Source organism: Aquamicrobium sp. (assembly GCF_023954335.1).
Classification (GTDB): domain Bacteria; phylum Pseudomonadota; class Alphaproteobacteria; order Rhizobiales; family Rhizobiaceae; genus Aerobium.
The window spans coordinates 1,562,457-1,616,755 of the sequence record NZ_JAMLIE010000001.1; the positions used below are offsets into that span (position 1 = coordinate 1,562,457).

62 protein-coding genes, 2 tRNA genes and 1 pseudogene (2 of these 65 cut by a window edge) are annotated in these 54,299 nt (G+C 62.9%); 22 read left to right on the top strand and 43 right to left on the bottom strand.

Annotation, left to right across the window (positions count from 1 at the left end; genetic code table 11):
• Positions 1–81, bottom strand: partial view of a LysR substrate-binding domain-containing protein gene (locus M9945_RS07645; protein WP_367944046.1) — the start only. 840 nt of this gene lie to the left of the window's left edge; 81 of the gene's 921 nt are visible here — the first part of the coding sequence; it begins with the start codon at positions 79–81; its stop codon lies off the left edge, out of view.
• 181 nt (positions 82–262) lie between these two features.
• On the opposite strand from M9945_RS07645, the gene M9945_RS07650 reads away from it, so the two are divergent.
• Positions 263–1,480: a urate hydroxylase PuuD gene (locus tag M9945_RS07650; protein WP_367944047.1), complete on the top strand. Its 1,218-nt coding sequence runs from the start codon at positions 263–265 to the stop codon at positions 1,478–1,480.
• Positions 1,477–2,799 (top strand): guanine deaminase, encoded by a 1,323-nt coding sequence (gene guaD / locus M9945_RS07655; RefSeq protein WP_367944048.1) that lies wholly within the window; start codon positions 1,477–1,479, stop codon positions 2,797–2,799. The genes M9945_RS07650 and guaD overlap by 4 nt, the downstream gene beginning before the upstream one ends.
• A 229-nt stretch (positions 2,800–3,028) precedes the next feature.
• On the opposite strand, the gene M9945_RS07660 is transcribed toward guaD, so the two are convergent.
• From M9945_RS07660 to M9945_RS07710, 11 genes are all read right to left on the bottom strand, one after another.
• The gene (locus M9945_RS07660; protein ID WP_367944049.1) at positions 3,029–4,072 is read right to left on the bottom strand and encodes a tyrosine-type recombinase/integrase; all 1,044 of its coding nucleotides are present in this window, start codon (positions 4,070–4,072) and stop codon (positions 3,029–3,031) included.
• A 393-nt stretch (positions 4,073–4,465) separates the two neighbouring features.
• Complete coding sequence (locus tag M9945_RS07665; protein WP_367944050.1) at positions 4,466–4,711, bottom strand: hypothetical protein; 246 nt, start codon at positions 4,709–4,711, stop codon at positions 4,466–4,468.
• The gene (locus M9945_RS07670) at positions 4,704–5,381 is read right to left on the bottom strand and encodes a hypothetical protein (protein ID WP_367944051.1); all 678 of its coding nucleotides are present in this window, start codon (positions 5,379–5,381) and stop codon (positions 4,704–4,706) included. Before M9945_RS07670 ends, M9945_RS07665 begins: the two co-directional genes overlap by 8 nt.
• Positions 5,374–5,715: a hypothetical protein gene (locus tag M9945_RS07675; RefSeq protein WP_367944052.1), complete on the bottom strand. Its 342-nt coding sequence runs from the start codon at positions 5,713–5,715 to the stop codon at positions 5,374–5,376. Before M9945_RS07675 ends, M9945_RS07670 begins: the two co-directional genes overlap by 8 nt.
• A complete protein-coding gene (locus tag M9945_RS07680; protein ID WP_367944053.1) occupies positions 5,708–6,136 on the bottom strand; it encodes an HNH endonuclease in 429 nt (142 codons plus the stop codon). Before M9945_RS07680 ends, M9945_RS07675 begins: the two co-directional genes overlap by 8 nt.
• Positions 6,136–6,327 (bottom strand): hypothetical protein, encoded by a 192-nt coding sequence (locus M9945_RS07685; protein WP_367944054.1) that lies wholly within the window; start codon positions 6,325–6,327, stop codon positions 6,136–6,138. The genes M9945_RS07680 and M9945_RS07685 overlap by 1 nt, the downstream gene beginning before the upstream one ends.
• The gene (locus tag M9945_RS07690; protein ID WP_367944055.1) at positions 6,324–6,479 is read right to left on the bottom strand and encodes a hypothetical protein; all 156 of its coding nucleotides are present in this window, start codon (positions 6,477–6,479) and stop codon (positions 6,324–6,326) included. The genes M9945_RS07685 and M9945_RS07690 overlap by 4 nt, the downstream gene beginning before the upstream one ends.
• The gene (locus M9945_RS07695) at positions 6,476–6,916 is read right to left on the bottom strand and encodes a recombination protein NinB (RefSeq protein ID WP_367944056.1); all 441 of its coding nucleotides are present in this window, start codon (positions 6,914–6,916) and stop codon (positions 6,476–6,478) included. The genes M9945_RS07690 and M9945_RS07695 overlap by 4 nt, the downstream gene beginning before the upstream one ends.
• Positions 6,917–6,991: 75 nt before the next feature.
• Complete coding sequence (ssb, locus tag M9945_RS07700) at positions 6,992–7,474, bottom strand: single-stranded DNA-binding protein (protein ID WP_367944057.1); 483 nt, start codon at positions 7,472–7,474, stop codon at positions 6,992–6,994.
• Positions 7,455–7,907: an HNH endonuclease gene (locus M9945_RS07705; protein WP_367944058.1), complete on the bottom strand. Its 453-nt coding sequence runs from the start codon at positions 7,905–7,907 to the stop codon at positions 7,455–7,457. The genes ssb and M9945_RS07705 overlap by 20 nt, the downstream gene beginning before the upstream one ends.
• Positions 7,907–8,194 carry a hypothetical protein gene (locus M9945_RS07710; RefSeq protein ID WP_367944059.1) on the bottom strand — a complete coding sequence of 96 codons (288 nt, stop codon included), beginning with the start codon at positions 8,192–8,194 and terminating at the stop codon, positions 7,907–7,909. Before M9945_RS07710 ends, M9945_RS07705 begins: the two co-directional genes overlap by 1 nt.
• On the opposite strand from M9945_RS07710, the gene M9945_RS07715 reads away from it, so the two are divergent.
• A protein-coding gene (locus tag M9945_RS07715) for an IS3 family transposase (protein WP_367943246.1) occupies positions 8,148–9,499 on the top strand; the annotation gives its coding sequence in 2 pieces (ribosomal slippage) (positions 8,148–8,484 and positions 8,484–9,499; 1,353 coding nt in all). The two genes, M9945_RS07710 and M9945_RS07715, sit on opposite strands and share 47 nt — an antisense overlap.
• Positions 9,500–9,685: 186 nt before the next feature.
• Here M9945_RS07715 and M9945_RS07720 read toward each other — a convergent pair.
• A complete protein-coding gene (locus M9945_RS07720; protein ID WP_367944060.1) occupies positions 9,686–10,447 on the bottom strand; it encodes a sulfotransferase domain-containing protein in 762 nt (253 codons plus the stop codon).
• A gap of 119 nt (positions 10,448–10,566) precedes the next feature.
• On the opposite strand from M9945_RS07720, the gene M9945_RS07725 reads away from it, so the two are divergent.
• The 3 genes from M9945_RS07725 to M9945_RS07735 are packed head-to-tail and all read left to right on the top strand — an operon-like array spanning position 10,567 to position 12,301.
• Positions 10,567–11,364 (top strand): N-acetylmuramidase family protein, encoded by a 798-nt coding sequence (locus M9945_RS07725; protein WP_367944061.1) that lies wholly within the window; start codon positions 10,567–10,569, stop codon positions 11,362–11,364.
• 1 nt (position 11,365) lies between these two features.
• Positions 11,366–11,884, top strand: a complete 519-nt coding sequence (locus M9945_RS07730; protein ID WP_367944062.1) for a 3TM-type holin — start codon at positions 11,366–11,368, stop codon at positions 11,882–11,884.
• Between the two features lie 39 nt (positions 11,885–11,923).
• Positions 11,924–12,301 (top strand): hypothetical protein, encoded by a 378-nt coding sequence (locus M9945_RS07735; RefSeq protein WP_367944063.1) that lies wholly within the window; start codon positions 11,924–11,926, stop codon positions 12,299–12,301.
• Positions 12,302–12,430: 129 nt separating this feature from the next.
• Here the strand turns inward: M9945_RS07735 and M9945_RS07740 are convergent, their stop codons facing one another.
• From M9945_RS07740 to M9945_RS07750, 3 genes are read right to left on the bottom strand one after another with little or no spacing between them, the layout of a single operon-like run.
• On the bottom strand, positions 12,431–12,616 hold the full coding sequence (locus tag M9945_RS07740) for a hypothetical protein (RefSeq protein WP_367944064.1): 186 nt from the start codon (positions 12,614–12,616) through the stop codon (positions 12,431–12,433).
• A complete protein-coding gene (locus tag M9945_RS07745; RefSeq protein ID WP_367944065.1) occupies positions 12,613–13,266 on the bottom strand; it encodes an SOS response-associated peptidase in 654 nt (217 codons plus the stop codon). The genes M9945_RS07740 and M9945_RS07745 overlap by 4 nt, the downstream gene beginning before the upstream one ends.
• A 20-nt stretch (positions 13,267–13,286) precedes the next feature.
• Entirely contained in the window at positions 13,287–13,508 is a 222-nt protein-coding gene (locus tag M9945_RS07750) for a hypothetical protein (RefSeq protein WP_367944066.1), read from the bottom strand.
• A gap of 253 nt (positions 13,509–13,761) precedes the next feature.
• Here M9945_RS07750 and M9945_RS07755 point away from each other — a divergent pair.
• Both M9945_RS07755 and M9945_RS07760 read left to right on the top strand, forming a co-directional pair.
• A tRNA-Ser gene (locus M9945_RS07755) sits at positions 13,762–13,852 on the top strand.
• Positions 13,853–13,981: 129 nt separating this feature from the next.
• Positions 13,982–14,194 (top strand): hypothetical protein, encoded by a 213-nt coding sequence (locus tag M9945_RS07760; RefSeq protein WP_200796411.1) that lies wholly within the window; start codon positions 13,982–13,984, stop codon positions 14,192–14,194.
• 222 nt (positions 14,195–14,416) lie between these two features.
• On the opposite strand, the pseudogene M9945_RS07765 reads toward M9945_RS07760, so the two are convergent.
• The 10 genes and pseudogenes from M9945_RS07765 to M9945_RS07810 all read right to left on the bottom strand — a co-directional run.
• A pseudogene (locus tag M9945_RS07765) lies at positions 14,417–15,442 on the bottom strand (recombinase family protein); the annotation flags it as partial.
• A 58-nt stretch (positions 15,443–15,500) separates the two neighbouring features.
• Positions 15,501–15,809, bottom strand: a complete 309-nt coding sequence (locus M9945_RS07770) for a HigA family addiction module antitoxin (protein ID WP_073063161.1) — start codon at positions 15,807–15,809, stop codon at positions 15,501–15,503.
• A 13-nt stretch (positions 15,810–15,822) separates the two neighbouring features.
• Positions 15,823–16,119: a type II toxin-antitoxin system RelE/ParE family toxin gene (locus tag M9945_RS07775; RefSeq protein ID WP_073063163.1), complete on the bottom strand. Its 297-nt coding sequence runs from the start codon at positions 16,117–16,119 to the stop codon at positions 15,823–15,825.
• A 61-nt stretch (positions 16,120–16,180) separates the two neighbouring features.
• A complete protein-coding gene (locus M9945_RS07780) occupies positions 16,181–16,351 on the bottom strand; it encodes a hypothetical protein (RefSeq protein WP_159435556.1) in 171 nt (56 codons plus the stop codon).
• Positions 16,352–16,433: 82 nt separating this feature from the next.
• Positions 16,434–16,652, bottom strand: coding sequence for an AlpA family transcriptional regulator (locus M9945_RS07785; protein WP_073063168.1), 219 nt, complete (start codon positions 16,650–16,652; stop codon positions 16,434–16,436).
• A 550-nt stretch (positions 16,653–17,202) separates the two neighbouring features.
• Complete coding sequence (locus M9945_RS07790; RefSeq protein ID WP_073063189.1) at positions 17,203–17,538, bottom strand: hypothetical protein; 336 nt, start codon at positions 17,536–17,538, stop codon at positions 17,203–17,205.
• Positions 17,539–17,564: 26 nt separating this feature from the next.
• Positions 17,565–18,035, bottom strand: coding sequence for a competence protein ComJ (gene comJ, locus M9945_RS07795; RefSeq protein ID WP_073063192.1), 471 nt, complete (start codon positions 18,033–18,035; stop codon positions 17,565–17,567).
• Positions 18,032–18,520, bottom strand: coding sequence for a hypothetical protein (locus M9945_RS07800; protein ID WP_073063195.1), 489 nt, complete (start codon positions 18,518–18,520; stop codon positions 18,032–18,034). The genes comJ and M9945_RS07800 overlap by 4 nt, the downstream gene beginning before the upstream one ends.
• 14 nt (positions 18,521–18,534) lie before the next feature.
• Positions 18,535–18,927 (bottom strand): hypothetical protein, encoded by a 393-nt coding sequence (locus tag M9945_RS07805; protein ID WP_073063199.1) that lies wholly within the window; start codon positions 18,925–18,927, stop codon positions 18,535–18,537.
• 83 nt (positions 18,928–19,010) lie between these two features.
• Positions 19,011–19,124, bottom strand: a tRNA-OTHER gene (locus M9945_RS07810).
• Between the two features lie 142 nt (positions 19,125–19,266).
• Between M9945_RS07810 and M9945_RS07815 the strand changes: the two genes are divergently transcribed.
• From M9945_RS07815 to M9945_RS07830, 4 genes are all read left to right on the top strand, one after another.
• Positions 19,267–19,716 (top strand): hypothetical protein, encoded by a 450-nt coding sequence (locus tag M9945_RS07815; RefSeq protein ID WP_367944067.1) that lies wholly within the window; start codon positions 19,267–19,269, stop codon positions 19,714–19,716.
• Between the two features lie 2 nt (positions 19,717–19,718).
• Positions 19,719–20,732: a type VI immunity family protein gene (locus M9945_RS07820; RefSeq protein WP_367944068.1), complete on the top strand. Its 1,014-nt coding sequence runs from the start codon at positions 19,719–19,721 to the stop codon at positions 20,730–20,732.
• Between the two features lie 123 nt (positions 20,733–20,855).
• Positions 20,856–21,230, top strand: a complete 375-nt coding sequence (locus M9945_RS07825; RefSeq protein ID WP_073063209.1) for a hypothetical protein — start codon at positions 20,856–20,858, stop codon at positions 21,228–21,230.
• A 55-nt stretch (positions 21,231–21,285) separates the two neighbouring features.
• Entirely contained in the window at positions 21,286–21,723 is a 438-nt protein-coding gene (locus M9945_RS07830) for a hypothetical protein (protein ID WP_073063212.1), read from the top strand.
• A gap of 199 nt (positions 21,724–21,922) precedes the next feature.
• On the opposite strand, the gene traA is transcribed toward M9945_RS07830, so the two are convergent.
• A complete protein-coding gene (gene traA, locus M9945_RS07835; RefSeq protein WP_073063700.1) occupies positions 21,923–24,910 on the bottom strand; it encodes a Ti-type conjugative transfer relaxase TraA in 2,988 nt (995 codons plus the stop codon).
• A gap of 171 nt (positions 24,911–25,081) precedes the next feature.
• Between traA and M9945_RS07840 the strand changes: the two genes are divergently transcribed.
• Together M9945_RS07840 and M9945_RS07845 are read left to right on the top strand one after the other, a co-directional pair.
• Complete coding sequence (locus M9945_RS07840; protein WP_234951985.1) at positions 25,082–25,408, top strand: conjugal transfer protein TraD; 327 nt, start codon at positions 25,082–25,084, stop codon at positions 25,406–25,408.
• A gap of 1 nt (position 25,409) precedes the next feature.
• Entirely contained in the window at positions 25,410–25,676 is a 267-nt protein-coding gene (locus M9945_RS07845) for a conjugal transfer protein TraD (protein ID WP_073063218.1), read from the top strand.
• Between the two features lie 219 nt (positions 25,677–25,895).
• Here M9945_RS07845 and M9945_RS07850 read toward each other — a convergent pair whose 3' ends face one another.
• Genes M9945_RS07850 through M9945_RS07860 form a run of 3 tightly spaced genes read right to left on the bottom strand, consistent with a single transcriptional unit; the run spans position 25,896 to position 30,830 of the window.
• The gene (locus tag M9945_RS07850; RefSeq protein WP_367944069.1) at positions 25,896–27,008 is read right to left on the bottom strand and encodes an ABC transporter permease; all 1,113 of its coding nucleotides are present in this window, start codon (positions 27,006–27,008) and stop codon (positions 25,896–25,898) included.
• A gap of 4 nt (positions 27,009–27,012) precedes the next feature.
• Positions 27,013–29,769 carry a ribosome-associated ATPase/putative transporter RbbA gene (gene rbbA / locus M9945_RS07855; RefSeq protein WP_367944070.1) on the bottom strand — a complete coding sequence of 919 codons (2,757 nt, stop codon included), beginning with the start codon at positions 29,767–29,769 and terminating at the stop codon, positions 27,013–27,015.
• Entirely contained in the window at positions 29,766–30,830 is a 1,065-nt protein-coding gene (locus M9945_RS07860; protein WP_367944071.1) for an HlyD family secretion protein, read from the bottom strand. Before M9945_RS07860 ends, rbbA begins: the two co-directional genes overlap by 4 nt.
• Before the next feature lie 323 nt (positions 30,831–31,153).
• Between M9945_RS07860 and M9945_RS07865 the strand changes: the two genes are divergently transcribed.
• From M9945_RS07865 to arcC, 4 genes are read left to right on the top strand one after another with little or no spacing between them, the layout of a single operon-like run.
• Entirely contained in the window at positions 31,154–32,602 is a 1,449-nt protein-coding gene (locus tag M9945_RS07865) for a YfcC family protein (RefSeq protein ID WP_367944072.1), read from the top strand.
• A gap of 15 nt (positions 32,603–32,617) precedes the next feature.
• Complete coding sequence (locus tag M9945_RS07870; protein ID WP_367944073.1) at positions 32,618–33,847, top strand: arginine deiminase; 1,230 nt, start codon at positions 32,618–32,620, stop codon at positions 33,845–33,847.
• Positions 33,848–33,858: 11 nt separating this feature from the next.
• The gene (gene argF, locus M9945_RS07875) at positions 33,859–34,860 is read left to right on the top strand and encodes an ornithine carbamoyltransferase (RefSeq protein ID WP_073063236.1); all 1,002 of its coding nucleotides are present in this window, start codon (positions 33,859–33,861) and stop codon (positions 34,858–34,860) included.
• Between the two features lie 2 nt (positions 34,861–34,862).
• Positions 34,863–35,768, top strand: a complete 906-nt coding sequence (gene arcC / locus M9945_RS07880) for a carbamate kinase (RefSeq protein ID WP_367944074.1) — start codon at positions 34,863–34,865, stop codon at positions 35,766–35,768.
• Positions 35,769–36,076: 308 nt separating this feature from the next.
• Here the strand turns inward: arcC and M9945_RS07885 are convergent, their stop codons facing one another.
• From M9945_RS07885 to M9945_RS07925, 9 genes are read right to left on the bottom strand one after another with little or no spacing between them, the layout of a single operon-like run.
• Positions 36,077–36,490 carry a CBS domain-containing protein gene (locus tag M9945_RS07885; RefSeq protein ID WP_073063244.1) on the bottom strand — a complete coding sequence of 138 codons (414 nt, stop codon included), beginning with the start codon at positions 36,488–36,490 and terminating at the stop codon, positions 36,077–36,079.
• On the bottom strand, positions 36,487–36,654 hold the full coding sequence (locus M9945_RS07890; protein WP_159435557.1) for a hypothetical protein: 168 nt from the start codon (positions 36,652–36,654) through the stop codon (positions 36,487–36,489). The genes M9945_RS07885 and M9945_RS07890 overlap by 4 nt, the downstream gene beginning before the upstream one ends.
• Before the next feature lie 9 nt (positions 36,655–36,663).
• A complete protein-coding gene (locus M9945_RS07895; RefSeq protein WP_367944075.1) occupies positions 36,664–37,647 on the bottom strand; it encodes an FAD:protein FMN transferase in 984 nt (327 codons plus the stop codon).
• Between the two features lie 3 nt (positions 37,648–37,650).
• The gene (nqrF, locus tag M9945_RS07900; protein ID WP_073063246.1) at positions 37,651–38,871 is read right to left on the bottom strand and encodes an NADH:ubiquinone reductase (Na(+)-transporting) subunit F; all 1,221 of its coding nucleotides are present in this window, start codon (positions 38,869–38,871) and stop codon (positions 37,651–37,653) included.
• Positions 38,868–39,479, bottom strand: a complete 612-nt coding sequence (gene nqrE, locus M9945_RS07905; protein WP_073063249.1) for an NADH:ubiquinone reductase (Na(+)-transporting) subunit E — start codon at positions 39,477–39,479, stop codon at positions 38,868–38,870. Before nqrE ends, nqrF begins: the two co-directional genes overlap by 4 nt.
• Positions 39,479–40,141 (bottom strand): NADH:ubiquinone reductase (Na(+)-transporting) subunit D, encoded by a 663-nt coding sequence (locus tag M9945_RS07910; RefSeq protein WP_073063252.1) that lies wholly within the window; start codon positions 40,139–40,141, stop codon positions 39,479–39,481. The genes nqrE and M9945_RS07910 overlap by 1 nt, the downstream gene beginning before the upstream one ends.
• A 3-nt stretch (positions 40,142–40,144) precedes the next feature.
• On the bottom strand, positions 40,145–40,945 hold the full coding sequence (nqrC, locus tag M9945_RS07915) for an NADH:ubiquinone reductase (Na(+)-transporting) subunit C (protein WP_073063256.1): 801 nt from the start codon (positions 40,943–40,945) through the stop codon (positions 40,145–40,147).
• On the bottom strand, positions 40,938–41,711 hold the full coding sequence (locus M9945_RS07920) for an RnfABCDGE type electron transport complex subunit D (RefSeq protein WP_073063259.1): 774 nt from the start codon (positions 41,709–41,711) through the stop codon (positions 40,938–40,940). The genes nqrC and M9945_RS07920 overlap by 8 nt, the downstream gene beginning before the upstream one ends.
• Positions 41,708–42,955 (bottom strand): Na(+)-translocating NADH-quinone reductase subunit A, encoded by a 1,248-nt coding sequence (locus M9945_RS07925; RefSeq protein ID WP_367944076.1) that lies wholly within the window; start codon positions 42,953–42,955, stop codon positions 41,708–41,710. Before M9945_RS07925 ends, M9945_RS07920 begins: the two co-directional genes overlap by 4 nt.
• Positions 42,956–43,097: 142 nt before the next feature.
• Here M9945_RS07925 and M9945_RS07930 point away from each other — a divergent pair, with 142 nt between their 5' ends.
• Entirely contained in the window at positions 43,098–44,261 is a 1,164-nt protein-coding gene (locus M9945_RS07930; RefSeq protein WP_073063265.1) for a cytochrome c3 family protein, read from the top strand.
• Between the two features lie 156 nt (positions 44,262–44,417).
• Complete coding sequence (locus M9945_RS07935) at positions 44,418–45,197, top strand: acetoin reductase (RefSeq protein ID WP_073063269.1); 780 nt, start codon at positions 44,418–44,420, stop codon at positions 45,195–45,197.
• 130 nt (positions 45,198–45,327) lie between these two features.
• Here M9945_RS07935 and M9945_RS07940 read toward each other — a convergent pair whose 3' ends face one another.
• The 3 genes from M9945_RS07940 to M9945_RS07950 all read right to left on the bottom strand — a co-directional run bounded on the left by M9945_RS07940 (position 45,328) and on the right by M9945_RS07950 (position 50,502).
• Positions 45,328–46,425, bottom strand: a complete 1,098-nt coding sequence (locus M9945_RS07940) for an AI-2E family transporter (protein WP_367944795.1) — start codon at positions 46,423–46,425, stop codon at positions 45,328–45,330.
• A gap of 108 nt (positions 46,426–46,533) precedes the next feature.
• A complete protein-coding gene (locus M9945_RS07945) occupies positions 46,534–49,356 on the bottom strand; it encodes a cation-translocating P-type ATPase (RefSeq protein ID WP_073063273.1) in 2,823 nt (940 codons plus the stop codon).
• 306 nt (positions 49,357–49,662) lie between these two features.
• Positions 49,663–50,502: a universal stress protein gene (locus tag M9945_RS07950; protein ID WP_073063277.1), complete on the bottom strand. Its 840-nt coding sequence runs from the start codon at positions 50,500–50,502 to the stop codon at positions 49,663–49,665.
• Positions 50,503–51,120: 618 nt separating this feature from the next.
• Here M9945_RS07950 and M9945_RS07955 point away from each other — a divergent pair.
• Both M9945_RS07955 and M9945_RS07960 read left to right on the top strand, forming a co-directional pair.
• A complete protein-coding gene (locus tag M9945_RS07955; RefSeq protein WP_367944077.1) occupies positions 51,121–52,056 on the top strand; it encodes a patatin-like phospholipase family protein in 936 nt (311 codons plus the stop codon).
• 118 nt (positions 52,057–52,174) lie between these two features.
• Entirely contained in the window at positions 52,175–53,725 is a 1,551-nt protein-coding gene (locus tag M9945_RS07960) for a phospholipase D family protein (RefSeq protein ID WP_234951986.1), read from the top strand.
• A 45-nt stretch (positions 53,726–53,770) separates the two neighbouring features.
• On the opposite strand, the gene M9945_RS07965 is transcribed toward M9945_RS07960, so the two are convergent.
• Positions 53,771–54,299, bottom strand: the 3' portion of a protein-coding gene (locus tag M9945_RS07965) for an HdeD family acid-resistance protein (protein ID WP_367944078.1). 47 nt of this gene lie beyond the right edge of the window; the window shows 529 of its 576 coding nt (coding positions 48–576); its start codon lies off the right edge, out of view; the stop codon is at positions 53,771–53,773.

Consider the following 54,299-nt stretch of genomic DNA (forward strand, 5'->3'; position numbering starts at 1 on the left):
GCGCATGTCGCGGCCGGCGGCCGATAGGTTGCCCAGCTCCACCACCCGCACGAAGACCGCGATATTGTCGAGATAGGCCATGGCCGCTTTCCCTTCCGCCCCCCCAAGCCGCCGCCCTTGGCCGCTTGCCGCCGCAAACGGTCGTCAGGTCATTATTTTCCAGATTTTTTTGAAAGTCATCGTGCATCTCCACTCTTTCGCTTTGAAGCGGAGGCCGTAAAGTCGGTCCAAGGTCCGGCATGAGACCTGCGAGGGGAGACAGATGCACGAATTCGCGATCTTCTGGGACTGGCTATCCTTCGCGGCGCGCTGGCTTCACGTCATTACCGCCATCGCCTGGATCGGCTCGTCCTTCTATTTCATCGCCCTCGATCTCGGGCTGGTGAAGCGCGAGGGCATGCCGGAGGGCGCGCATGGCGAGGAATGGCAGGTCCACGGCGGCGGCTTCTATCACATCCAGAAATATCTCGTCGCGCCGGCGCGCATGCCCGAGCACCTGACCTGGTTCAAGTGGGAATCCTACGCCACCTGGATGTCGGGCTTCGCGCTGCTCGCCATCGTCTACTATGCCGGGGCCGATCTCTACCTCATCGACCGCAACGTGCTCGACGTCTCCGCGCCGGTGGCGATCCTCCTGTCGGCCGGCTCGCTGGTGGTCGGCTGGCTGATCTACGATCTCCTGTGCCGCTCGCCGCTGGCGAGGAACGACACCGGGCTGATGCTGGTGCTGTTCCCGATCCTCGTCGCTGTTGCCTGGGGCTACACCCAGCTCTTCACCGGCCGCGCCGCGTTCCTCCATCTCGGCGCCTTCACGGCGACGATCATGTCGGCCAACGTCTTCCTCATCATCATCCCTAACCAGAAGATCGTCGTCGCCGACCTGATCGCCGGCCGCAAGCCCGACCCGAAATACGGCCGCATCGCCAAGACGCGCTCGCTGCACAACAACTACCTGACGCTGCCGGTCGTGTTCCTGATGCTGTCGAACCACTACCCGCTGGCCTTCGCCACCCAGTTCAACTGGGTGATCGCGGCGTTGATCTTCCTGATCGGAGTGCTGATCCGGCACTATTTCAACACCATCCATGCCCGCAAGGGCAACCCGCACTGGACATGGGGCGCGGCGACCGTGCTCTTCATTCTCATCATGTGGCTGTCGACCGCGCCGAAAGTGCTGACCGGCGAGGAGAAGGTCTCGGCCGGCGCGCAGGCGCTGATGGCGTCGGCGCATTTCGCGGCCGTGCGCGACACGGTGATGGGGCGCTGCGCCATGTGCCACGCCGCCGAGCCCGTCTGGGACGGCGTCCGCTTCACGCCCAAGGACGTGGCGCTGGAGACGGAAGGCCAGATCGCCGAGCGCGCGCGGGAAATTTACCTCCAGGCCGGCCGCAGCCACGCCATGCCGCCCGGCAACGTCTCGGCCATGACCGAGGAGGAGCGGGCGCTGATCGTCGCCTGGTTCGAGGAGGCGCGGCGGTGAGCGTGCTTCTCCTGCGCGGGCGCGTCCTTTCCTTCCGCACCAGACCTGAGAGCGTCGACGACCGCGCCGCCTATGTCTTCGAGGAGGACGGCGGCGTCTTGGTCCGCGACGGCAGGATCGCCGCCGTCGGCGATTTCGCCGCCGTCGCCGCCGAGGCGGCGGGGGCGCGCGTGGTCGACCATCGCCCGCATCTGATCCTGCCCGGCTTCATCGACGCCCATGTCCACATGCCGCAGATGCAGGTGATCGCCAGCTACGGCGCCGAGCTGCTCGACTGGCTCAACACCTACACCTTTCCCGAGGAGACGCGGTTCCGCGACTCCCAGCACGGGCGGCGCATCGCCCGCCTGTTCCTCGACGAGATGATCCGCCACGGCACCACCACCGTCGCCGCCTTCTGCTCGGTGCATCGGGAGAGCGCCGATGCCTTCTTCGCCGAGGCGCTGGCGCGCAACATGCGCGTCGTCGCCGGCAAGGTGATGATGGACCGCAACGCGCCCGAAGGGCTGCGCGACACGCCGCAATCGGGCTATGACGATTCGAAGGCGCTGATCGGCGAGTGGCACGGCAAGGGCCGGCTCCACTACGCCATCACCCCGCGCTTCGCCATCACCTCCTCGCCCGAGCAGATGGAGGCGGCCGGCGCGCTGGCGGCCGAGTTCCCCGCTCTCCACATCCAGACCCATCTGTCGGAGAACCACGCCGAGATCGCGCTGACGCGCGAGCTCTACCCTGAGGCGCGCGACTACACCGACGTCTATGCCCGCTACGGGCTCCTGCGCCAGCGCACGCTGCTCGGCCACTGCATCCATCTCGACGCCCGCGAGGCCGACGCGATCCACGAGGCCGGCGCGACGGCCGTATTCTGCCCGACCTCGAACCTCTTCCTCGGCTCGGGCCTGTTCGACTGGCAGGGCTATTCGAGGCGGGCGAAGCCGCTCAGGATCGCGGCGGCCACCGATGTCGGCGGCGGCACCAGCTATTCGATGCTGCGCACCATGGATGAGGCCTACAAGGTGATCGCGCTGCAGGGCGAGAAGATGAACCCGCTCGCCGCCTTCTGGCAGATCACGCTGGGCAACGCCGAGGCGCTGTCGCTCGGCACCCATGTCGGCACGCTCGAGCCGGGGATGGACGCCGACATCGTCGTCCTCGACGCGCGGGCGACGCCGGCCATGCGCCTGCGCATGGAACGGGTCGAAACGCTGGCGCAGGAGCTGTTCCTCCTCCAGACCCTCGGCGACGACCGCGCGATCGCCGAGACCTACGTCGCCGGACAGCCGGCGAGGAGCATGTTGGCCGGGGCCGGGAAGGAGTGAGGCGCAAGCCTCGCCCTTGCCGCCATGCAAGGCAGATTGCCGCGAGCCGCCGATAGACCCGGGAAACGCTGCCACGCCGCATTGCGCCGCGTGTTTTCCGCGATGTGCATTCCCGCGCCATTGTGCAAGATTGCGCCTTGCCAAATAATCGGAAACGCTTAGAAAGCGCGGTACGGAGAGGTGGCCGAGTGGTCGAAGGCGCTCCCCTGCTAAGGCAGATATTCAGCTTCTAAGCACTTGTTTTCGCTACGAGCGCGACCGCATTCCCCCAGTTTTCCCCCACAGATTTGAAGTCCCAGCCTTTCGCGAAAGCCTCCGCGCCGATCTCCGGCGTGCCCAGCTTCACGTAACGCTGATGCTCATTCGAAAGCCATCCGCCTTCTTCCTTCAGACGCAGCGTGTCCTTCGTTTGCGAATAGAACCAGGTCGCCCATGAGTGTCGGCAGACGTGCGGCGTGATGACCTTCGGGTCACCCCCGCCGTTTTCGACAGATCGAGCGAAGGCCGTTCGTATCTGGCCACCTCGGCCGATCTTGTCGGCAAATGCCTTTCCATCAAATCGCCGGAATAGCGGCCCGCGATCGCCGATGTTCGGCAAAACAGATAGCGCCGCGACGACACGCGGCTGGAGCGTCACGCGGCGCTCGTGGCCATTCTTGGGATCGCGAAGGATCGCCCAGCGCCCGGCCAGGCTGATGTCGTCTCGGCCGTCGATGGCGAAGGTCTCACCCGCGCGAGTGCCTTGTCCGAACAGGAACGTGATAAGCGCAGGAAGCCACGGGCTCGGTTGCGTCGTGGCGGCCTGAATGATCGCTTCCGCCAGCGATGGCATGACGAACATGGTTCTTGCCCCGTCGCCCTTCGGCGCCCGCAGCTTGTCATCCTTCACGAAGTTGATGATGGCGGACATCGGCACGTATAGGTGCCGGCGAATGGTGGCCGGCGCTCGGCCGGGGTAGAGCGCGTTGGCGGCGCGAACCATCGCGACGTTGTCAATGTCGCCGAGGCGCGTTTCCTGGAAATGATCGAGGAGGCGGCCGAGAAAACGACTATCCTTCCCGCTGTCGAGGTAGGCGACCATGGCCGTGGCGAACGGCATATCCCGCCAATCACGCTCCACCGGCGCGGTTTGGAGCGATTGGATGATCGTCTCTAGTTTCTTCCGCGCTTCAGGCTTTGAAGTCTCGCCCGTGCTTCGCTCAACGCGGACACCGTTGATCGTTCCACGCGCGATCCAGTACGGACTTTTGGGGCGCTTGATGAGGGTGAGCATGCCGGCGGCTCCATTATCCTTTCCATGTCTTCGGGCGTAAAGAACATGGCCCGACCGATCTGACGATAAGCCCCAATTTCCCTTGCTCGCTCGCGTAGAGCACGCTCGGAAACCTCGATGCCCTTCATGCACAGCATTTCCACAGCGTCAGCCGGTGAGATAACGCGCTCCATGACTTCGGCCGCCCTGCTCATGTCCTTCCTCCGCTGCTGGCGAGGGCTTGGCGGCCGGCGTCCGAAGGGCGCATCTTGCCCGTCCAAGGGTCTCTCTCAACCCACCCGCGCCGCTTCAGGTTCGCCCATATCTGAGGGGCTTCGTAGCTCCGACACGTCCAGAGCATCCCGTTGCGATCGACTTCTTCAAGTGCGGCAAGAGCGCCAATCTCGGTCAGCTTCATGCCTTCCTCCCGAGGGCGCGGATGGCGGTTGCCATGTCTCCAGCCTTCAATGGCACCCATTCCGCTCGTTCTTCGGCAGCCACAACAGCCCTCTCCAGCGTCACCGCATCGACTTCATCCGGGCCGAGGATGCGGTAGCCGGCGGTGTGGAGAGCGCCGAGCACACGGATGGCCTGCTCTCGCACGTTCATACCCGCTGTCTCCATGAGCGCCGTAACTATCGTTTTGCGAACATCAGTCATGGCGTCCAGCCTCTATCGCGGCCTTGAGGGCGTCCTCGGCCATGTTGCGGATGACGTATCGGTCAGCGTGGGGCTTATCCGCGTAGTCTCGTATCCGCCGCATTGCCTCCGTCACCGCCTGTTCTGCGGGGCGGGTGGATGGCGTCAGATCGTTTAAGACGGCGAGCACGTCGCTAACGTAGTATTCGTTTCCGGCATCCAGCAGGTCGAATTTAACCATCCAGTCCAGAACGGCATCGCCAATGCGCCCCGCCTCCTGCCACCCTTCCGGTGCGGCTGGCTCTGTGGTGAGGGCGGATAGGATGCGGCGCTCGTAGTCGGCCTGTGCGGCATCTTTGGCGGCTTCTAGGGTCTCGTGGTGGGCGAGTTTATTGTTCTCGTCACGGATGGCATCACCATTAGGTGCGGTTATCATCCAACTGTCGGGAAGGCGCTGTTCCGTCCTGTATGACCCGAACACGGTCGCCGCCCGCGAGAAATACACGTTCGGCCCAATCAGAGGTGACACGGAATCCTCCCACTCCAGCGGCTTCACCTTCATCGCGCCTGTGCGGGAGAGGGCCGCGGCGAGGGCGGTGGCTATGATATCGACAGCCAGTTCGAATACATCTTCGTCCGGCAACATCAGTCGCTGCGCAATCGCCCGCGCTTCTGTCTGTGCGTCAGTCATGGGAGGAGTCCTTGTTCAGCATGGCACGGGCGCGGGCCTGTGAAACTGTCGGTGGGTTCAGGAATACGGCTATCGCTTCCAACCCCGCCTCCAACTCCGCGATCCTCGCCGCTTGCGACTGGATGAGGGAGGCGGCTTCGTTCACATCGTAGTAAACGTCAGCGAGCGGTCCATTCGCTGGGATGCGGGAACGCAGCCGCTCCACCAGCCCGCCTACCTCGGCAGGCGTTACGGTGGAGAGGGCGACGAACTCCGTCCCTTCATCGAAAGGCTCGCGCTGCCATTTGCGAATGTTGCCGTTGTCGGCGAACCAGATCCAGATGCGGTCAAGCATCGTTCGTAGCCTCCTTGGCGAACATCGGGCGCTTGCGCGGCGGGATCGGCAGCTTCTGGGTTGCGACCTGCTGGCGGCGTGCGGCCTTGCGGGTTTTCGGGAACTGCTGGCCTTGCATGGCCGGGGCGTCTACGATGCGCAGGTGAGCCTTGCGCCTTGCCGCGACCTTGGCCTTCTCGGCTACGTCAGCAGCGGTCTTTTCTGCATGACAGGCGATATGCACCGGCTTGAGGTTGCTTTCACGGTTCTCGCCGCCGTTGATGAGCGCGGTGACGTGATCCAGCGCCCATTTCTTGCCGATGATGGGCTGGCGGCAGATATGGCACTTGCCGCTCTCACGGTCGAAGACGCGCAGCCTGACGCGGGGCGGCGCGCGCTGGTCGTCCGTGTCGCCAATCCATTCTTTGACGGGCCGCGCCATCACCACCCCCTCAATTCAATCTCAGCGCGGAGCATTTCACGCCGAGCGTCAGCCAGGCTGCCGAGCAGCGGACGCCATGCCTGCTTGCTTTTGCGCCTGTGGTCGATCTGGCGTGACAGGGTGGCCACGCGGGCTTTCGCAGCTTCGAGATTGCGACGGGCGCGGTGGCGGCGGATGAGGCGGATAATCATGCTGCCCTCCTGATCGCGTTACCGCTGGTAATCATGGTGTATCCATCCTCGAACACGACGCGGATGCTGTTCATCTTGCCGCGCGCCGTGACCGCGCAGCGTTGGCCTTTGCGGCCTTGACGGTGCCAGAAGTAGACGTAGGGGAAGGTCATGCGGCCACCTCCTGCGGATCGTAAAAGCCGCCCCTAATCGTCTCGGTAAGCTGGACGCCGTGCATGTCGCAGAAGGCGAGTGCATAGGTGATGAGGCTGGCGGCGCGGCGAACGGACATGCGCGCCGTGCTTTCCCGCACGTTGACGAACTCACCTTCAAGACCAGGAACAAACTCAATCTCGCCTTCGGTTGCCTTGGTATGGCCGGAAACCAGCAGCACCTTCCATTCGTCGGCGTTCCGGCGCTTCCCGGCCCATTCCAGGTGAGACCTTGCCAGATCGGTGCAAATCGCATGGAATTTGGCGTTCTGGTCAAGGCTGCGGGTGGCCGGGCCTACCGTGACGGCGCTGCCGGGCTCGGCGCGCATGATCGCGGTGACGGCGTTGTGCCGCACGAAATCATTGATGAGAATGTAACGCTGGCGTTCGGTTGCCATGTCGGTTTCCTCTCTCTTCCCCCGTCCTGCCGGTCTGTGACAGGACGGGGAGGGTGGGCGTCAGGGAGGACGCGGTTAGAACGGAATCTCGTCGTCAAGCTCGCGCTGGTTGCCGTAGCCGCCGTGTGTGCGGCTATCGTCGCGGTCGTAACTGGTCGAGCGTTCCTGACGTGCGGGGCGCTGTTCGCGGTCGCCGTCATCGCTGTTGCGGGTGTCGAGCATCTGCAATTCGCCACGGAACTTCTGGAGGACGACCTCGGTCGAGTAGCGGTCGTTGCCCTGCTGGTCCTGCCATTTGCGGGTCTGCAACTGACCCTCGACGTAGACCTTCATCCCCTTCTTGAGATAGGATTCTGCGACCTTGGCGAGGTTGTCGTTGAAGATGACGACGCTGTGGAACTCGGATTTCTCTTTGCGTTCACCGGACTGTTTGTCGCGCCAAGTCTCGCTCGTAGCGATCCGCATATTGACAACCGGGTCACCGCTGTTCAGCCGCCGAATTTCAGGATCGGCAGTGAGCCTCCCAACGAGGATGACCTTATTGACCGTGCCCGACATAGCTTCGTCCCTCCTTGATGGCCGTAACGGTGGCGTAGTTGACGTTCATGGTTTCGGAGACGACGCGGGGCCGGACGCCTGCGGCTAGGCGGCGGCGGATTTCCTGAACCTGCGCTTCCTTGAGGTGTTTACGGTTGCCGCCCGCGCCGCGGCCCTTGTGCTTCATGTCGGCCATGTTGTCGGCGCGAGTGCCTAGAAACAGATGGTCGGGATTGACGCACGGGCGGTTGTCGCACGAGTGGCAAACATCCATCCCGTCCGGCACGGGGCCGACGAAAAGTTCATACGCGCGCCGATGAGCAGGTCCTTGGGACGTGTGGCCGTAACCGTTTCCTTTGCCCGCGCCAGTCCACTCCCAGCAAACGTCCGGGTCCATGCCGTGCGTGTTCGCCTTTTGAAGGAAGGCCGTCACCTTGTTGACGCTACCGGCCATCACGCCGCTTCCTTCTGTTCAATGCCATAGTTTCGGATGCGCTCGACCAGAGCCGCCAACTCGTCGTTGAAGCGGTCGATCTCGTCGGAGAGCGTCTTTATGTATTCCTCGTCCCGGTAGACGCGAACGGTCAGAACTGGGAGCTTGGGCCAGTGTCCGGCGTCAGCACTGATGGGACCAAATCGGCTTAACTGAGAACGGAGGATTTCTGGTTCATCGTAGCCTTTCAAAGGAGCGAAGATGAGACAGAAATCCGGAACCGGGAAAGCGCCGGCAGAGCAGGTCATCAAAGACATCCGCCGCGCAACCCGCAAGCAATATTCGGCCGAGGAGAAGATCCGCATCGTGCTGGAGGGCTTGCGCGGCGAAGAGTCGATCGCGGCGCTGTGCCGGCGCGAGGGGATCGCGGAGAGCCTTTATTACACCTGGTCGAAGGAATTCCTGGAAGCCGGCAAGAAGCGGCTTGCCGGGGATACGGCGCGCGCCGCCACCAGCGACGAGGTGAAGGTTCTGCGCAAGGAGGCGCGCGATCTCAAGGAGGTCGTCGCCGAGCAGGCGCTGGAACTGCGGATTCTTAAAAAAAGCATGATTGCGGATGGGGGCGACGACGAATGAGATACCCCGCATCCGAGAAGCTGGAGATCATTCGGCTCGTCGAGCAGTCGCATCTGTCGGCGCGGCGCACGCTGCAAAAACTCGGTATTCCGCGCTCGACCTTCAATCGCTGGTATGACCGTTTCCTGGCCGGCGGTGTCGATGCGCTGGAGGATCGCAGGCCCCGGCCGAACCGGGTCTGGAACCGCATCCCCGAGGAGAAACGCGATCAGATCATTGAGCTGGCGTTGAACGAGCCGGAGCTGTCGCCACGGGAACTGGCGGTCACCTTCACCGACACGAGGGGCTACTTCGTCTCGGAATCCTCAGTCTATCGCCTGCTCAAGGCCCACGACCTGATCACCAGCCCCGCCTTCATCGTCATCAAGGCCGCCGATGAGTTCCACGACAAGACGACGGCGCCCAACCAGCTCTGGCAGACCGACTTTACCTACTTGAAGGTGATCGGCTGGGGGTGGTTCTACCTGTCGACCGTGCTCGACGACTTCTCTCGCTACATCATCGCCTGGAAGCTGTGCACCACGATGAAGGCCGAGGACGTCACCGACACGCTGACCATCGCGCTGCAGGCTTCTGGCTGCGACAGCGCCAGGGTGGTGCAGCGGCCGCGGCTGTTGTCCGACAACGGCCCCTCTTACGTCTCTTCCGACCTGGCCGCATGGCTATCCGACAAGGGCATGGAACATACGCGCGGGGCGCCCTGCCATCCTCAGACCCAAGGCAAGATCGAGCGATGGCACCAGACGTTGAAGAACCGCATCCTGCTCGAAAACTACTTCCTGCCGGGTGATCTCGAGCAGCAGGTCGCGGCGTTCGTCGATCACTACAACCACCGCCGCTACCACGAGAGCCTCGACAATCTCACCCCTGCCGACGTCTACTTCGGGCGCGGCGATATCATCACGCTGGAAAGGGAAAGGATCAAACGCGAAACCATCAAACAGCGTCGCTTGCTTCATCGAGATGCAGCGGCCTAATGTGACAAACCTGATGGACCAGAGCCTCCGTTAGCTCACGCCGCCTGTTGTCCCAAAAACCCTGACGACGGACACGCATCGCAGTTCGAGCGCGACCATCCGCTTATTGAACAAGTCGGTACCGCCCTCGAGTTGACGCCAGAACAGATCGACGCCGCGTGGCTGGCAGCGGTCGAGATGTGACGTTCAGGCGAGCGCCTGAAATCGCGGGAACGCAATGCCCGTCATCGCGGCGAACTCCTTCATGTCCGCGGCGTAGGTCGACGTGAGGAAAGCGATATCGTCCTCGGTCATCGGCGATGTCGCTAGCCGGGGCTCCTTCGGCACTTTGATGGAATGCTCGGGCGCCTTGAGGAAAGGTTCAACCGCAAGGAAACCGGTCACGCGCTTCAGGGCGCTGGTATGATCATTCCTCAGTTCGTCGTTGGTTAGGACGAGAATGCTGTCTCTGCCGAGCAGCGAGGTCGCGCGCCGAAGCTGGGCCGCATACATGCCGCGGCCGACATATCCGTGCTTGTTCTCTTTCCGGATCGCCTCGGAAAAGGGGCGATCTTCCATCCCCACGGAAGTGTACATCTTCCATTGCGAGTAGGCGCGCTCGACCGGGTCCCTGACCAGCATGATGATCTTCATGCTTGGGTTGTAGTCGGCGATGCGCTTCATCGCCGTACCGCTGTAGATGTACTTCGGGGTGGCCTCGCCAAGAACTTGGCCGGGTCGAGCATCGCGAAAATGGGCATGAAGGGCGTCGTAGCGCGGCCATAGCCAGTTCTGTTTCCGGCCAAGGAAGAACCGTAGCGCCTTCTTCTCGGACAGGTATAATTGCGGATGCGACCGCAAATACAGGTAGAGCGCTGACGTTCCGCACTTCTGCGCCCCAGCGATCACAAAGCTGAGCTTTGGCTCGGGCTGACGCCCAAGCAGTTTTCGAACATTGATGTAGTGCATGTAAAGCCCCTGTGCCCAAGGCTTCACTACCAACAGATCATCCCGAGATCAACGCTGCCGCCTAGCCGCCAAGGCTAGGCCAGCGCGTCCTTCGCACATCACCAGAACTGGAGACAGCCATGAACTTCGCTGGCAAGGCGTTGCCATTGTCCGATGGCGACGTGAGAACCATTGCGGGCTATCTCGGCTGCGAAATCGCGGCGGTGCGCGCGGTCCTGCAAATCGAGGCCGCAGGTAAGGGCTTCGACGGCAAGAGCCGCCCGAAGATGCTGTTCGAGCCGCACATCTTCTACCGCGAACTCGGGGCTGGCGCGAACCGGGACCGGGCGGTCAAGGAAGGGCTGGCCTACGCCAAATGGAAGGCGGGTGCATATCCGAGCGACAGCTATCCGCGCCTCGAAAAGGCAATGACGATCAACCGTGATGCCGCCCTTCGATCAGCCTCATGGGGCCTTGGCCATGTGATGGGCTTCAACCACAAGGCCGCCGGCTTCGGTGACGTGGTGTCCTTCGTCGAGGCGATGAAACACTCGGAAGGCGCGGGCCTCTATGCCATGGCCCGCTTCATCGTCAGCAAGGGGTTGCAGCGTCACCTCAAAGCGAGGAACTGGTCTTCCTTCGCCAAGGGCTACAACGGCTCCGCCTATGCGCAGCATGGCTATCACACGAAACTGGCCAGCGCCTATGCGAAGCGGCCGGCATCGGAGCGGGTCACACCGCCGCCCGCCACGGAAGCCGAGCTTGCCGCGCTCATCGGCAAGGCTACCCCGCCAGCGCCCGCGAAGCCCGCGCCCGTCCAGAAGCCGGAAGCTGCTCCTGAGCCTGCCTCGGGCAAGGGCGACAGCATCTCGGGCGCGATCCTCGGCATCGTCGTGCTGATGCTGATCGCGGCCGCTGCCTTTATCCTCGGAGACTGACATGAGCGCGCTCGCTTCCATCCTGCTCAGCGCGGCCGGCGAACTGGCCGTGCCGATCATCAAGAAAGTTCTCGGCGACAAGCTCGGTGGGGCGGGCGGCGAGATCGCTGGGAAGGTGATCGACGCCATAGCGGAGAAGGCCGGCGTGTCGCCCGAGGCGCTTCCCGACCTGCCGACCGACGATCTTCAGGAGGCCATCGTGGCGGCCGAACCTGCGGCAGCTGACATCCTCATGCACCACGTCGAGAGCCAGCGTCTCATGAACGAGACGCTGAAAGCCGAACTCGACAAGGGCGGCCCGACATGGACGTGGGCATGGCGGCCCGGCTGGATGTGGCTGCTGGCGTTCGTCTGGCTTTACGCGCTGGTTCTGCGACCTCTGACGAACGCGGCGTTCGGCGCGTCCATCGATGCGATCGATCTCGGTACGCTGATGACGCTCACCGCGTGGTTCATCTCGCTCTACATGGGCGGACATACCGCCCTGCGAGGCATCGAGAGATGGCGGAATAGCCGCTGATCACATCATCCGCAGTGCATTGGAACAGGAGCGGGGCAATTGGGCGAGGAAGCGACGATGAACCGGCCGCAATTTCGGTACGAGATAAATCTGAACACCGTTCTGCTGTTCGTCACGCTGATGGCAACCGGCGTTGGCTGGGGCATTGCCTACAATGCTCTCGTCACCGGGCGGGACACCAACGCGGCCAACATCGCTCGGTTAGAAACGCGCATCGCCTCGCTGGAGACAACCGGACGCGTCCTCGATAATCATGAGCTGCGCATCACCAATGTTGAGGTCTCGTCTCGGGATGCCTCGGCGGCTCTAAGAGCGGTTGAGACCAGCATCAACGCGCTGGCGTCTGACACGAGGCTCATGAGAGAGATTCTTGAGCGGCTTGAGAACGAGGCGAGCCGGGGGCGGCGCGTCCAGTAGCCGATACCAAACTCGCCCCTGAGTATCACCGTCGCCGGATCATGATACGCAATTACCACTCCTGACCTTTATGCATTTTCTGCATATTGCTTCGCCCCGCTGCCAAAAGGTGGCGGGGCTTTTTGTCTTTCAGGACCTGCCCAGCAGACGCTCACCATCCGCCTTGTGATCCCAGCAGAACCAGCGCGCCGGCCGGCCGGCGAGGGAAAAGCCGAAGCCGCCCCATTCCTTGCAGCCAGGGTGCTCGCAATAGTGCTCCCAGATGCCGGCCGGTGTCGCGACAGGCTGCTCATCTCGGTTGGGCTCGTCGCTCATGCTGCTTCCTTCGAAGGCGATTCTACGACCATGAGCATATCATCCGGCAACGGCCGCTGGAGCGCCTTCGCCTCGTCCCATGGTGCCGACAGCCAGACGTCGATTTCCTCCGGCGTGGTAAGGATCACCGGCATCGCCTTCGGGTGGATAGGCGCGACGACGGCGTTTGGCTCGGTCGTCAGGAAGCCGTAAAGCTCGAAGTCGCCCGGCCCGTCCTTCACCTTGCGCACACCATGCCAGCGGGTCCAGATGCCAGCGAAAACGGCAACCGGGCGGTCTTCGTTGATCGCGAACCAGACATTCGGCGTCCGGCCATTCTCGTCTTTTGTCGGTGACGGCTCGGCAAAGCTCGTCCATGGCACGACGCATCTGCTCTCGACGCCCAGCCAGCGCCGCCAGTGCGGCGAGCCGACATTGCGGGTGTTGGTGACGCCGCGGTCGGCGCCCTTCACATACTGCGGCGGTGACGGCATGCCCCACTGGAGCGGAGCGATCTCGCGCTCGCCGTCTTCTCCGACGCGCACCACCGGCGCAAGATAGTTGGGATAGACGTCGCGCGATGGCTCGTTGAAGCCGGTTCGGTCGACCATGGCGCGTGCGAGCTGGCGGATGGCGTCGACGTTCCGGGTGTAGTTGTAGAGGTTGCACATGCCGCGATCCTGTCAGCAGCCTACGGCGCTGGCAAGGCTTCCCCACCGGACGACGCCGATCTCATGACGCGCATCCGATTGCGCAGCTCGATCTGGCTGTTGGTGCGCTCTCTCAGCGCGGCATCGAACGCGGCGATGGCAACGGATGAGTTGTTGGCGAGCGCAAGCGTCTCGATGATCTCGCCGCGGTCGTTGACCTGGTGGACTTGGAAATTCCAGTCGAAAATCGTGTGCAGCTTCATGGTATCCTCGTAGGTTCCGGTGTGCCGCACCGCCGAGGAACATATTCCTCAAAAGCGATCAGCGTCAAGCTGGCTGACATCGCACAATTCACAGATCGAGATTTCTGTGGACGGGGGAACATGGCAGGAACCCTTTCCCCCAATTTTCCCCCACTTCCCCCTGCAAGTTCCTGCATCGTTCTGCAAGAACCTGCATGAACCTGCAAGTTTGCCCCCTTGCCAAACGCCCGGAAACGCTTAGAAAGCGCGGTACGGAGAGGTGGCCGAGTGGTCGAAGGCGCTCCCCTGCTAAGGGAGTAGGCTCCAAAAGGGCCTCGTGGGTTCGAATCCCATCCTCTCCGCCACTTCAGTCCCTGAGTGGGCACTGAGTTTACGCCACTTCCCGCCACGAGCGTCTGTAGCAGCCGGGACTTCGATCCCATGATACGAACCTCGCCCTCGGCGACCTCGACACGCTGAGCAAGCGCGCGCAGGTGATCGCGGCGATAGCCTCCACCTTCCAGCCGGATACGTTGGCGCGCTGTCGTGGCGAACTTTCGAAGCATCTGCGGCGTGACGGCCTTTTGCCCCGAGTTCTGGAGCATGGCCTGCGCCCGGTCGGAATCCACCTTGGCCTGGTCACGAATGGCTTTGAGGCCGTCGATGCGGTCTTTCAGCGCCGGATCGTTCAGATCGGCAACACCTGACTCGATGGCGTCATAGAGGCGTTTGAGCCGCAGTTCCGATTCGGCTGAGCGCTTGTTCAATTCGGCGATATGCTCGCGGCGGCGCTCGGCATGTTCTTCCCTGCGGTCGAGCGCGGCGGCAAGAATCATTTTCAGACGCTCGGGCCGGAGAAGCTGCTTTTCAAGGTGATTGACGACCAGATCGTCCAGCTTCTCCATCGGAACGGCCATGCCACTGCACGCGGTCGGTCCCTGTCGCGCTTTCATCGAGCAGGCGTAATAGCGATAGCGCCCGCCCTTGCCGGTGCGGATGGTCATGGCCCCACCGCACTTGGCGCAATGGATCAGGCCGGTCAGCATGGTCGGGCCGCTGATGACGCGGGCGGGCATGACCTTGGGATTGCGCGCCTTGAGCAGCTTCTGCACGGTGTCGAACGTGTCACGGTCGATGATCGGCGGGACGGGAACCATCACGATCTCGCTGACCGGCTTCAATTCCTTGGTCTTGCTGCGTTTGTTGAACTCATGCTCGCCCATATAGGTGCGGCGGGTCAGGATGCGGTGAACCTGCCCGATGCCCCAACGCCCGCCGTCGCGGGTGAAGATGCGGCGGCTATTGAGATAGGAAACGATGTTCTTCACGCCCATCTGGCCGGTGGTGCCGTCGCCTTCCAGCGCGAGGCGATAGATCAGCCGCACCGTGTCGGCGTGCAGCGGGTCGATTTCCAGCTTCTTCTTGGTCTTGGCCCCGCGCTGCTCGGCGGCGACGGTGCGATAGCCGATAGGAGGAAGCGAGCCGTTCCAGAAGCCTTGGCGGGCATTCTCCTTCAAGGCCCGCATGACGTGCTTGGCATTTTCCTTGGACTGGTATTCATCGAACAGCGCCATGATCTGCCGCATCATGACGTGCATAGGGTCATCCCCCATTTCCTGGGTGATCGAGACCAGCTTCACGCCATTCTTCGCCAGCTTGCGGACATAGAACTCAAGCTCGAAGTGATCGCGGAAGAACCGGCTGAACGAATGGACCACGACGACATCGAACGGCGCGGGCTTGCTGGTCCCCGCCTCAATCATGCGCTGGAACTCGGGGCGGCGGTCGTTCGTGGCTGATGCGCCGGGTTCGATGAAAGTCTCGACCAGTTGCAGACCACGGGATTCGCAATAGGCTTCACCCTGCCGTTTCTGGTCGGGAATGGAGACATCATGCTCGGCCTGCCGCGCCGTCGAAACGCGCAGATAGAGGGCGGCGCGCAGCGGCACGGTCATGGTGATGTCTCCTTCACAATCGTGGCTCGGCCCCAACCATCGGACCGCATGGACGCGCTCAGGCCGCTTTCTCCAACGGGCGCGCGCGCTCAACTCGTTCGCGCTCCTTGGGCGTGTTCATCACCTCCCAAAGATCGCTTCGCCGCTGCACGTTGAGCCAGAAGTCAGGGCTGGTGCCGAACACGCGGGCCAGGATCAGCGCTGTCGCCGCCGTCACGTTCCTGCGATTGCCGCATAGCTCGTTGACGTGCTTGCGCTGGACGCCCATCGCCTCGGCAAGCGCGCCCTGTGTCAGCCCCATCGGCTGCATGAACTCCTCGGTCAGTATCTCGCCGACGGTCGCCGGCTTGCGCTTGGTGGTCAGCATGTTCGCCTCACTTTCATCGGTAACTGTGGTCGTCCAGATAAATCCCGTCAGCCTCACCGCGCTCACCATCCCAGCGGAAGATCAACCGCCATTGCTGGTTGACGCGGATCGAATGCAGTCCTGCCAGATTGCCGCGCAGCTTCTCGAAGTGATTGCTGGGCGGCACGCGCAAGTCCTGATCGGTCACGGCGTCGTCAATCATCTGGAGCTTGCGGAACAAGCGGGCCTCAAGATCGGGCGGGATGTTGCGGGAACGAACATCATCCACAAAGAAGGCCCGAAGCCAGTCGTCCCGAAAGCCTACGATCACAGGTTCACTCCAACAATGGGCATATGTACCACACTATAACTCACATTGCAACGGAAACGGCTCAACTGTCCGGGCCAAACAATTCATCGAACAGGTCGCCAAACCATCGCTCGAACACCTCAATCTCGGCTTCCGTAACCGGAACAGGGTCGGGCCAGTCGTCGGTCACGGTCCATGTACTGAGGTCGTGTTTCGGCGGTCTGCCGGGGAACGGCCACGAATAGCCCAGCAATTCCTCAAGCTGCTCCGACGCCGTGGGCGGGCGTTTGACACGCCGGGACCGGGATGCCGCCTCCGGCTTGCTGTCCCTGCGATCAGAGGGCATCGGCATCGAACTCGCTGCGCGGCCTCCACCTGACGGGATCGGCGACCCAGTGATTGATGTCGGATTCCTTCCATCCCGCGCCGTTGGCGCTGATTTTGAGCTGGGGCGGGAACGTGCCCTCGGCGATCTTACGGTAGATGGTGGACCGGGACAGCCCGGTGCGGGCGAGAACGGTCTTCAAACGGACGATACGGTCTGGTTGGCGCATGGTCGTGCTGCCTCCTGCTGGTCGTTTTTGACGATTGCAGAGACCAGACAGAGCAACGAATTATCGTTGTGCAATAGATATTTAGTTGGCGTAGTAGTGTGGCGTAGAAGCGACGGTAAATAGGATGGTTCTACGGCCCGACTCTCCACCCATGCCGTATTCGATGCTATGGATGAACATGAGTTTTGCGCTGGGCGGCATCCTGATTCGAGCGGGATTTCCCGGCTGCGGTTGGCGAGGATGGATTCCAGTTGAGGATTTCTACGGATGCGCCAAAAGTGCGAGGCATGGCCCTCTCGGCGTTCCGGCCGTCATGTTGCACGTTTCGGGAGTTTTGCGAACTGAAGCGTGCTGGGCCAGAGCAGGTCAAGGGCAAGGAGCGTTTCGAGGGCTTCGCCCAGACGTTTGCCATTCGGCTTCAGCAGAGCAGCAGCTTCCTGAGCGAGATCCCCGACGATATTGCAGCATCACCGACAAAAGAAAACGATAGTCGATGTGACCTTTGATCCCTCCGATTTACACTTGAGGCAACGTATTTGGTCCTACGGGGTCAATCGTCGAGCAGGCCGCCGTCATTCAGGATTTCGGCGTTGGTCCCGAGAAAGTAGTGCCGGCGCTTTCCATCCTTCACGACGCTATACCCGACCGTGCACTGTACCGGCTCGATCTCACTGAGCGCCGGACGAACGATCTCCCGGAAGACAGCATGCGCCTGGCGGACATCGCCATCCTCATGAAGGACGATCCAGAACGGCATTTCCTTGTAGTGGGAATGCAACTCCCCGTTGGCATCCTTCCAGGCTCGGCCGGTCTCGCTGCGAACCTTCGCCAGAAGGTCGTCGTGGATCGGATTTATCCTCTTCCAGTCTATCTCTGTCCAATGCACGACTCGTCCTCCGCCTGCGGCCGCTTCTATTTCGCCGCTTCGGCGTCGCGGCGCAGGACCGTATCGGCGGTGATGTCGCCGCCCTTCTTCAGGATGCGGAACTCCGGCGTGGCGCTCTGCGAGAAGGTCAGCCGCAGCGTATAGGCATGGTCGCTTCCGCCTGAAAACGCCTGCCAGGTGAGGTTATAGCTCCCATTCGGAACAACGACGCTGTGCGGATCGAAGATGGCGCCGATTTGCAACGGGCCGGCGACGTAGAAGGGAACCTGCACCGCCCACAGCGCCTGCGGGTCCGGAACGGCGCCACGGGAGACCTCGACCTGTATCCGGCACTCGCCGTCATGATCCGGCACGCCGAAGGAAACGAGGCCGTCCGACCAGGCAAAGCCTTGCGCCACATGCTCGTCGGTCCACAGCAGGCCGATCCCCGCATGGCTTTCAGTCTGGACCAGCACCTGCGTGTATAAGATAGTCGCTGGGAAATCAGCCAGCATCATGCGTCATCTCCTTGCGGATCACGACCGGCGATCGTGTAGCGCCTGCCCATTTCAACGAGATAGTCGGACCGCTTTCCCTTGAAATAGTCTTCACGGGCATAGTCGTGGAAATCATACGCGAAGATGCCGGCCGAGCGAATGGCTTCCAGCGTCGGCTGGGGAGCGAAGATGACGAAGAACTCATGTTCGAGCGGCTGCCAGATATAGGTTCGCGCTGCCTCGAACGCGACCAGAACGCTTTCATAACCGAGGGCGAAGGACTGGCGTCCGGCTTCATCCAAGCTCAATCCCGCGAGGTGAAGTGGTTCCCGTTGATACTGGCAGCTCCAGAGTTCCGCCTGCTCGGCTCCCACCAGCCTGCCGACAGCGGCGATTTCGGCGGGAATTGCCAATTCGGGAAACGGTCGCGCCGCAAGACCGGCGGCGCGGATCGCCCTGGCGTCGAGCTCTGCCCCGTCGGGAATGAATCGTGCAAAGCTGTCCATTTCGTTTCCTTTCGTCAGCGTTCTCTCCTGCGTTCACTGACGATTTCCTCGGCCTGGAGCGGACCATCGCACAGCGACAGGCTCGTCCAGGAATGGTTCCGGTCAATGAGGCTCCGCCATTCGATGCCGAGGCGCAACGGGCCGTCCTGCGTCTGAAGATCGAGAATCGTACCCAGCCAGTCTCCCTCCTCGTGCCACAGCACACCCTCGTGGAGGGTCACATCTTCCGGGCGAAACGTAGCGGCCAGCCGGTAATCCATGGATTCGTCGCTGCGAAGCGCATCGTCGCAATGGAACAGCTCGAAGACGAAGCGCACCCGTCCGGCGTCATCCTGCGTGATCGCATCCACGCCCTTGTCGTCCAGATCGTAGGTGTCGATGAAATCTTGCAAAGAGGCGCTCAGCATCGTCCTGCCCGGTTGTTCACGCGATAATCTGGCGCCCGCATCATGCACAGCAGATCGTGAGGATGCATCCACCCGCTCCAGAGACGAGGCGACAGGATTCGAACCTGCGCGCGCCGTGAGAGTCCTGAAGGCCTCAAAGCCCGGAGCGGGCCTCTTTCGAAGCCGCCGCCCGCGATAAACCTCTCTGCCACGCCTCGTATGTGCCAATATAGCCATTTGCAGCAAAGATGTAACCGTCTGGCGGTTTGCCCGGCTTGGCGGGACCTTTATGCTTGCGTGACGATTCGATCTGCAATCCTCGGAGGCGATTCACTGCACGAAAATACCGGAACCGGCCCGATGATCGACTTGCGCAACGCCCGCGGCCTGCCGGGCTCCGTTCCCTATCTTGCGCTCGCCGGCCTGTTCGTGGCGTCGCAGTTCGCCTTGCCCCTGTACGAGTTTCTGCCGGCCGTTCCACTCGTGGCGTCGATGGCGCTGTTGGCGGTCGGGCTCTACTGGTTGATCGCCATGGCCTGCCTGCGCTCGGCCCCGCGCATCTGGCGTCCCGAAAGCACCTGGTATCGCGCCAACCTGAAGCCGTTCGCGGCGGACGAGCGGGATGCGTTGGCTTCCGCCATTCGCGATGAACTCGCGCCGCGCCTGCAACGCGAATTGATGATCATGGCCGCGACCGGCGCGGCTGTGGGCACGATGGATTTCAGCACGGTCGCCATCGTGCTGGCGGCCCTCTGCATGTGGCTGGCCGGATCGCTTCTCGGCCTTCGGCGAGGCGGTGAAAGGGACTGACCATGGACCGCCGCATGGATTACGAGACGCTTGACGACGCGCTCATCCCCCACCGCCACAGCGGCAAGCCGATCATGCGTATCGGCGTGCGGGCGCAGTTCTACTTCCCGAACGGCCCGGAGCCGCGGGTGCGGACCTCGGCAGTCGATGCGCTCGCCGCCTATGCAAGGCTCGCCGGCCCGCATGTCACGCGCATCCTGCCGAACGACTCGAAACGTCTTTCGGCTCTCGCCAAGGCGGATTTTCCGGAAAGGCAACGCAGGCAGGCGACCGAAGCCGAGGCGGTCAAGGCGTTCGGCATCACGATCTGCGAGGACCGGGAGATTCCTCTTTGGCATGGCGTGGCGCAACTGGTCGGAGACTACGCGCCGGACTGGCTGTCGTATTTCCATGCGGTGGTGCCCGCTTCGTTCATGAAGGAAGACCCGGACCGCTATGTCGCGGCGGTTGTGGAATGGGCCTCGATCGTGAAGCCAGATTACGGCTCGGCCGGCTTCGCCCTCATCGCGGAACCGGGGATGGAGCTTCAGTGGCCCGACGAAAGCTGGCCGATCCTATCGCGCTTCTGCGGGCTCGACTTTCCCGGCGCCTTCAACCTGAGCAGGAAGCCCGGCCGCATCCAGGCCGTGAACTGGCTGACCGTCCTCGGCGACGCCGCGCTCACCGCCATCGGCGGGCGCGAGCGGCTGGAGGCGCGCCTTGCGCGGGCATGGGTGGACATCGCGCCGGCCGCGCCCGGCTTTGCCCTTCACGATTTCGACGGCGGCGTCGTCATCCGCGCGGGGGGCTATCCGCAGATGGGCGATCTTCAGGAGGAAGGCGTCCCCGAAACCTATCATGCCGTCAGCGCCGCCTTGCGCCCGATCGTCTTCACCGGATATCGGGACCGGCCGGGCGACCTGATCAAGCTGCCCGCAAGGCTAGATCGTCACAGCGAAACGCTGAACTGGATCTTTCGCTTCGACAGGGACGGCCGCCCCGAACCAGCCGCGGAGCCGGCACCGGAGGCCACATGACCGGTTTCTTCAGGGTGATCGGCGGCTTCACCGTCGAGCATTGGCCGACGGCAATTCTCGGCGTGCCGATCCTGCCGATCGGCGTCTGGACGTAATACAAGACCTGAGGAAGACCCGATCCCAATGAACACGCTTTTCGCCATCAAAGGCTCCATTATTGCCGGCTTCGTCGTCGCGGCCCTCGGCCTGTTCAGCATGGGCATGCTGGGCGTCGGACTCTATTACGCCTGCTATCCGCTCCTTGCGCCCCTCTACGGAAATCTGAACGACTGGAGCGGCGATGATGTCTGGCCCGCGACGATCTGGGCCGGCATGCTATGGGCGATCTGGTTCCCTGTCGCCGGCCTTGTCGATCTCAGGTGGAAGCGGGCCGGACAATCGAGTGTCCTGCGCGTCCTCTCCTGGCTTGCCATCCTGTGGGTGGGGGCCAGCCTCGTCTGGCTCTACGTCGCATCGACAAGTTCATACATTCGCTTCCCGACATCGGGGGGCATGTGAAGGATTTGCAACGTGGAAACGGCAATGCCCGCATCCGCGCCACGGAATGAGACGAATGAAACCAGTGCTGTTTTTTCTTGTCATCCTCGCGCTTTTCCCGGCGTCCAGCGAAGCCGGGCCCGTCGACCTCGGCCTGATGTGCCGCGCCGATGCCAAATCGACGGTCCATTGGTCCAGCGCTATCGCCTATGGTGTCGAGGTGCCGCCGCCACAGGTTACGGGAACGCACCCGCTGGCCGAGGCCGATCTGTTCGGCCTCGACATTGACGATGCCGAGCGGCTTGGCCTTCTGACCTCGGATGCGAGCGGGGCGTTGCATCACCGGCGCTGTTCGACAGTGCTCTGCACCGTTGACGATGCGCGCAAGACGCTGGCCATCTGTGCCGACAAGGCAGGCTGCAAGATCGTCGGCGCGGTCCGGCTGCGGACCTTCTACCCACTCTATCTGGCCGACACGGAGGGCGAGCATGTCTGCGCTCAGCGTTGGAAGTGATTTGCGCAATATGGTCGGCCGGTTCGGCTAAGGGCGGGTCGCCTCGGAGAGCTTTCCTTGTTCGCGGAAATCCTAAAACCTCCACCAGATCGGCAGTCCCCAGAAAATCAGGCGGTTTCGTGTCGCAAGTGTTTGTCGCAGGTCGCGAACGACACGCGACACGATATGCGACAAGGGGGCGGTGGCTAACAGGACGGTTTTACAACCCGATGCCCCTTCCCCTGCCGAGGCCGTGACTGAGGGCGAGTTGCCGACCGAGCCTCATGCCTGAGTCGAAATCCATGTCGATGCCGAGTTGCTTCTTGCGACCTTCGAGCAGGGATTCCATCTGGGGATCGCGCTCAAGGCTCATTGCCATGTTGCCCATCTCGGCGCGGGCGGCCTTGTAGCCGGAATAGTTGCCCGCCGCATATTGGCGGTCGCCGGTCTGCCTGAGGTCGCGAAAACGTTCCACGAAGCGGTCGGCGCGCAGATCGGGGTTCTGGCGCATTTCGGTTTCCAGTTGCAGGGCGCGTCTGGCGGGCAAGGCGCGGTCGGCATCACCTGAAGCGACATCGGCGGCGAATCCGGGATTCCGTTTATAGACGGCCTCGGCGTCGCGGGAGCCATGAGGGCGCATATCGTCAAATCCGGCGCGGGCCTCATGCAGTTCCTGCACCTGCTCGGGCGTCGCCGAGATACCCCGGTCCTGCGCCTTGAAGACCGCATCCACGGCACGGGCATGACGGACAAAGGCCCGGCCACGGGCGCGGCGCAACGCGGCCTCGGGGTCTTCCCCGATCTGCCGCTCCACCACCGGCTTTCCGGTCCTTTCCCTTTCCGGTCGTCTCACACCATCAGCGCCAGGCGCGGCGTCACCGGGCTGGCGCAGACCGTCCAGCATCCCATCGACAGCATCGCGCAGCCGCTCCGGCATCAGCCTGCGCATGATCTGGGCGACACGGGCGCGGAAGGTGATGCCGCGCCGTTCGGCATAGTCCTGGGCCGGGTCGATCTGTTCGTAATCCGTCGCCATGTCTTTGGCCCGGTCACGCGACAGGGTGTTGATGAGTTTATCCTGACTGGTGAAGTCGTCGCGGCCATAGTGCAGGTCCATGCCGTCGCGGTGGCGCGACAGGGCGACATAGCTGCCATGGGCGTCCATGCCCGGTGTCGCCAGAACATGGGTGCGATCTACCGTCATGCCCTGCGCCTTATGGATTGTCGCAGCGTAACCATGGTCGATGCGGTCGTAGTCTTTCAGATCAAAAGAGATGCCGCGTCCGTCATCGGTCTGCACGGTCATGCTCTCCGAGCTGACCTGTTCGATGGTGCCGAGCGTGCCGTTCTTGACGCCAAGGCCGCGCTCGTTTTGCAGAAACATGACGCGATCCCCGCTGGCAAAATTCCGGTCGCCGCGCTCGACGGTCACGCGCACATCCTCGCCCAGATCACCCGCCGTCCGCATACGGTCACGGGCCGCCTCGTTGAGTTCGCGCACCTCGGCGTTGGTGTGGGTGAGAATGATGCGGCTCGCGTCCGGCGATGCCTGCCGGTCGCGGCCCCAGCGGTCGATCAGATCGCCGCGCGCCTGCTCGCGGGTCTCGGCGGCATGCATCATGCCGTGACGGTCATAGGCGGCGATGGCATTGCCGGTCCTGCCGGTCGCCAGATCGCGAGTCGCGTCCCGCTGCCAGTCCTCGCGCTGGCGGCGCACCTCGCCGATTTCCGCACCGCCATGACGTTCATGGATCGAACGGAACGCGGCGCCCGCCTCAATGGATTGCAACTGCTGCGGATCGCCGACCAGCACCACCTTGGCACCGGCTTCCGCCGCATGGGAAAGCACGCGCTCCAATTGCCGCGTGCCGACCATGCCCGCCTCGTCGATGACCAGCACATCGCGGGACGTCAGCATGTCGTGGCCCTGTCCCCAGCCATGTTCCATGCTGGCGATGGTGCGGGACGCAATGCCCGATCCGCCTTCAAGGTTTTCAGCCGCGATGCCTGACAGGGCAACACCGCAAACCTCAAAGCCTGCCGCCTCCCATGCCTCGCGGGCGACGCCGAGCATGGCGCTCTTTCCCGTCCCGGCATAGCCGACGACGATGCCAAGATCGCGCCCGTCCGTGACATGCGCCAGCGCGTCGGCCTGCTCGCCGGAAAGAACAAGGCCGCGTTGTTCAGCGCGCGCCAATGCCATGTCGCGATGCGTATCGTTCACCTCGTGACGTTCCTTCACGGCCATCATCTCGGCAGCACGGTGAAGGCGCTGTTCCGCCTCGATCATGTTGCGGGTGGTGAAGCGATCCTCGCCGCGCCCGTCCTGCCCGAGTTCGACCAGATCGGGCGAGCCGCGCATTGCGCCCATGACCTCGTTGAACTGCTCGATCCCGTCGCTGTGCCGGTGCGCGAACTTCGCCATGTCGCGCCGCGTGAAGGTCGATTGCTGCTGTGTGATCGCGTCCAGCGCTACCGATGGATCGGCGATGATCCGCGCGCCGTTGTTGCGGGCGATCTCACGGTGCATGTCGGCGCGGTCGGCGGCCTCAATGCCTTCGCCCTCGATGCGTTGCGCGGGTGCCCCGATCTGGCTTTGCGGCTCAAGCCCGATGCCCTGGGCCTCAAGGCTGCGATGGTCAATGCGGGCGTCAATGTCGAGTTCGGCAAGGCGCTCGTTGACATGTTCGGCCCAGCGTTCGCGCCAGCGCTCCACCATCTCCGTGCGGTTCCAGTCCCGCACTTTTGGGCCGAAACCGTTCTCGTCCACGCTGCGCATGGTCAGCATGACATGGGCATGAGGTTTGGGGCTTCCGTCCTCGGCCATGTCCCAATGCACGTTCACATCGGCGATCATGCCCTGATCGACAAATTCGGCTTGGGCGAAATCGCGGGCAAGTTCGATGCCTTGCGCCTGTGTCATCTCGCGCGGAATGGCGAACTCCACCTCGCGGGCGAGCTGGGCGTCCTTGCGTACCTCGAACGCCTCGACATCGTTCCAGAGCCGTTCGCGGTCGCCAAGATGCTCCGGTGCTCCTTCCGGCAACATGATCTCGGAATGGACGACGCCGCGCTTGTTGGAAAAGTCCTGCACGCGGTCGATACGCTCGTCGCGCATCCGCGAGGCCGAGCGGTAGGCGGCGGACGCCACCGCGCTCGACCCGGCCTTGCGGCCAATGACCTTGACGTGAAGATGATAGATCGCCATCGCGATCAAGCATTGGCACGGCCAAGCGCACGTCGGAACGACGTATAAGCGCGCCCTCCCTCGAAAAAATCTCGGGATGGACCGGGCCGTGCCACACCGTCCCGGCAACATAGAAGCAATCCGCAACGCGCTCAACTATTATCGCTGCATCAACAGCTTATGGAGGACGCAATGCGCAAGCCGCGGGACTTTGATGCGGAATTGAAGGCCCTGGAAGACAAGGCGCGTGAACTGAAACAGCGCAAGGTTCAGCAGCTTGGCGAACTGGTCATCGCCGCCGGGGCGGACGGCCTCACCGCCGACGAACTGGCTGGGGCGCTGGTCGTGCTGGCCGAAACGACCGATGCCGGAAAGAGGGAGGCATGGGCGAAGCGCGGCGCGGCATTCTTTCAAGGGCGGTCGCGGCGATCTGCGTCAGCGTCTGACCGCAACACTGACGGCGCTCAATCGCAACCGGGCAGCGCGCAACCGGCATCAGGCGGCACGGGCGCGCAATGACATGCGAACATGGCAGGTCGAACGCCGCAAGCGCACCCGGCATCTCATCGAACTGGGCGGTCTCATTTTCAAAGCGGGCATCGTGGACCTGACCGGCGACGACCGCGCGACCATTCTTGGCGCGCTCATCTGGATGGCCGACAAGCTCCGAAGCGATGAGCGCGACAAAGCAATCGCGCTCTGGGCCGAAAAGGGAAAGAGCGCGTTCGAGGCGGAACACTCAGCAGGCGCACACAACAAGCCACAGCCACAGCTGGATGGGGCGTGACCGATGGCGGGCGGCGCGGAGACCCGTTCGGCCCGCTCGATATTTTGACTCTGGCCCTCCTACTGAGGCTCCCGGAGAACGGCCCGGTCAATATCGCCCAGCTTCATTGACACACGATCCTACTCTGGCACATCAATGCCGTCGGGGGGTGGTTACATTATCAACGCCCCGTCAATCCTTGGCCTGTCTTGCAAGATCGGGGCATGCCGAGTGAGGCTACTACTTCAGGAAGGCGCGGAACCTCTGCAGCGCCAGCCAGAACAGCGCCGTTCCGATCACCGCCAGCGCGAGGAACTGCGGCCAGACGACATCGAATCCGGCACCGCGGAACAGGATGGCCTGCGACAGGATGATGAAATGCGTGTTAGGTGCGGCCAACATGATGATCTGGATGATTTCAGGCATGGATTCGCGCGGCGTCATGGCGCCTGACAGCACCTGTAACGGCAGCAGCACGAGCATCATCAGCAGCGCGAACTGAGGCATGGTCCCGGCCACGGTGGCCATGAATATCCCCAGCGAGGTCATCGCGAACATCATCAGAACCGCTCCGCCCAGGAACAGCGGCACCGAGCCCTGCACCGGCACCGCCATCAGCGTCTGAACCACGACTATCAGGGAGAAGGCCGAACCGAGCAGAACGACAAAACCCATCGACCAGATCTTGGACAGCATGATCTCGGTCGCAGTCACCGGCATGACCAGCAGATGCTCGACCGTGCCGTGTTCCTTTTCCCGGATCAGCGCCGCGCCGGTCAGGATCAGCGACAGCATGGTGATCGACTGGATCACGCTGGAAATCGCTCCGAACCAGCTGGGATCGAGCGCGGGGTTGTAGCGGGCGCGCAGGGCCAACCCAACCGGCAGGACGGCCTCTGCCCGATGCCCCGCCACATATTCCGAAACCTCGCTGGAAACGATCTGGCTGACGTAGCCGCCCCCGGTAAAAGCCTGGCTCATCCGGGTAGCATCGACGCTGAGCTGGATTTCCGGTGACTTGCCGGCCAGCACGTCGCGTTCGAAGTCCGGGGGGATATCCAGTGCGAAAGTATCAAGGCCGGCATCCATTCGCCTGTCGACTTCGGCAGCCGTGATCAGGTTCGGGGGAACGAAATACGGCGGATAGAAGGCCGAAGTGATCCGCGAGGACAGCTGCGACTGATCCTCGTCAACGATCGAGATCGCCGCCTTGCTCAACGCGTCGGGTCGGGAGTTGGCCGACGTCCATACCGAAAGACTGAAGGAATAGGCAATCAGGATCAGCATGATCCAGTCCCGAGCAAGGCCGCGCAGTTCCTTGGTTCCGAGGTTCCAGACGTTCTTCAGATCCATGACCTTATCCCGCCTGCTTTTTCAAGAAAGTCGCGGCCAGGGCGAGGATCACGGGAACAGCAAGCCCCATCGCCAGCATCGGCTCGAGCATTTCACCGAAGCCGAAGGCTTTGGAAAAGGCGCCCCGCGCCGCAGTGACGAACCAGGTCGTCGGGTAGATCTCGCCAATTACTCGTCCGAACCCTTGCAGTGACGAAACCGGATCAACCAACCCTGAATAGGACACGGCCGGAATCATGGTCAGCAGCGCGGTGGCGAACAGTGCCGCGACCTGGCTGGAGATGAAGACCGACACCAGAAAGCCAAGCGCCGTCGATGCCGTCACATAGATCAGCGCGGCAACTGTCAGACCAGCGAAACTGCCGGTGAACGGCACGCCAAAGAAGAACACGGCCAATGCCATCATCAGGAAGAAGTTGACCATGGCAAGGCCAACATAGGGCAGTTGCTTTCCCAGCAGGAATTCCAGCCGCGTGACCGGCGTGACATAGAAATTGATGATCGAGCCCAATTCTTTCTCCCGCGCCACCGAAAGGGTGGTCAGGATCGCCGGAATCATCAACAGCAGCATTGGAATCACCGCCGGCGCCATGGCGACGATGCTTTTCACGTCCGGATTATAACGATAGCGGATGACCAGCTGAAAGTCCCCATTCGAGGCTCTGTCTCCGTAGGCCTCGCGCATCTTGCGCGTGATCCAGTCGCCATGCATGCCTTGGATATAGCCTTGGACCGTATTGGCGAGGGACGGGTTTGCTCCATCAAACCAGGCGCCAATCTCGACGCTACGGCCACGCGCGACATCGGCGGCGAAACCGGGAGGGATCTCGATGGCAAGGCTGATTTCTCCCGCACGCATCCTTGCGTCGATATCCTCATAGCTTGTCAGCGGCGCCTTTTCGATGAAGTAGCGCGATCCGGCAATGTCCTGGACATAGTCGCGGCTTGCGGTGGTCTGGTCGTGGTCGAGGACTGCGAAGGTGAGATCCTCGACATCCATGTTGATGCCTAAACCGATGACGATCATCAGAAGCACCGAGCCGATCAAGGCCATGGCCAGCCGGATAGGATCGCGCTGCAACTGCAGGCTTTCAAGCTTCGAATAGCTGATCAGGCGGCGAAGGCTGTAGCCGCCGGTTTCGTTGCGACGGGCCGGCGCTGCTCCGGCCAAGGCCGACACGGCCGCGGGCTCCGTCGTAGGTTCAGGCGCAGTGGCGGTTTCATCGATCGCCTCTTGCAGATAGGCGACAAAGGCGTCCTCCAGCGTCGCGAAGCCTTTGGATTTCGTGATCGCCTCTGCCGTGTCGCTGACCAGCACCTTGCCCGCATGCATCAGGCTGATGCGATCGCACCATTCTGCCTCGTTCATGAAATGGGTCGAGACGAAGATGGTGACGCCATCCTTACGCGACAGTTCCGCCAGAATACGCCAGAAGCCGTTCCGAGCCACAGGATCGACCCCTGAAGTCGGCTCATCAAGGATCAGTATTTCGGGGCCGTGGATCATCGCCACCGCCAGCGACAGCCGCTGGCGGATGCCCAGCGGCAGCGCCTCGGGAAGTGCGTCGGCTACATCCGCCAGATCGAAGCGGGTGATCATCTCCTGAATGCGGGCGGGGATCTTTTCCGGATCCATCGCGAAAAGCTTCGCGTGCAGTTCCAGGTTATGAAACACCGTCAGCTCGGAGTAGAGCGAAAACGCCTGGGACATGAAGCCGACACGGCGGCGCACCGTCATGTCGCGCGCATCGACTTCGTGCCCGAAGAGCTTTGCCGTCCCCTCGGTCGGCTCCAGAAGCCCGGTCAGCATCTTCATCGTCGTGGTCTTGCCGCACCCATTCGAGCCGAGGAAGCCGAATATCTCGCCCTTGGCGATGCGGAAGCTGACATTGTCGACGGCAGTGAAATCACCAAACCGCTGGGTCAACTCCTCGGCCTCGATGGCGATCTCGTTGTCGCCGCCTTCGCGCGGCGGGATCACAACGGTGGTGTCTTTACCACGGTCTTCCTCGGGCAAAAGCGCGATGAAGGCGGCATCCAGATCCACCGCACCAGTCCGGCTCAGCAGTTCTTCGGTGGTGCCGGTCGCCAGCACCTTGCCCGCATTCATCGCCACCAGCCAGTCGAAACGCGCGGCCTCCTCCATATAGGCGGTGGCGGTGATCACGCTCATACCGGGGCGGTCCTTGCGGATCCGGTCGATCAGATCCCAGAACTGACGGCGTGAGAGAGGATCGACACCGGTGGTCGGCTCATCGAGGATCAGGAAATCCGGGTCATGGATCAGCGCGCAGCACAACCCCAGCTTCTGTTTCATGCCGCCCGAGAGCTTTGCCGCCGGACGGTCGCGAAACGGCGACATGCCGGTGGCGGCCAGCAGGTCGGTGATGCGCCGTTCGCGTTCGGCCTTGTCATGGCCGAAAAGGCTACCGAAGAAGTCGAGGTTCTCTTCGACCGACAACGTGGGATAGAGGTTCTTGCCCAAGCCCTGCGGCATATAGGCGATGCGCGGGCAGACCCGCCCTCGATGGCCGGCCTCGCGCATGTCGCCACCTAGGACCTCGACTCGACCCTCTTGGATGACGCGTGCTCCGGCCAGCAGCGACAGCAGGCTGGACTTGCCGACCCCGTCCGGTCCGATCAGTCCGACCATCCTGCCAGCGGGAACGTCCAGCGTTACATCGTTCAGCGCGGTAACCTTGCCGTAACGCAGCGTCAGGGCGGCAACCGTCGCTACGGGCAGATGTTCCGCCCCGGTCATTTCACGACATTGGCAAGTGTGGCTGGCCAGTCGACCGAAGGATCAAGCCGCAGATAGGCCATGCCCGGCAGACCGGTCTTGACGTATTCGATATAGCGGACAAGCAGTTCCGGGTCGATCCGCGCACGGATGCGGAACATCAGCTTTTCGCGTTCGTCGGCGGTTTCGACCGTCTTGGGGGTGAACTGCGCCACGTCTGCCACATAGCTGACCGTCGCAGGGATCACATAGTCGGGGGCGGCATCCATGACCAGCCGCACTTCGGATCCGACCTGCACCCGCCCGGCCTGCGAGGTGGGCAGGAAGATCGTCATGTAGACGTCGCCCAGATCGACAAGGCTGAGGATACGGCCACCCGAGGCGACGATCTCACCTTCTTCTGCGACGCGGTACTGGATGCGGCCGTCGCGGGGCGAAACCAGCGTCGCGTCGTTGATCGAGGCCGTGATCGAATCGATCGACGCCTGTGCGGCCTCGACCGCAGCCTGGGCGTCCACCACCTGCGCCTGTGCGGAATTGATGCCGGCCTGGGCGGCGGCATCCGAGGCCTCGGCCGAGGCGACACCCGCCTTTGCCTGGCGATCCTGCGCCCGGTCGTCGTCAACCACCTGCTGGGAAGTCGTGTTCGACAGAAGAAGCCGTTCCGAGCGCGCCAGCTTCCGCGCCGCCGCATCCGCCACCGCTTCCGCCTGATCGACTCTGGCTACTGAAGCACGCTTTTCCGCTTCTGCCTTTGCGACCAGGACCTTCGCGGTCTCGACCGCGATTTCAGCCCGGCGCAGCTGTGCCTCGGCCTGCCGTCTCTGGGCGTTGAGCTGGACGATATCCATTTGCACCAGAACAGCGCCAGCCTTGACGAAGTCTCCTTCGGCAGCCGTGATGTCGGCGATGCGTCCCCCAGTCAGGGCCGCGATGTCGATCTCGGTTGCCTCGATCCGCCCGTTCGCACTGACGATGCCGTCGGGCAAGGCCGGTGCCTGCAGTCTGTCCCAAGCAAAATAGGCCGCGACGACCGCGGCCACCAGAATGACCGGGATGAGATACTTCGATCTTTTCTTCACGAACTGGTCCTCAAGTACGGCAATTTATGGCCTCACGTCGCGTTTGAGGGTACCGGGGCAAACTATCTAGCGCAAGCACGCCTCGACGATTGTCTTTGGCAAGGTAGCGGAGTCTTTGCCTCTGGATGGCGATGGCAAGTTTCCGTCTGATGCGACGGTGGCGGGATTAGTTACAGTAAAACTACCACAAGGAAATCCGACCCGACTTGATGCACGTCAATGACCGCATTGAGTGCGGCCTTGACAATAGATAGGCGAAATCGTCGCTATGCGATAGCATCACAGGCAAAATGCGCAGGGAGACGCGCCGGAAGGAGTTTTCAATGACCGAAGAAACGATGCAACGCGACGATCCGGCACAAGAGCTTTCGTCCCGTTTTCCGACTGCATACACGATCCTTTTTCTTCTCATCGTATTTGTCGCCGCTCTGACCTGGATCATTCCCGCTGGCCAATATGACCGCGTGATGAACGAGGAAGTCGGCCGCGAGGTAGCCGTGGTCGGAACCTACCGCGAGGTCGAGCGGAACCCACAGGGCTTCGTCGACGTGATGCTTGCGCCTGTTGCGGGCTTTTACGATCCCGACAGCAACGCGGCGAACGCCATCGACGTCGCGCTTTTCGTGCTGTTCCTTGGCGGGTTTCTGGGCGTCGTGAACGCCACCGGAGCGATAGACACAGGGATCAGGACGGCGATGTCGGCAATGAAGGGACGCGAGATCTGGATGATCCCGATCATGATGTCCCTCTTCGCGCTGGGCGGGACGACCTACGGCATGGCCGAGGAAACGCTGGCCTTTTATGCAATCCTCATCCCGGTAGTGATTGCGGCGGGCTATGACGCGGTGACGGGTGTGGCCATCATCCTGATCGGCGCAGGGATCGGCGTGCTGGGCTCGACCATCAACCCTTTTGCCACGGTCATCGCCTCGAACGCGGCAGGTATCGCATTCACCGAGGGGATGTTCCTTCGCTTGGTGATCCTGCTGGGCGGGCTGGTGATCTGCGCAGCCTATGTCATGCGTTACGCGCATCGGATCAAGGCTGACCCCTCGCGCTCGGTCGTGGTCAGGCAGGCCGAAGCGCATCGCAAACTGTTCTTGCAAGGCAAGGGCGACAATGATGCCGATGCCGCCTTGACCGGCAAGCAGAAGCTTATCCTTGCTGTCTTCGCGGTTACCTTCGCGGTGATGATCTGGGGCGTGGCCGGCCAAGGCTGGTGGATGGCGCAAATGGGAGCTCTGTTCCTTGGCTCGGCGATCGTTGTCGGGCTGGTGGCGCAGATGGGCGAGAAGAAGCTGACCGGCAGTTTTGTGGATGGGGCGCGCGACCTTCTGGGTGTGGCGCTTGTCATCGGTCTTGCCCGCGGCATCGTCGTCATTATGGACAACGGGCGGATTGCCGACACTATTCTGCACAGCGCCGAGCAATCGCTGGGAGGGCTGGGCGAACTGGCCTTCATCAACCTGATGCTCTGGATCGAGATCGGGATGAGTTTTTTCGTGCCGTCTTCGTCGGGGCTTGCCGTGCTATCGATGCCGATTCTTGCGCCGCTTGCCGACTTTGCAGGCGTCGGCCGTGATCTGGTGGTGACAGCCTATCAGTCGGCAAACGGCTTGGTAAACCTCATCAACCCCACCTTCGCGGTGGTGATCGGCGGCCTCGCAATAGGGCGGGTATCTTACGATCGCTGGATTGTCTTCATCTGGCCACTGATGCTGATCCTTCTGTTGTTCATCACGGTGGTACTTACCCTCGGTACGCTTTTGTAAGAGAAAGGAAATGCCATGTCTGATCGTACTCTCGGTGTTCACTCCGAAACCGGCAAGTTGCATCAGGTGATTGTGTGCCGCCCCGGCCTTGCCCATCGCCGTCTGACCCCGGACAATTGCCAGGAACTGCTGTTCGACGACGTCTTCTGGGTCAAGCAGGCTCAAAAGGATCACGACGTGTTCTCCTCTGTCATGCGCGAGGAAGGCATCGAAGTGCTGGACGTGAACGACCTGCTGGCCGAAACGCTGGATGTGGCCGAAGGTCGCAAATATGTGCTGGATCACCGCATCAACCGCGATCAGGTCGGCGTCGGCATGCTGTCGGATCTCCGCGCCTGGATGGAGGAACTGCCCGGCGTTAGGCTGGCCGAATACCTGTTGGGCGGGCTGGCCACCAGCGACCTGCCGTTCAAGCCGCATGGCCTGTTCGGTGCTTATCTGGGCTATCAGGGCCTGATCCTGCCGCCGCTGCCCAACGCGCTGTTCACCCGCGACAACTCGGCCTGGATCTACGGCGGCGTATCCGTCAACCCGATGCATTGGCCGGCGCGCCGTCCCGAGACGCTGCTGAACACCGCGATCTACAAGTTTCATCCGAAGTTTGCCGGCAAGGCGGAAATCTACTTCGGAGACCCAGCTGTCGATCATGGGCTGTCGACCGTCGAAGGCGGCGATGTGATGCCGGTCGGCAATGGCGCCGTGCTGGTGGGCATGGGCGAACGGTCCTCGCCGCAGGGCATCGGGCAATTGGCGGTTTCGCTGTTCGAAAAAGGCGCCGCCCAGCGGGTTCTGGCCTTCGCCATCCCCAAGTCGCGCGCCGCGATGCATCTTGACACGATCTTCACCCTTTGCGGCGGCAACGTGGTGACGGCCTTCAAGGAAGTGGCCGATGAGCTGGTCTGTTACGATATACGCCCCGGCAAGGGCGGGACGCCGCTGGAATTCCACCACGATCCGCGCCCGATTTTTGAGATCGTGGCAGAGGTTCTGGGCTACAAGTCGCTGGAACTAGTGGCCACTGGTGGCAACACCGAAGAGGAACGCAAGCGCGAGCAATGGAATGATGGCAACAACGTGCTCTGCCTGCGTCCCGGCGTGGTCATCGGCTATGACCGCAACGATGACACCAACGCGGCGTTGAAGGCCGCCGGCATCGAGGTGCGCGCCATTCCCGGCGCCGAACTGGGCCGGGGCCGCGGCGGCAGCCACTGCATGTCCTGTCCCACCATCCGCGACGCAGTTTGAGGAGGCGCACAATGGCTTTCAACCTGAAGAACCGTCATTTCCTGACCCTGCGGGACTTCACCCCGCAGGAGATCGGCTATCTTCTCAAGCTTTCCGCCGATCTGAAGGCCGCGAAATACGCGGGCACCGAGGTTCCGACGCTCAGGGGCAAGGAGATCGCGCTGATCTTCGAGAAGGACAGCACCCGCACCCGCGTCGGCTTCGAGGTGGCGGCGCATGACCAGGGCGCGACCGTGACCTATCTTGGCCCCTCGGGCAATCACATGGGCCACAAGGAGACCGTCAAGGATACCGCCCGGGTGCTGGGCCGTGTCTATGACGCGATCGAGTACCGCGGCTTCGGGCAAGAGGTGGTGCAAACCCTGGCCGACTGGTCCGGCGTGCCGGTCTATAACGGGCTGACGGACGAATTCCACCCGACCCAGATCCTCGCCGATTTCCTGACGATGCAGGAACATGCCGAAAAGCCGTTGCGCGAGGTATCCTATTGCTTCCTCGGCGATGCCCGCAACAATATGGGTGACAGCCTGCTGATCGGCGGTGCCAAGATGGGCATGGATGTGCGGCTTTGCGCCCCTCGGACACTGTGGCCCACGACCGAAGTCCAGGACTATGCAAAGGCCGTCGCAAAAGACACCGGCGCGCGGATCACCCTGACCGATTCCATCGACGAGGGCGTGAAGGGCGTGGATTTCGTCTATACCGATGTCTGGCTTTCGATGGGCGAGGCCAAGGAGAAGTGGGCCGACCGCATCAAGCTGCTGATACCCTATCAGGTCAATGCCGATGTGATGAACAAGACCGGCAACCCGCGCGCCCGTTTCATGCATTGCCTGCCCGCCTTCCACAATACCGAGACGACGGTTGGCCAGCAGATCAAGGACGAGTACGGTCTGGACTGCATGGAAGTGACCGAGGAGGTCTTTGAAGGGCCGGCCTCGATCGTCTTCGATCAGGCCGAGAACCGGCTGCACACGATCAAGGCGGTTCTGGTCGCCACCCTGGGGGGCTGAACATGCTTGTCGTGGCAGCACTTGGCGGGAATGCGCTGCTCCGTCGCGGGGAGCCTCTGACGGCCGAGAACCAGCGGGCCAACGTGCGCGAGGCCGCGCGCGCACTGGCCCGCATCGTCGAGGCCGGGCACAGGCTGGTCATCACGCACGGCAACGGTCCGCAGGTCGGATTACTGGCGCTTCAGGGCGCGGCCTACAAGCCGGACGAGGCCTATCCGCTGGATGTTCTCGGGGCCGAAACCGGCGGCATGATCGGCTACATGATCGAACAGGAACTGGAGAACGCACTGGGCCACACGCGGCCTGTAGCCACGCTTCTGACACAGGTGATCGTGGACGCGGACGATCCGGCCTTTCAAAAGCCCACGAAGTTCATTGGCCCCGTCTATGACCGCGAGGAAGCCGAGGCCCGCGCGACTGCTGCCGGCTGGTCCATCGCGCCCGATGGAGACAAGTGGCGCCGTGTCGTGCCCTCGCCCATGCCGAAGGAAATCCCCGACATTCGTGTGCTGCAGCTTCTCCTGGATCGGGATGTGATCATTATCTGCACCGGCGGAGGCGGCATTCCGGTGCTGCGGCAGCGCGACGGCAGCATGAGCGGCATCGAGGCGGTGATCGACAAGGACGCCGCCAGCGCGCTTCTCGCGCGCCAGATCGGAGCCGATGCCCTTCTGCTGCTGACCGACGTGGACGCGGTCTATCGCGGTTTCGGCACCCCGACAGAGGCACCGATCGCCACATTGACACCAGACGAGGCACGCGTACTCGATCTTCCCGCCGGGTCGATGGGACCGAAGATGACAGCTGCGGCAGACTTTGCGGATCAGGGTGGGCTGGCGGGTATCGGCCGGCTTGATCAGGCTGTGGAAATTCTGGAACGGCGCGCAGGCACGCGCGTCCAGAATTGACATTGTGGTCTAAAAGGGAGTCTGATCTCAACGTAATAATGAAGGACCGAAGAGGAAATCAAGATCTCCAATCACCAAAGCCTGCCGAGCAGGTGGTAAGGGACGTCGCGCCGAGCGCGACGGCACCTCTTAGCGAGCGACAAGAGACGGATCCTGCTGAACGATTGCGTGCAAGAGCCGGGTTTGGAACCGTGTCGGCAGATGTCTGTCATCGGACAATCGAATGGCACTGGATCAATCCGAATCCCCTCCGCGCGATAATGAGTTCATCGGTGCATGACCATCATTTTTACTTCGTGACTAGCTAATCAAGGCCCTGAACTGTGCTCGGAGGCAGTCAGGATCGCAGCGAAGAGATCCGACCGGTGCAGCATGCCGGCCACCTCGCCGTCGCGCAGCACGGGATAGACACGGTGCGAGCGCGCCAGGAACTCTTCGGCGGCGGAGACAAGGTCGAGATCGACAGTGAGCGCGCGTACCTCCCGGGTCATGAAGTCGGCAACCGCTCCGCCCCATTGCTGGTAGTAGCTGGCGTTCAACATCGGGCGGAAGCAGTCCTTCTCCGTCAGGATACCGACCAGCCCTCCACGATCGTCGATGACCGGCGCCGAGGCCATGCGTTGCCTGGCGAAGGCCGCGACCGCTTCACGGATCGGCATCTCGGGAGACAGGCGCGGAAACTCCGCACGCATGATGTGCTCGACGGTGGTGCCCATGGTCATCGCCGGTTCTCCTCCTTCGCGTGCGGACAGCCGTCGCAGCGCGTTCCGCCGACACAGGCAAGGCCATCGCAACCCCGGCTCGGCGCGCCCCGGCCCATCATCAGGCCAGCGCCGAGGCCGATGGCGGACAGGCAGACGATCAGAATTGCGAGAAGCGCTTCCATCGGCGGACCTCAGGCGAGATGCTTTTCGACCGCGCCGGTCGCAACGCTTCGCAGGCCGACACCGTCGCGGAACAGGAACAGCGCGGCGATATCTCGGTTGCGCGCCAGCTCCGGCCCGGCCTCGCCGGCCGCCATCAGCGCCGTCGCCCAGCCGTCGGCCTCGCGCGCTGAGGCCGTCAGCACGCTCACCGAGGCAAGCGCGCCTTCGACCGGCTCCCGCGTGGCGGGGTCGATGATGTGGCTGCAGCGGCGCGGGCCGATGTTGTAGCCGTTGGCGCGATCGCCCGACGTCGCGACCGCGAGGCTGTCCAGCCGCAGCATGCCGACGAAGCCTTCCGCTTCAGGTCGCGGGTCCTCGATGCCCACCTGCCAGACGCGTCCCGACGGATGCCGTCCACGAGCGGCTAGCTCGCCACCGAAGTCGATCAGGAAGTCGTCGTGGCCGGCATCCAGCAGCAGGTCGGCCATGCGGTCGAGCGCGTGGCCTTTCGCGATGCCGCACAGGTCGAGCGTGAGACCCGGTCTCGTCTTTGCGATGTGGTCGTTGGCCACGGACAGGCCGCGCCAACCTCCGGGCATCGCCTCGCCATGGTCGATCGGCCCGAAACCCCAGCGCGCGACCAGCGGGCCGACCGTCGGGTCGAAGTGGCCGCTGCTGCTCTCGGCGATGATGAGAGCCGAATGCGCCACTTCCGCGACCTCGTCGGCAACGGCCATGTCTCCGGCGCCGGCGTCATTGAAACGGGAAATCACGCTGTCGGCCCGCCACGGTGAGAAGACGAGGTCCAGATCGGCGAGCAGCGCTTCGATGTGAGCCTGCAAGGCGGCGGTTGGCGTGCCTGCCGGCAGCGAAACGCTCCAGCCGGTACCGAACGCGGCTCCGCCGATGCCCGCCAGCGGCGAGACGCCGCGCGCGACGGCGGGAGCCGCGACACAGGCGGCGCCGAGGGCGAGGAAGCGACGCCGGTCGATGAGGGTGGACATGGGGCGCATGGGTCAGCCTCCGAAATCGTCATTGTAGATGGAATGCGGCTCGACACCCAGCCGGTTCAACATGGCGAGCACGGCCGAAATCATCACCGGCGGTCCGCAGAGATAGTATTCGCATTCCTCCGGCGCGGGATGGCCGGCCAGCACCTTGCGCACCGTGTCGTGGATGAAGCCGGTTGCGCCGGTCCAGCGGTCGGACGGAGCGGGGTCGGAGAGGGCCGGAACCCAGGTGAAGTTCGGGTGCCTTGCTGCGATCTCCTCGAACTCATCGACATAGAAGAGGTCGGCTGCCGTGCGCGCGCCGTAGAAATAGGACATGCGCCGCGTCGTGCCGAGACCGATCTGCTCGTGGATCATGGCGCGCAGCGGCGCCATGCCGACGCCGCCGCCGATGAACACCATCTCGCGCTGCGTGGGCTGGACGTGGAACTCGCCGAACGGGCCTCCCGTCTCGACCGTATCGCCCGGCTTCAGCGAGAACAGCCAGGAGGAGACAACGCCGGGCGGGATGTTGTGCTCGCGACCGGCCGGCGGCACGGCGAGCCGGATGTTGAAGACGATGCGGCCGGCATCCAGCGGCCGGCTGGCGACGGAATAGGCGCGCGTCACGGGCTTCGGTGATGCCGACTTCAATGACGACCAGCCGGCGATGCGCCAAGCTTGGGCATGCGCCGGGTCGATTTCCATCGTCGCGAAGTCGAGCGCGTAGGCGGGCGCTGTGAGCTGGGCGAAGCCGCCGGCGCGGAAACGGAAGTCGCGGCCGGCCGGCAGCTCCAGCACCAGCTCGCGGATAAGCGGCGCCAGCATGCGACTGGACAGGACCTTGCAGGGAAAGGAGTCCGCCGCCAGCACGTCGGCTGCGACGGTGACCTCGACCGGGCCGCGCAGCTTGGTCTGGCAGGCGAGGCGCACATGGTCGCGCCGCTCGGCAGGTGACAGCAGGCCCATCTCGGTCGCCTGCGGGTCGCCCAGACCCTCGCCCTCGACTGCGACGCGACAGAGACCGCAGGTGCCTGCGCCGCCGCAGGCGGCCGGAATGGCGATACCAGCGCCATGGAGGACGGCAAGCAACTGGTCGCCACGCGCCGCGTCGATTTGCTTGCCGCCGTTGACCGTGACGGCGACCGCGCCTGGCGGGATGAGCCGCCCGCGCGCAAGAATCAGCGCCGTCGTCAACGCAACGATCAGCAGGATGATGAACACAGTGCCCAACACGACCTCGGTCATTGGGCTGCCATCTGTGCGAAAGAGGAGAAGCCGAGCGACATCATGCCGGTAATCAGGAAGGCGACGCCGAGGCCCCGCAGCCCTGCGGGCAGGTCGGCATAAGCAAGTCGAGCACGCACCGCGCCAAGCAGAATCACGGCCAGAGCGAAGCCTGCCCCGCTTCCGAGACCATAGACGACAGCCTCGGCGAGATCGTAACGCCGCTCGACCATGAACAGGCTGCCGCCGAGGATCGCACAGTGGATCGCAAGCAGCGGCAGGAATGCGCCGAACGCGGCCTGAACACGCGGTAGATAGCGCTCGAGCACCATTTCCAGCAGTTGCACGCTTGCCGCGACAACGCCGATGAAGGTTAGCAGCGACAGATAGGACAGGTCCACCTCCGGCATACCGGCCCAGCCCCAAGCACCCGGCGCCAGCACCGCGTTGTAGATGAGCTGGTTGAGGGGAACCGTGACACCCATCACCACGATGACCGCGACGCCAAGGCCGAAAGCCGTGTCGGTGCGGCGCGACAGCGCCAGGAAGGTGCACAGGCCGAGGAAATAGGTGAGCGGCATGTTCTCGATGAACATCGCCCGCAGGAAGAGCGCGCCGAGATCGGCCATCAGCGTTCCTCCTCGATCTCATGCGGCGCGAAGTCGGGCTCATCCGCCTGCTCGGGCCAGATGCTGCGCATCGTCCAGACCAGCGCCCCGAGCAGAAAGAAGGCGCTGGGGGCGAGCAGCATCAGGCTGAGCGGCGTGAACCAGCCGCCCTGATCGGCTAGCGGCAGCACCTGATAGCCAAGAAGCTTGCCTGAGCCGAACAGTTCGCGGCAGGCCCCAACCAGCATCAACACAAGCCCATAGCCAAGCCCGCTGCCGAGTGCGTCGACCATGGACGGCAGCGGCGGGTTCGTGCGGGCGAAGGATTCGGTCCGTCCGAGAACGATGCAGTTGGTGGCGATCAGGCTGACGAATACCGACAGGCGCTGGCTGAGCCCGTAGAAGTAGGCCTGCAGGACCTGATCGATGACGATCACCAGCGAGGCAACGATGATGATCTGCACGATGATGCGGATCGTGTTCGGGATGTGGCGGCGGATCGCGCTGATGATGCCGGCGGCGAGCACCACCACCACAGTCAGCGAGATCGACATGGTGAGCGCGGTGTCGAGCGAGGTGGTTACGGCAAGGGCCGAGCAGATGCCGAGGATTTGCAGCGTCACCGGGTTCTGACGGATCAGCGGCGTCGTCAGCGTGCCCCAAAGGCTCACGTTGCTCGCCATCGCCTAGAACTCTCCGCGACGGATGGCGGTCATTAACGGGCCGTAGCCCTTCGGTCCGGTCCAGAAGCGCACCATCTGGGTGACGGCGTTACTGGTACGGGTGGCGCCGGTGATGCCGTCGACCTCATATTCGGTTCGGGCCTGTCCGCGCGCAACGGCGAAGCGCGGGACACCGATCTCGTCAAAAAGACGCTTGCTGGCAAAGCTTTGCTGCCATTGCGCCTCCTCAATGCGCGCGCCGAGGCCCGGCGTCTCCGCCTGTTCTGTAATTGCTATGCCTGCCAGCGTAGCCATGTCGCCGCGCAAGGCCAGCAGTGCCTGGATACGACCGCCATAGCCGGTGCCTGCCATCGGCAGGATGACCAGCGAGACGGCATCGCCCCTGCGCAGCAGATAGATCTGCGCATAGTTCGGCCGGCTGCCGATTCCGGCGAGATCGTCGCCGGCGGCGAGCGTCGTCCAGTTCGAGACGTCGGCGAGCGCCGTGTCCAGGGTCTCAGGCGTGACGTCGGTCGCTGCGGCGCCGGCATCGAGGTTGACGACCACCGTGGACAAGGCGTCGCCGCCCGCCTCTTCGACCAGTTCCGACATGCCGGGCACGGCCGCAATCAACGCTTCGAGCCGGGCCTGCTGCTCGGCGGCGCGGTTCTGTGTCTGGATTGGCCTCAGTACAACTGTCGCGCCGGTGACGAGAACCGCGCAGATGGCGGACACCAGAAAGGCTACGACCAACGTCTTGGCGCGGCTGTCATTCGGGGTGGCAAGGAAGCGTCGCCACAGCGACAGCGGATTGAGGTCAGCCAAGATGCTTCCTCCGCGCAAGCCATCGGCGCATGGCAATTTCATCGAGGAGCGGTGCAGCCAGAGAGGTCAGGAGTGCCGCCGAGATCGCAACCTGAACCGCAGCCGCTCCCTGCCAGCCTGAAGCGAACACCATCACGAGCGCGGCGTAGAGCAAGCCATTAAGCCAGCGACCCAGATCCGTCGCCGCGCTGGTCACCGGGTCGCAGACCAACAGGACGAGCACCACCGCTGCCGCTGTCAGGAACGGCATGGCGAGCATACCGCCATACCATGCAATCACGAGCACTGCGGTCGCGCTCACCGCGATGCGCCACGCCATCACGCCTACAAGCATACCGATTGCCGCCATAGCAATCGCGGCCCAACCCAACTGGATCGGCAGCACGGGCCACGGCGCAGCCGGAAAGCCAAAGCCGAGAAAGGCGATGGCGACGGTGGCCGGGTTGACCACGTTGCGCCCCCATCCGCCGAAAGCGAGTTCGCCCGCCACGACGCCGAAGCTGATGCCGATCAGCATCGGCAGCAGGCCGAGTTCGGCCGGTGCCAGAACCGCGACGGCGAACGCCGTCAGCGCGCCGGCGAAGGACGGAGGCTGCGCACGCGCAAGCATGAAGGCGAGGTGCCACAGGCCGGCGGCGATGAGCACGAAGACGAGACGCAGCGCGCCCTGCATACCCGTCGCGAGAAGCCAAGTCACCGCCAGGGGCATCGCTGCCGCCAGCAACAATAGCGCAACGGTCTCGCGATCCCAGATACCCCGTGTCATGCGATCTCCTCGGCCGCGATACGGTCCAGCATGGCGCGCAGCATGGCGGTGAGGTGCGGCGCGGCCGCTGTGATGTAGTCGGCGAGCGCCACGTCCTCTTCGACCAGCGACAATGCACCAAGCCGCATGGCGGTCTCGGAATCGTTCGCCGCAAGCGCACGCACCAGCAGTGCGGCGGGCAGGATGCCGCCGAAGGCATGGTCGAGCGCAGCGGTCGGGATGATCGGCAGCGGTCGGCTGGAGCGGCGGAGCGCAGCCGAAAACCAATGCGGCGACCGCTCCGTACCGGTCCCGGCGATCGCTGCGACCTGCCTCCGCCACGGGCCGAGCCAGCGACCTTCCACCCCGTCCAGCGATGAACCCGACAGCAGGCGGTGCGGGCCGGGTTTCACGATGTCGAAGGTCAGCGCGCGCAGATCGGCGCCTGGCTGACAGCGCACCATGCGATGTTCGCGCAGCGCCCCTCCCGACACTGAAACAAGTCTCGTCTCCGGCACAAGCCCGGTTTCGAGGAAGGAGCCAAGGCCGACGACGTCCTCGGCATGAACATCCCAGACCGGGCGGCCCGGCGCGGCGGGAAAGCGGGCGGCGATCTGCAGCCCGGCCAGACCATGAGGGTGGAACGGCCCGATCCTGGTCAGTCGGATGCGGTCGTTGCCGACGTCGAGGTCGTCCAGGTCGGCGGCGCCGTCATGGCACACGTACACGGGACCGTTGGTCAGGCTCGCCAACGCCTGACAACCTCGCAAGAAGGCGTCGAGACGGCCCGCCAGCGCCAACTGCGGCAGTGGCGCGTCCGGCCTCGTGTCGAGCGCCATGACGAAGATCGCTGCCGGCTGCTCGGCTGGCAGCGGCACGCGTCCGAAAGGGCGCGACCGGAAAAGCGGCCACATGCCAGCCGACAGCAGCAGCGCGCGCACGGCCACCGGGTCATTTTCGGCACGTGCGGCGGACACATCGTGTTCGTGACGTCCGGCCTTTGCATCGTGGAAGAAGAGGATGTGGGAGAGCCGCTTGCCCGGTCCGAGATCAGCCGCAGCAACCTCGCCCGCGACCGGCGCAACGAGAGTCAGATCGGGATGCCGGCGCGAGCGCAGCACCGGAGCGCCTTGTGCAACCTTGTCACCAGCCGCAACAAGGATGTCGGCGCGGAAATCATCGCTGGGGCGGGCAAACAGCGCGCACTGGTCCGTGATGTGAACCCGGATGTCGGCGCTCGCAGGCATGGCAAGAGCTTTCGGCACGGTCAGTCTGCCCGCCAGCGACTCCGGTATTTGACGCTGCTCTTTGATCTGGATCAGTACGGCTATCCTTGCTCTACCATCGAATACCTTGTTAGTTTGAGGCTAACAAAGTCCGTTTACCCCAGCAAGTTGCGAGGCATGGATGCGCCGAATCCTGATACCGCTCGTCGCTCTCTGCACGATCCTGCCGGCTGCCAGTGCGTATCTCAGCCACACCATGAGCAGCAACGCGCAGGAGGCCAACGGCGAAACTCCAATCTACGTCATGCCCAAATCGGGACCCTTTGCTCCCGAACAGGTAGCGATCCCGCAAAGTGAATACATCGCGGCGTGGGCGCGTTCGGGCCATTCGGACGCGTCGTCGGTTTCCTTTTCCTACTGGAACGATGCAGGGTCCATCCCACCTGTTTGCTCTGTCTGCCATTCAGGCGTCGGCTTTCGATCGTTCCACGGCCTGGACGGCAGCACGCCTGGCCTGCCCGAGCATCCGGTGCCGGTAGGGGGTGTCGTCGACTGTGAGACCTGCCACAATCCCGGACTGGCGTCGATAAGCGCGATCTCGCTGCCGAGCGGCCTCAGCCACCCCGTCAATGCCGGAGAGGCATCTTGCATGACCTGTCACCAGAGTCGGGCGGCGGGCGCCATGGTCGAACGCGCGGTGAGCGGCAAGGCTGAAGACACCCCCGATCCCGCCCTCACATTCATCAATCCACATTATGCGACGGCTGCGGCGACGCTGCTCGGCGGCTATGGCGGGATGGGCTATCAATACGCTGGGAAAGACTATTCCGGCCGCTTCCTGCATGCACGCCCGGTCTCGACCTGCGCATCCTGCCACGACCCGCATAGTCTGAGCGTGGCGGAAGAGACCTGTCTGACCTGCCACGCCGACGGCAAGGCGGAGAACATCCGCATTTCGCGCAACAGCTTCGACGGCAGCGGCGACCTGAAAAAAGGCATACGCGCCGACATTGCAGCCAACGCGGCGCGGCTCATGGGAATGCTGGAGGACTATGCGACCAGGGTCGCCGGCGTGCCGATCCACTACGACGGCCACCAGCATCCCTATTTCTTCACGGACGCCAATGGCGATGGTGTCGCCGACTTGGCGGACGGCAAGCCGGTTCCCTATAATGCGTGGACCCCGCGCTTGCTGAGGGCAGCCTACAACTGGAAGTTCATCGGTTCCGATGCTGGCATCCACGTCCACAACCCCCACTATGCGCTGGAGTTGCTTTACGATTCGATGGAGGACTTGGCCGACCCGCTGGACATCGATTTTGCCGGGTTGAACCTGATGCGGTGAGACCCGTGATGCCTCGGACGATCGGTGACAGTCATTGCCTAGCATCGCTCCGGCAGCGTTCTGCGGGAGAAATGCGGAGGCACGCTCGATTGTGGCGGACGACGGCGCGAGATGACTGCGCCTCGGGCGCAAAACTGGTCAAAAAGGAGAAATGGCATGTCTGTCAAAGATAAGATTGTACTGATCACGGGAGCAAGTCAGGGAATAGGGCGAGGCATCGCGCTGCGTCTGGCGAAGGACGGGGCCAATGTCGCACTCGTCGACATCAAGGCCGACAAGCTGGAAGACGTGCGCAAGGAAGTGGAGACGCTTGGCGCAAAGGCCACCACCTTTGTCACTGATGTCAGCAAGCGCGACGAGGTCTATGCTGCGATCGATCACGCCGAGAAAGAACTCGGGGGCTTCGACGTTATCATCAACAACGCCGGAATCGCACAGGTGAAGCCGCTGGCCGATGTGCAGCCCGAGGACCTCGACCGCATCTTCCGGATCAATATCGACGGCGTCGTCTGGGGAATCCAGGCTGCGGCCGCCAAGTTCAAGGCGCGCGGTCGCAAAGGCAAGATCATCAACGCCTCGTCAATCGCCGGCCATGACGGCTTCGCCATGCTTGGTGTCTATTCGGCGACCAAATTCGCCGTGCGCGCGTTGACGCAGGCTGCAGCCAAGGAATATGCCAGTGCCGGCATCACCGTGAACGCCTACTGTCCCGGTATCGTCGGCACGGACATGTGGGTCGAGATCGACGAGCGCTTCTCGGAGCTGACTGGCGCTGCCAAGGGCTCGACCTACAAGAAGTTCGTTGAAGGTATTGCGCTCGGCCGGGCCCAGACGCCGGAGGACGTGGCAGCCCTGGTCGCCTTTTTGTCGAGCGATGATTCCGACTACATCACCGGCCAGGCAATCCTGACCGATGGTGGTATCGTTTACCGTTGATCCGACACCTTTGCGTGACGGTAGCGCAAGATCGCATCTCGTTGCTCCCGCCGACTGTTCGCCTGGTGGGCGGTGTTCGTTACCCACCAGTCCAGACGACGCAGACGTTTTCGCTCACGGCACGATGATCTCATTCCAACGAGGATCGGTCTGCCTCCGCTGGCGGAATCAGTGTTGAGCCATTCGATGTGCCGCGGGTGGTCGTGAACATGTCCCATACAGCGATGAACATGGCAGCAACCATTGGACCGATGACGAACCCGTTGAGGCCAGCGATCGAAATGCCGCCGAGGGTGGAGATCAGGACCAGGTAGTCCGGCATCCTTGTGGACTTGCCGACAAGCACGGGCCGCAGGAGATTGTCGATGAGACCGATAACCAGCATGCCGTAGGCAACCAGGATGATCGCTTTCCAGGTCGCCCCAGATATCAACAGATAGAGCGCGACGGGTAGCCAGACGATGCTCGCCCCGACAGCCGGCAGCAGCGCGAAGAAGGCCATTACCACCGCCCATAACACGGGCGCATGAAGACCAAGCAGCCAGAAGATCAGACCGCCGAGCGCGCCCTGCAGGGCGGCAACGAGGACTGAGCCCTTGACGGTCGCGCGAACGACGACCGTGAACTTCTCGATGAGTGCGTCCCGCTGCGCGGCGTGCAACGGGATGGCGTCCTTGATCCGGCGCGTCAGGCTCGAGCCGTCCCTCAACAGGAAGAACAGCAGGTACAGCATCACGCCGAGAGCCACGATGAACTCGAACGTGGCCTGCCCGACGGTCACCGCGCGCGCGAGGAGCGACTGGAGGAACTGGGTGAACAGTTGTGACAGCCGCTCGCGGATCGTCTCGAAGTTGGAAAGATCGAAACGGTCAAGCAGGTCTTTGACCCAGGCGGGCAGTGTCTTGCCGACGTCGTTGAGATACTGATTTACATCCAGCCGTCCCGACTGGATGCTATTGTAGAGGCTGTTGGCCTCGACCACCAGCGACGATGCGATCAGCATCAGCGGAACGATGACCAGGAGAACGACCAGCACGACCGTAAGCATGGCCGCGAGGCCGGCGCGCCGGCCCGTCGCCTTCAAAAGGCGACGATAAAGCGGGGCGAAGACGATTGCGGCTACGATGCCCCAGAGCACCGCACCGAAGTAGGGCCATATGATGTAACCGAATGCGAGCGAGGTCCCGACGAGGAGCCACAGAAATGCTTGGTCCTCTATTGTGCGCATTTGGGTCTCCACGATGCTCCAACAGAGGCGCAGCGGCCTGCCGAACATTCATACATCCTTCTGCTGAAAGACTGGTAAGGCGCGCCGACGCTCAGCGGCACCGCCCATTCAGGACGCATGGCTTGCAACACTCAGGCGACGCAGCACCCATTTTCGAGTTTCGGCGTACCATAGCACCATGCTTCCCATCAGCGCGCATAGAAGCCATTGATCGAGCGACAGAGGATTGGTGCCGAAAGCGACGTTAAGCGGCGCGACATGGACCACCGCCACCTGCAGCACGACGGCGAAAACGACAGCGCCCCAAAGCCAGCGATTGCCGAACAGGTTGATAAAGGCGCTCACTGTCTCGGACCGCGCGCTGAAGCAGTTGAACAGCTGCGCGAAGACCAGCACGGTGAAGCCGGCCGTGCGCGCCTCGGCCAATGTGTGGTTGCCTTCAATCAATCCCGCCGGCAGATAAAAATCGATGGTGAGCAGGGTGGCCACCGCCATCACCAGCCCGATCTCGATGACACCCCTCCACATCGGGCTGTCGATCGCACGCTCGCCGGCGCGGCGCGGTGGCCTCGCCATGACGTCCTCCGTTTCCGGGTCCACGCCCATCGCGAGCGCGGGACCGGAATCGGTGATCAGATTGATCCAGAGGATTTGCGTGGCGAGCAGCGGGGCGATCAGGCCCTGGCCGCTACTCCCACCGTCCAGCCCAATCACGCCGGCGCCGACGACGCCGAAAAACACCGTCAGCACCTCACCCATGTTCGAGGAGAGGAGATAGCGCAGGAACTTCCGGATATTGTCGAAGATCGCGCGGCCCTCGCGGACCGCCGCGACGATGGTGGCGAAATTGTCGTCCGCCAGGATCATCTTGGCGGCTTCCTTCGTAACCTCGGCGCCGGTGATGCCCATCGCAATCCCGATATCCGCCGATTTCAGCGCCGGCGCGTCGTTCACACCGTCTCCGGTCATCGCGACCACATTGCCATCGGCTTGCAAGGCATCGACGATGCGCAGCTTGTGGACGGGCGCCACCCGGGCATAGACGGTTGTCTTCCGCACAGCGGCGGCAAGGGCGCTTTCGTCCAGGCTATCCAGGTCGGCGCCGGTCAACACCCTTGCGTCCGGACCGGCGATGCCGAGCATGGCGGCGATGCGAGCCGCGGTGCGCGGATGATCGCCGGTAATCATCATGACGCGGATGCCCGCACGATGCGCCTCAGCGATCGCCAGGGCGGCTTCCTCGCGCGGCGGATCGATGATGCCTACGATACCGACGAAGATCAGGTCCTGTTCGAGCCCCTCCCCCGGGGCTACACTTTCCTCCTCCGCAAGTGGCCGGTATGCAACGGCAAGCGTGCGCAGCGCCTCGCCTGAAAGGCGTTCAACGTCGCCCAGCGCTTCAGCGCGACGAGCGTCGTCAAACGATACGATATCCATGCCGACCCGAACGCGGCTGCACCGGCCGATCAACACATCGGGTGCTCCCTTCGTGATGATGACCAGTTCGCCTTCATGTTCGAGGTCGCGCTCGATGCTCGACATCATCTTGCGGTCGGAACTGAACGGGATTTCCGTGACGCGCTCGAAGCGCTTCTTTCGGCGGTTATCGATACCGAGTTTCCTTTCCGCCACCAGAAACGCCGCTTCAGTGGGATCGCCCTGAATTTCCCACGTCCCGTCTTGCGTTTGCCGAAGGTCGGCATTGCTCGCGAGACTTCCGCCGCTAAGCACCACGATGTGCTCGGCCCTTGCGGCGGCGCCCAGCGGTGTGTGGTTCACTGTCTCGATCCGGCCCTGCGGCGCGTAGCCGACACCGGTGACGCTGCTATCTCCGGAGGCTGTCACTATGCGCTGGATCGTCATTTCCGAGCGCGTCAACGTCCCCGTCTTATCCGAACAGATGACCGTGGCCGCACCGAGGGTTTCGACAGAGGACAGGTTCTTTACTACGGCCTTGTGGGCCGCCATGCGTTGAACGCCGAGCGCCAGCACCAACGACAGGATTGCCGGCAAGCCCTCAGGGACGGCCGCGACAGCGAGTGAAACACCGAGCAGCAGCACGTCAACGACATCGCCGACATCATCGATCGGCGACAAGATCAGGATCGTCGCCACCACGATTGCAGCAATGACGACCACGGCGACACCCAGCATTCGTCCGATAAGTGCCACCTCCCTCTGAAGCGGCGTTGCCCCTTCCTGGGTTTCGTCGAGCATCGTGGCGATCGCGCCCATTTCGGTACGCATGCCGGTCGCGGTCACGACCGCGCGGCCGGTTCCCTGGACGACAGCCGTGCCTTTGAAAACCATCGGCGTCCGCTCCGCGAGCGGTGCTGGAACTGGTAAAGGTTTCGGATCTTTCAGCACCGCTTCGCTTTCGCCTGTGAGCGACGCTTCCTGAACGCTGAGCGCGGTTGCGGCGAGAAGCCGTGCGTCCGCGCCCACGGCATCGCCTTCTTCAAGGAGCAACACGTCACCCGGAACCAGTTCAGCGCTCGGAACCCGCCGGCGCTCGCCATCACGAAGAACCGATGACGTCACCGCCGTCATCCGGGCCAAGGCAGCGACGGCGTTGGCGGCCTTTCGTTCCTGGGTAAAGCCAAGTGCTGCGTTGAAAAAGATGACAGCTGCGATCACGACTGCATCGACAGGCCAGCTCTCATGGCCCTCGATCAGCCAGGCCGCAGTCGCCACAGCCACCGCGGCGAGCAGGAGATACGTCAAAGGATCAGCAAATTGCGCCAGGATACGTCGCCAGAGCGGTCGTTGCACCCTCTGCCGCAACTCGTTGGGGCCATACTGCTCCTGACGCCGCGAGACCTCCGCTGTTGTAAGGCCGACAGCGGGGTCGACGCCAAGCGCGTGCGCAACCGCGTCGGAAGATTCGAAAGAAGGATCACCCGTCATGGGCGCAAAAGTTTGCACGATCATTCCAACATCTCTGCGGGTTACCATTAGCGGCAATGCAGTCCGCAGTTGGTCGTGTCCCCGCCCTTCTTTGCAGAAACGTTGTACAATAATATGATCTTCGAGCCTCTGTCAGCCAGCGACCAGCTTCCTGGCGGCCAAAGCTTTGAGAGCGACCCGGGTTGCCGGCGCCGGCTTCGAATTCAATGTCCGTCCCGCCAGCCAGGAAGATGAGGTGGGATTGCGGATTTCGGTACGCATATTGTGCGCAAGGACTTGCGGTTTCGCTTCCGGACCACGTCGAGGGAGGTAACAAAAATTCTGGTCTCGCTAGTGAGCCATGAACAATTGAACCGGAGGTTGGTCGAGCAAGGAACTCGTGACCCCGCCAAGGATTGCCTGCCTGAAACGCGAATGTACGAATGCGCCCATGACGATCGTGTCGATCTCCTCTTCCGCCACGAAAAGGCGCAGCCGTTCGGCTACGTCACGCCGCTCGGCCACAAGGGTAGCAAGCTTGCAGTCAATGCAATGCAGGGCCAGATAAGTGGCAAGGTCTGATCCAGGTGCCATGCGCGAGAGATCCTTCTCCCCCGTCACCGTGACGGCCACGACCATCGACGCGGCGGCAAGAAGCGGCAACGCATCCCGGACTGCACGCGCACAGCGAGCGCTGCCGTCCCAGGCGACGACAATCCGTTGCGGTGATGCCGCGCCGCCATGAGGAGGCACGAGTAGCACAGGCCTTCCGCTATCGAACAAAACATCTTCGGCAGCCTCCCGGAGAGCCGCATCGGCGGCATCGACCGCATCCAGCACTGTGATGTCGTTGACCCGCGCTATATGGACGAATCGGTACGACCCTGTCTCGAACGGGGAGTGCGGATGCTCGGCAACAAAATCAACGCCTGCCCGCGCGATCACCTTGCCGGCCGCATGCGTTGCGGCGGCACTGAGCGTTTCTAGCCTTGCACTCTCAGCCTCCAGCCAGCCAACTGCTCTAGCATTGGATATCGGCAAGGGTTCACTGATAGATGGTGCGAAGACGTAAAGCGAAACCACGGCCTGGGAGCGCTGGGCTATCGCGATCGCGGCTTTCAGGGCCGGCGTTTCGACCCTCTCACCGCCTGGAATGCCGACCAGAATGGATTTGAACGGTCCTGTGGACATCCTGGGATGCGTCGTTGCACCTTGTCTCATTTTGATCCGGGCTCCCAATGCTTGCAATAACGGTATTGACCTGTCCCGAGATTGCGACAAATTCTAACCTGTAAGCTGGATTCCGCAGCCAATACTTGCAAGGCCGAGCAGGGTCATTTGCCGCTGGCGAGGAAACCCGTGCCGAAAAAGACTGTAGTTCGGTCGCCATCCCGGCTGGCATTCCAAGAATCGATCGACGAATTTGGTCTGGCGCGCGACAAAATCGCATGAGTTTTGGCAGTCGTCGAGGTTCTTGAGAGGACCGGCCTGATCTCCCAGAATACGCAACGCCGTTAAAAGCCCTGCACAGAAGAATTTTGACCAGAGCATCAACTACGCGTCAGGGGAACGGTATGAACACCAGTTCCCAATTCCAACACTGAACGTGCGGATCTCCATCTTGGCGACGGCTTCAGCCGATACGCCGTATACGTTGATGCAGACCAATAGTTGCCATCAGAAATAAACCTCTTGCCGACGGGCGGGCCATACGTTGTCTTCCGACTTTCAATCCACTTGCGGTCAAGCGACATTTTGAGCACGTTCCATCGGAACGGCAAAATGCCGCGACGCGGCAGGAATGGAACGGTGGTTGGCGCCAATGGCTACAAGGTAGGTCTGGCGCTCGGCGGCGGCGCCGCGCGAGGGTGGTCGCATATCGGCGTCATCGAAGCGCTGCTCGAAGCGGGCATCGAGCCAGTCGCCATTGCCGGCACCTCGATGGGCGCATTGGTCGGTGGCGCCTATGCCGCCGGCAGGCTCGACGCGCTACGGAAATGGGCCGAAGCGTTGGACCGAAAGGCCATGGTGTCGCTCCTCGACATTAGCCTTACCAGGGGCGGTGTCGTCGATGGACAACGTATCCAGAACCTCTTGGTCGAATTGGGCATTGGCCAGTTGATTGAATCCTTTCCCGTTGCGTTCGCGGCGGTGGCGACCGATCTGGCCGACGGGAGCGAAATCTGGCTGGAGAAGGGACCGGCGGCGGCCGCGATACGCGCCTCGATCTCGATGCCCGGGATTTTCAGCCCGGTCTTGCTGGAAGTCAGGTGGCTCGTCGATGGCGGGTTGATCAACCGAGTTCCGGTCTCGACCTGTCGCGCGCTTGGCGCGGACTTTGTCATCGCCGTCAGCGTCAGCGAGGGGCTTCTGGACCGACGCAGGGAAAAGCTGCGCGCCGGCCTCGGCGGCAACGAAGACGCGGAGCGCGAGGCGCGGGTGTCGCAGATGCTGGGTCAGGTGCCGGCAGGCCTGCGCAGCCCTGCGGAGCATATTTTGCCCTATCTGGTGAAGGGCGGGCCGCAATCCCCCGGCTATTTCGACGTGCTGGTCAATTCCCTGAACATCATGCAGGAAAGAATCACCCGTTCGCGGCTGGCGGGAGAGCCGCCGCATGTGATGATTGCACCGGAGGTCGCTTCCATCAACCTGCTCGAATTCGATCGCGCAAAGGAAACCATCGCCGCCGGTCGCGCCGCGGTCGAAAGGACCATCGGTGCGATCAGGGATATGCTGTCGTGCTGATGCCGCCGGGAAGATCGCGACAACTCTTCCGCTCTTCGTAATTGGCGCTTTTCCCCGGACACTTGGATAAGATACGCTGGATGCGACGTGCTGTAGACAGAGGGGGGTGCCACAACACGTGCTGAAGAAGATCGGCCTGACGCTGGCTGTGGTCATCGCGATTCTGGCCGCCGCCCATATCCTATTCAGGCCCCCCTCGCTGGAGGGACGGACCGTCTCCGAGGCCGTCGAAGCGTCGGTATCGACCGCGCTCGGCGCGGCCCTGCTGGCACCGGCAGCGCGACAGGGCGGAGAGAGCGGCGTCTTGCCGTTGCTCGATGGCCCTGATGCTTTCGCGGCCCGCGTAGCGCTGATTCGTGCTGCCGAGGTGGCCCTCGACGTCCGGTACTACATCTGGAACCGTGACGCGACCGGGCTGATCCTGCTTGACGAGTTGCGCAAGGCGGCTGAGCGCGGGGTGCGCATTCGCCTCCTGCTTGATGATAACGGCATAGGCGGTCTCGATGAGGATCTCGCCGCCCTCGACGCTTTGCCGAACGTCGAAGTCAGACTGTTCAATCCTTTCATCCTGCGCAGCTTCAAGACGCTCGGCTACGCGTTCGATTTCGTTCGGCTGAATCGGCGGATGCACAACAAGTCGCTCACCGTGGACGGAGCGGTCAGCATCCTTGGCGGCCGTAACATCGGCGACATCTATTTCGGATTCGGGACAGGCGTCGGGTACATCGATACCGACGTCATGGTCGCGGGTCAGGCCGCCGCCGACATCGGCAGCGACTTCGACCGCTACTGGCAAAGCCGTTCCTCCCACCCGATCGATCGAATCGTCGACGATCCGGGGCAGGGTTCGCTCGACCGGCTGATTTCGGACGCGAAGGAGGCGGGGGAATCGGCGGAGGGCAGGCTCTATGCCGAACGGCTGCGGCAATCCGACATCGTCACCCGGATGGCCGCGGGCCAGTTGACGCTCGAATGGGTCAAGGTCGCGCTGGTCAGCGACGATCCCGCCAAGGGACTTGGAGAGGCCGAGAACCGCGACCTGCTTTTCACTCAACTGATGACGCTGCTGTCCAGGCCGTCACGTTCGGTCGATATTGTCTCCGCCTACTTCGTTCCGGGCAGGGAATTCACGGCCGCGCTGGCTCGAGCTGCAGATCAGGGCGTCAGCGTGCGGATACTCACCAATTCGCAGGCGGCTACCGATGTGGTCGTCGTGCATAGCGCCTATGTGAAGTATCGGCCGGATCTGTTGCGCTCGGGCGTTGAGCTTTACGAACTGAAGCCCGAGTTCGCGGTGCAGGACGAACCCGACGCCCGAGGGCTCGTAGGCTCGTCCAGCGCAAGCCTTCATTCCAAGACCCTCGCTGTCGACGGAGAGCGGATCTTTATCGGCTCGTTCAATTTCGATCTGCGTTCCCTGCTCCTCAATACCGAGATGGGCGTCGTCATCGACAGTCCGCGCATGGCATGCGGGCTTTCCGCCGCCTATTCGGAACGCTATCGGCTGATGAGTTACGTGCCGAAACTGACCGACGACGGCGCGATGGTGTGGGACGAAGTCGGAATTGACGGAAAGCCGATCCGCCACGAGGAGGAACCGGGAACGAATACCCTGTCGCGCTTTTCCCTCTGGTTTCTCGGTCTGCTCCCGATCGAATGGCTGCTTTGAAGAGCCGTAGTTCGGCAAGCTACGTTGGCCGAATGTCGGTCGGGTCTAACCCGCTTGATGCGAGCGCTTGAGCATGATGGCGAACACCGCCAGCGCTACCCCGTGAAAAGCCAGATCGACCGCGAGCAGCATTCCGATCAGCCAGAGACTGTTGAGAGGCCAGCCCGCCAGGACGATGATCCCGGCAAGGAGCGTGACCGTTCCGGCCGCCAACATCCAGCTCGCAAAACTCGCCGGCCGGAGCGAGAAGCCGGCCGCAATCCGCAACACGCCCACCACCAGAAGGCTGAACCCGAGAAGCAGAGTCAGAACCGACGAGGCAAGCAGCGGATTGAAGAATGCAAGGACACCCGCGACCGAATAAAGCAGGCCTATCAGAAACCAGTTCAGGAACGGTCGCCACCCACTCACCTGAAAAGCGTAGGCAATCTGCAATATCCCCGCGATCAGCATCGTGGCGCCGACATAATAGATCGAAGCCACCGTGGCGATCGTGACGTTGAAGAACGCAACGATGCCAAGGCCGCAGATCGCAAGCCCGAATGCCAGCAGCAGTCCCCACCGTTCGCGCAGC

What these genes read in the sequence shown, in the direction of transcription:
- M9945_RS07650 (WP_367944047.1), top strand. Translation starts at nt 263, where the DNA reads ATGCACGAATTCGCGATCTTCTGGGACTGGCTATCCTTCGCGGCGCGC.
- M9945_RS07660 (WP_367944049.1), bottom strand. Translation starts at nt 4,072, where the DNA reads ATGCTCACCCTCATCAAGCGCCCCAAAAGTCCGTACTGGATCGCGCGT.
- M9945_RS07665 (WP_367944050.1), bottom strand. Translation starts at nt 4,711, where the DNA reads ATGACTGATGTTCGCAAAACGATAGTTACGGCGCTCATGGAGACAGCG.
- M9945_RS07670 (WP_367944051.1), bottom strand. Translation starts at nt 5,381, where the DNA reads ATGACTGACGCACAGACAGAAGCGCGGGCGATTGCGCAGCGACTGATG.
- M9945_RS07675 (WP_367944052.1), bottom strand. Translation starts at nt 5,715, where the DNA reads ATGCTTGACCGCATCTGGATCTGGTTCGCCGACAACGGCAACATTCGC.
- M9945_RS07680 (WP_367944053.1), bottom strand. Translation starts at nt 6,136, where the DNA reads ATGGCGCGGCCCGTCAAAGAATGGATTGGCGACACGGACGACCAGCGC.
- M9945_RS07685 (WP_367944054.1), bottom strand. Translation starts at nt 6,327, where the DNA reads ATGATTATCCGCCTCATCCGCCGCCACCGCGCCCGTCGCAATCTCGAA.
- M9945_RS07690 (WP_367944055.1), bottom strand. Translation starts at nt 6,479, where the DNA reads ATGACCTTCCCCTACGTCTACTTCTGGCACCGTCAAGGCCGCAAAGGC.
- M9945_RS07695 (WP_367944056.1), bottom strand. Translation starts at nt 6,916, where the DNA reads ATGGCAACCGAACGCCAGCGTTACATTCTCATCAATGATTTCGTGCGG.
- ssb (WP_367944057.1), bottom strand. Translation starts at nt 7,474, where the DNA reads ATGTCGGGCACGGTCAATAAGGTCATCCTCGTTGGGAGGCTCACTGCC.
- M9945_RS07705 (WP_367944058.1), bottom strand. Translation starts at nt 7,907, where the DNA reads ATGGCCGGTAGCGTCAACAAGGTGACGGCCTTCCTTCAAAAGGCGAAC.
- M9945_RS07710 (WP_367944059.1), bottom strand. Translation starts at nt 8,194, where the DNA reads ATGACCTGCTCTGCCGGCGCTTTCCCGGTTCCGGATTTCTGTCTCATC.
- M9945_RS07720 (WP_367944060.1), bottom strand. Translation starts at nt 10,447, where the DNA reads ATGCACTACATCAATGTTCGAAAACTGCTTGGGCGTCAGCCCGAGCCA.
- M9945_RS07725 (WP_367944061.1), top strand. Translation starts at nt 10,567, where the DNA reads ATGAACTTCGCTGGCAAGGCGTTGCCATTGTCCGATGGCGACGTGAGA.
- M9945_RS07730 (WP_367944062.1), top strand. Translation starts at nt 11,366, where the DNA reads ATGAGCGCGCTCGCTTCCATCCTGCTCAGCGCGGCCGGCGAACTGGCC.
- M9945_RS07740 (WP_367944064.1), bottom strand. Translation starts at nt 12,616, where the DNA reads ATGAGCGACGAGCCCAACCGAGATGAGCAGCCTGTCGCGACACCGGCC.
- M9945_RS07745 (WP_367944065.1), bottom strand. Translation starts at nt 13,266, where the DNA reads ATGTGCAACCTCTACAACTACACCCGGAACGTCGACGCCATCCGCCAG.
- M9945_RS07750 (WP_367944066.1), bottom strand. Translation starts at nt 13,508, where the DNA reads ATGAAGCTGCACACGATTTTCGACTGGAATTTCCAAGTCCACCAGGTC.
- M9945_RS07770 (WP_073063161.1), bottom strand. Translation starts at nt 15,809, where the DNA reads ATGCTGACCACCAAGCGCAAGCCGGCGACCGTCGGCGAGATACTGACC.
- M9945_RS07785 (WP_073063168.1), bottom strand. Translation starts at nt 16,652, where the DNA reads ATGCGCCAACCAGACCGTATCGTCCGTTTGAAGACCGTTCTCGCCCGC.
- comJ (WP_073063192.1), bottom strand. Translation starts at nt 18,035, where the DNA reads ATGATGCTGGCTGATTTCCCAGCGACTATCTTATACACGCAGGTGCTG.
- M9945_RS07800 (WP_073063195.1), bottom strand. Translation starts at nt 18,520, where the DNA reads ATGGACAGCTTTGCACGATTCATTCCCGACGGGGCAGAGCTCGACGCC.
- M9945_RS07805 (WP_073063199.1), bottom strand. Translation starts at nt 18,927, where the DNA reads ATGCTGAGCGCCTCTTTGCAAGATTTCATCGACACCTACGATCTGGAC.
- M9945_RS07815 (WP_367944067.1), top strand. Translation starts at nt 19,267, where the DNA reads ATGATCGACTTGCGCAACGCCCGCGGCCTGCCGGGCTCCGTTCCCTAT.
- M9945_RS07820 (WP_367944068.1), top strand. Translation starts at nt 19,719, where the DNA reads ATGGACCGCCGCATGGATTACGAGACGCTTGACGACGCGCTCATCCCC.
- M9945_RS07825 (WP_073063209.1), top strand. Translation starts at nt 20,856, where the DNA reads ATGAACACGCTTTTCGCCATCAAAGGCTCCATTATTGCCGGCTTCGTC.
- M9945_RS07830 (WP_073063212.1), top strand. Translation starts at nt 21,286, where the DNA reads ATGAAACCAGTGCTGTTTTTTCTTGTCATCCTCGCGCTTTTCCCGGCG.
- traA (WP_073063700.1), bottom strand. Translation starts at nt 24,910, where the DNA reads ATGGCGATCTATCATCTTCACGTCAAGGTCATTGGCCGCAAGGCCGGG.
- M9945_RS07840 (WP_234951985.1), top strand. Translation starts at nt 25,082, where the DNA reads ATGCGCAAGCCGCGGGACTTTGATGCGGAATTGAAGGCCCTGGAAGAC.
- M9945_RS07845 (WP_073063218.1), top strand. Translation starts at nt 25,410, where the DNA reads ATGCGAACATGGCAGGTCGAACGCCGCAAGCGCACCCGGCATCTCATC.
- M9945_RS07850 (WP_367944069.1), bottom strand. Translation starts at nt 27,008, where the DNA reads ATGGATCTGAAGAACGTCTGGAACCTCGGAACCAAGGAACTGCGCGGC.
- rbbA (WP_367944070.1), bottom strand. Translation starts at nt 29,769, where the DNA reads ATGACCGGGGCGGAACATCTGCCCGTAGCGACGGTTGCCGCCCTGACG.
- M9945_RS07865 (WP_367944072.1), top strand. Translation starts at nt 31,154, where the DNA reads ATGACCGAAGAAACGATGCAACGCGACGATCCGGCACAAGAGCTTTCG.
- M9945_RS07870 (WP_367944073.1), top strand. Translation starts at nt 32,618, where the DNA reads ATGTCTGATCGTACTCTCGGTGTTCACTCCGAAACCGGCAAGTTGCAT.
- argF (WP_073063236.1), top strand. Translation starts at nt 33,859, where the DNA reads ATGGCTTTCAACCTGAAGAACCGTCATTTCCTGACCCTGCGGGACTTC.
- arcC (WP_367944074.1), top strand. Translation starts at nt 34,863, where the DNA reads ATGCTTGTCGTGGCAGCACTTGGCGGGAATGCGCTGCTCCGTCGCGGG.
- M9945_RS07885 (WP_073063244.1), bottom strand. Translation starts at nt 36,490, where the DNA reads ATGACCATGGGCACCACCGTCGAGCACATCATGCGTGCGGAGTTTCCG.
- M9945_RS07890 (WP_159435557.1), bottom strand. Translation starts at nt 36,654, where the DNA reads ATGGAAGCGCTTCTCGCAATTCTGATCGTCTGCCTGTCCGCCATCGGC.
- M9945_RS07895 (WP_367944075.1), bottom strand. Translation starts at nt 37,647, where the DNA reads ATGCGCCCCATGTCCACCCTCATCGACCGGCGTCGCTTCCTCGCCCTC.
- nqrF (WP_073063246.1), bottom strand. Translation starts at nt 38,871, where the DNA reads ATGACCGAGGTCGTGTTGGGCACTGTGTTCATCATCCTGCTGATCGTT.
- nqrE (WP_073063249.1), bottom strand. Translation starts at nt 39,479, where the DNA reads ATGGCCGATCTCGGCGCGCTCTTCCTGCGGGCGATGTTCATCGAGAAC.
- M9945_RS07910 (WP_073063252.1), bottom strand. Translation starts at nt 40,141, where the DNA reads ATGGCGAGCAACGTGAGCCTTTGGGGCACGCTGACGACGCCGCTGATC.
- M9945_RS07920 (WP_073063259.1), bottom strand. Translation starts at nt 41,711, where the DNA reads ATGACACGGGGTATCTGGGATCGCGAGACCGTTGCGCTATTGTTGCTG.
- M9945_RS07930 (WP_073063265.1), top strand. Translation starts at nt 43,098, where the DNA reads ATGCGCCGAATCCTGATACCGCTCGTCGCTCTCTGCACGATCCTGCCG.
- M9945_RS07935 (WP_073063269.1), top strand. Translation starts at nt 44,418, where the DNA reads ATGTCTGTCAAAGATAAGATTGTACTGATCACGGGAGCAAGTCAGGGA.
- M9945_RS07940 (WP_367944795.1), bottom strand. Translation starts at nt 46,425, where the DNA reads ATGCGCACAATAGAGGACCAAGCATTTCTGTGGCTCCTCGTCGGGACC.
- M9945_RS07945 (WP_073063273.1), bottom strand. Translation starts at nt 49,356, where the DNA reads ATGATCGTGCAAACTTTTGCGCCCATGACGGGTGATCCTTCTTTCGAA.
- M9945_RS07950 (WP_073063277.1), bottom strand. Translation starts at nt 50,502, where the DNA reads ATGTCCACAGGACCGTTCAAATCCATTCTGGTCGGCATTCCAGGCGGT.